Origin of the sequence: Paenibacillus pini JCM 16418, from assembly GCF_000576305.1 — a bacterium.
Classification (GTDB): Bacteria; Bacillota; Bacilli; order Paenibacillales; family Paenibacillaceae; genus Paenibacillus_AQ; species Paenibacillus_AQ pini.
On record NZ_BAVZ01000002.1, the window covers coordinates 57672 to 115066 of the forward strand.

A 57395-nucleotide genomic window follows, 5' to 3' on the forward strand; every position below is an offset into this window, starting at 1 on the left:
CAATCGATAAGTCAGACCGGATTTGTCTCAATGCTAACTTACGTAAAGAGTTGGGTCTAATTGATAAAGTCAGCATGTATCTCTTCTATGACGAAGATGGACGCAGAATCGGAATATCGAAGCAATGCGAAGATGAAAGCATTCTGCCTTTCACTTTTGATAGTCGAGGATATACGTCAGCAAGGGGATTTCTGAGCTGGTGTGAGTATGACACAACGGACGGAGCCATTCGATTGATATTTGATGGTATGGAGAGTGACACGTACGTTTTCAGAGAAACAGGACGGCTGCATAACGCTTTTAAACAGGCTAAGAACGGAGATCTTGAGCGCTGTTAGTACTTTAACCCTAAGGGAGGGCGACCTCCCCAAAACATCCTCTGTGGAATAAACATTAAGAGGAGAAGTTACTGGATTTCTAGTTTTCAATAAGTTTTAAATTCATCCTTAATCTTTTGAAGTTCTCTTTTTTCCAAGAAGTCTAATATTTTCATTAAAAGCTTTATTACTAAATGAGCTGCCTCACAAGCAGCTGCAAACATTAGAAAAGGCAACATATATTTATCTGTTAAATCAATAACATCCTGAACCTTTTCACTATATGGCACTTCTGAAACTTTATATTGGAACCATAGATAGACTGCAATTGTTAAGTACGAAATGAACTTTAAGGAATAAATTGAGACATTAAAAAATACTAAAGTAGCACTGATTAAGACAAGTAAGAAATTATACATCAAATCACCTCCAGTTATAATATACCACTAACTTTTAGAATGTTGGGAAATCATCCCTTTAGAGAGGAAGAAGAGAAGATGAAACGTGAAATCAAATTCAGAGCGTGGGATAGCGAAACGAAAGAAATGAGTTACGACTTTCTAAGCAAAAACTGGCTAAAGGTTTCTATTGAGTCTCCATATGTTGAAATCATGCAATACACCGGAGTACATGACGACACTGATGAACAAGCAGAATTATATGACGGCGACATTGCAGAGGTTGAGTATGAGGGACAAAAGCATATTTGCAAGGTTCAGTATTGTGGGAGTGGCTATATGTTTGTAGCTGATAGTCTTCCAGATGGATACTTGTGGTTCTCAGAATTTATTGAATTTGATCGTAAATATTGTTGGGCTGAAGGCACCAAGAAGCTTGGCAACATATACGAGCATCCTCACCTATTGGAGGTAGAGAGTAAATGATCGAATGGATGAAGTATGACCCTTACAGCCGCGCTATCGAAAGTCATGTTACCCACCTAGTCACCTAGTAATGAATGATGATGGTCCTCATGTTGCACAACACGCTAAATCACTGGACAGTCCAGGTTATAAATGGTACGGAATCGGTGGATATAGCATTACTGATGTAACACATTATACAGAAATCAATTTACCTAAGTTGGAGGTAGAGAGTAGTGAATAAACAACCAGAGCGCTTGTAAGCGCCGACGCACAAAGATTAACAGAGAGGAGGCTGAAGCATGAATGTAAAAGCTAAAACATACTGGGTATGGACAGATAAAGCCGAAGCAAAGAATCCAGCACGTACACGATCAGGTGAGCAAGTCTGGATACAACACCTATATGAAGCCCCACAATGGTTGCTAGATGAAGGTTTGATACAGGACGCAGAAGAGGTAGATAAAGAAGGTCAAATGAGTATTTTTGATTATATAGAGGGGGTGATATGAAAACAGCAAAAAATCCACCGCAGTGATTTGGTCGTCGCACGGTGGACTCAAACAAGTGTTCCTCTCGTTAAATATAACACACGAGGGGAATGAGGGGAATGTTGTTGGCTGAAAAAACATGGGAGCAAGGGGAGCTCTTTCCGTCAGTTACTGCTGCTGACAAGTTGTTCACAAGAAGACTTTTGGAAAACTATATGAAGAACAAACAGATGGTAGAAGCATTTGCCCAGAAAACCACTCTACCAGATCAGATGCAAAGAGTTTACCAATCAAAAAAGAGGAAGTAGAGAATATAGAGTTAGCTTTTAATTTGATTCAAGACCCTGATGTAAAACGGATTATCGAACATCGATTCTTCAAGCTAAAACGGTATAGTACGACAGTCGTTTATTTTGAAAATATTATGAGTGGAAGTACAGTTGATAGGTATATCGATAATGGGGTTGGGGCCATTGCGGATAGCTTGAAATTGTGGGGAATTATCTCATAAAAGTGAGGGTGAATTGACGGTACGATGAAGGCGTTCTGACGGCGGTTAGGGGATAAAGTAGATACATAGAGAGCGAGTCTCTCGGGTGTATCTGCTACCCCTTATCGTTGCAGAACTCGACTATACTGAATGGCAATCCTGATTTTAGGACCCTATGCACTTTGTTGCGGTGGTATGGATGCGGGAGGACGAGAGTTTAAAATCACTCTCAACGCACTCCGCCCGGGCGCGATAGAAATACGGGCATTATATTATGGCCTTCATGGTAGATGCAGGTTCGATTCCTGTAAGGGTCATTAGTTATAACCTTTCTCCTATATAGCCGTTCTCTATGGACGGCACTTTTTCAAATCACAGGTCGCTGATGAAATCAGTGGCTTTTTAATTATGTGTTAAAGGAGTGAATTGAGTGGGTGCGAACAAGAAGCCGCCAGTGCGGCAATCGTTAAGGTGCAAGGGCTGTATATGGGGCAAATGGGAGGCATCTGCTCAGTTTTGCTCAAAGCCTATTGTATGCGTTAAGCCGGATGGCGGTGTTAAAAAATGAATTTTGTTCAGCCGATCCGTGATTCAGAAGTCCTTCAGGATATAAAGGATTTTTTGGAATACACGAATTACAGGAACCTCATTATGTTTCTAATTGGTATTTGTACCGGCCTTCGGATCAGCGATATTTTAAGGCTTCGGATTAGAGATGTCAGTGGTTCACATATCTCTATTCGCGAGAAGAAGACAGGTAAGCAAAAACGTATATTTATTACGCCTGAGTTGAAGGAGAAGCTCACTCCATACATTGAGGGCAAACCGCCAAATGAATATTTGATAAGAAGTCGGGAAGGAATCAACCGTCCCATTACTCGTGAGATGGCATATAAAATCATTCGCTCAATAGGAGATGAGTTCGGTCTATCAGAGTTGGGTTGCCATACGCTTCGCAAAACTTTCGGATACATTTTTTATAACATAACGACAGACAAGGACATAGGGATGCTGCAGGACTATTTTAACCATGCAACTTCCAAGATAACACTACGATACATCGGCATGGAACAAGACAGTATGGATGCAGCTCTAAAACGCCACAAAACGTAGTCAATTACTCATATTGAGGATAGGTGAAACTGTTTTTAAGAATAGCAGATGAAGCCTTGATCCAATAGAGTTTTTTCGAGATGCACGAGTTTAACACATTATAAGATATGTGTAATTTAATCGCTCAAATATTTCCAGTTATTATGATGAGAAACGGAGGCGTTACAAGGTGGATGCTGTCGAAATTAAAGATAGAAAAAAGGTATCGAATGTATTCGAAAAGGTAGCAAATGAGGTTGCTGAAATTGTGAAAGAAAAGAATATTGCGTATGGTGATTCTTTTAATACTTGCGGTGAGTTTTTGAAATTGTTATATCCCAATGGCATTGCTCCAGACCAATATTCTGATGCTCTATGTATGGTTCGTATCTTTGATAAGCAAATGAGGATTGCGAACAAGAAGGATGCGTTTGGTGAATCTCCATACCGCGATATTACTGGATATGGATTACTTGGTGTGGTGAAGGATGAGGGAATGTAAATGCCATCTTCAGCTAATAAGCCATGTAGCCGTCAAGGATGTAACAAGCTCACTCGTGAGCGCTTCTGTGACGATCATACAAAGGATAAGCACCAGTACGATAGATACCGAGGCACGGCTGCACAGCGTGGCTATGACAGCAGGTGGCGTAAGGCTAGGCTAGGTTACTTACAGAAGCATCCACTGTGTGTATATTGCTTCAAGGTAGACAAGCTGACTGAGGCTACGGTAGTCGATCACATCAAGCCGCATAAGGGTGATAAGGAACTTTTCTGGAATAGTAGCAACTGGCAATCCCTTTGTGCGTCTTGTCACAGTTTCAAGACAGTTAAGGAAGATGGAGGTTATGGAAAATAATGAATATATTCATAGCAAGAGTTATGATATTATCATTATTAAAATAATTAGTCTGTTATGGGGGGATTATTTGGATTGGCAGAACGTTATACCTTTTGCACCCTTATTTACACCATTGATAGCGTCTGGTGCTATTTATTTTTCATTTAGACAGTATCGATTTCAAAAATACTTAGGATTTGTTGAAAGGCAACTAGATCAATTTTATGGTCCAATGCTTGGATGTATAAATTATCTAGATGCAAATAGAGCGCTAAGAATATTCCTTTACGAAAAAGAAAGTGAAGTAATGAACGATAATGATATAGATGAATTTCTTGATAACAAAGTAAGACTTGAATACATTAATAACTCAATTGCATACGATAATAAAATATTTCTAGAACAGGTATTTCCTCAATATAGAAAGATGTTGAGTCTTTTTTCTGAACACAGCTCTTGTGTACTCCCTGAGACTATGAAACATTACCAGACTCTTTATAAGTTTGTAGGGATTTGGGAAAGACACTTTGCAAAAGCTGTGAATCGAGAAGTTGTAGCCCGATTAGATTTTGAAGAAGACAAGTTAATAGATCTATACTTAAACATTCGCCAAACGGTTGATAAGCTTCAAAAAGAACTACTGTCAAAAAAATCTCATGAAAATTTAAAAAATAAGATTAAATAAAGAGCTGAGACATAGGATCTCCGCTCTTTATTTTAATGTTAGTTAATATTTTTAACTCTAGCAGCCCCCCGGGGGTCACGAAAAATTAATGAATCACAGTAGACCGTGTGGGGGTCAAACGTAAAAAAATGGCCCCAACGAGAGTTTGCGTTGGGAGGAGGGATTAAATGGGGCAAATTGTAAGATTTGAACATCAGCGAGTGGGTCAGAAAGGCGGAGGCAAACATTGGACTGAGCAGGAAGTGAAAGAACGTGAAGCCGCCGCTCAGAAATTTGTCCGTAAGAAAAAAAGAAAAATGAAAGTTCCCGATTGGCTAACCGACGAGGCTCGTAAAGTTTGGCGGAAGACCATAAAGGATATGGAAGAGTTTGATGTATTAGACAAGGTGGATGAAGACGTTCTCGGGACATACTGCGATGCAGTTGCCAAGTACCAAGAAGCAAACAACTTGATTGATCAGAATGGTTATACAGAAATCAATGCACAAGGAAATAGCGTTGTGAGTGCTTACGTTAAATTGGCACAGAGTTATTCACGAATAATTCTGTCTTATTCTAATAAGCTCGGCCTTAACGCAGAAGCCAGAGCAAGACTAGCTAAGAAGATGTCTGAAGGAGGGGATGATCCTAATGAAGAACTCTTCGATTAATTTGGAGGACGTACACCCAACAAATCGTTATGCTGCTGAAATCGTTATGGGTATTCGTCCTAGTTGTCTGCTGGAAAAACTAGCATGTCAGAGACATCTAGACGATCTGAATCGTCAAGGCACAGATAACTTCCCATATGTATTTGATGAGAGTCGTGCTGATCGAATATTTCAGTGGTTTGAAAAATGCTGTAAACACGTTCGCGGACCGTTCTCAGGACAATTCATAGACCTATTACCATTTCAAAAGTTTGACTTAGGATGCGTATTCGGATGGGTACATATGGATTCTGGAAAGCGTAGGTTTAAGAAGTCATTTAATATGCGCGCGAGAGGTAATGTTAAGTCAACCGAGATGAGTGGACTAGCCCTGTACGGAATGTGCGGTGACTGTGTTTACCCACCAGGTATGACGCATATGAAGAGATATGAAGATAGTCCCGAAGTAGAATGCGCAGCAGTTGATAAAGGACAGGCCAAACGTGTATGGCTAGATTCTCAAAAGATGGGAGAGAACAGTCCTGATATATTGAAGAGACTTCGTATTAAGCGAACCTATATTGAACACTCTTCCCGAGGCGGCTGGCTACGCCCACTTTCTAAGGATACGAAAAATAAAGACTCAGGTGCGCCGTGCCTTGTAATTATTGACGAGTACCACGCCCATCCATCCAGTGAGATCCATGACGTTTTATACTCAGGTTTCGGCAAGCGGCTGCAATCATTAATGATGATTATTTCAACAGCGGGAAAAGATGCTGAGAATAGTCCTTGCAAAAAGGAATACGATATTCTTTGTAAAATGCTCGTTGGTGACAGCCCTATGAACGAAACCTATTTTTGCATGATTCGAGAGATTGAAAAAGAGGACGACCCTCACGATGAGGAAATATGGGTGAAAGCAAACCCGATTCTTCAAGAGGACAACGAATATGCCCAAGAGTTAAGAAGACAGATTAAAGCTGAACATGATGAGGCATATAACTCTGGTGATACTGCCAAAATTCGCGAGTTTTTAACGAAGCGAGTTAACAGATGGCAAGCAGACAGTGAAAATAAATATATGTCTGGAATTATGGACAAATGGAAGGCGCTCGCTATGTCGCGGGACGCTTTTTCTGATTTGGTTAAGGGCTTTGTGAGTTGGAATGGATTAGATTTATCCAAAACTACAGATCTAACCGGCTCTGGCTTCGTTTTTCGATTGCCAGATGGGAAATATGCCGTAACTGCACATGGATTTATGCCAGAAGAAACAGCCACTAAGCATGAGCATAGCGACAGAGTACCTTATAGACAGTGGGCAAAGGACGGCTGGTGCACCCTAACTCCTGGTAACGTCGTGGATTACAGCTACATTAAGTCACATATTCAGCAAAAAGAAACAGATGAATCTTGGTTCATTCAGGAAGTCTGTTACGATCCGTACAACGCGACACACTTTACCCAAGAGCTCGAAGCAGAAGGGTATGAGCGTGTTGAGATAAGGCAGGGCGTTCAAACGCTATCTGAACCAACTAAGTTCTTCCGTGAGCTCGTTCTTAAAGGCATGATCGTTCACGATGGCAGCCATTACTTACATGGTGCTTATCAAATGCCATAGAGGTACAGGACAATAACGGAAATATTAAGCTTTCCAAGAAGCACAAGGATGATAGCCAGCGAATCGATTTGATTGCTGCTATTATCAACGCCATGGTTCGGGCAATGGTTGGAGATTCAAGAATTAATCTAAACGAACATATCATGAGCGATGAGTTTTCCTTTTAGTGAGGAGGTGAAATATGAAACGAAGGAATATGGTACAGCGTTGGTGGGATCGACGATCAATGGAGGGTGGTTTATTATCTCCCCCGCAATGGTTGCTCGATCTATTTGGCGTTTCTAATACAGCAAGCGGGGAAATCGTAACGAATGATAGTGCGCTTATGAATAGCAACGTTTATACTTGCGCTTCGATCCTCGGTGGTGATGTTGGAAAGCTCCCAATACAGGTATTTAAGAAACGCGGCGGGGGCATAGAGCGTGATAGTAATCATCCGGTATCCAAATTACTAGGAACTCGTTCTAACCCGTACATGAGCGCCTACACGTTTAAGGAGCTCATGCAAGTACATGTCACTGTATGGGGAAATGGATATGCAAACATTGAATGGGAAACAAGTGGACCCTACAATGGAATGCCCAAAGCTTTATGGCCGCTTGATCCTTCTAAGACAGATGTTCATGTCGATACAATTACAGGTGAGATTTGGTATGTGACAACCCTACCCAACGGAGAAATCCGAAAGCTTAAGAATTTTGATGTGCTCCATGTTAAAGGAATTAGTAAGAGTGGGCTTAAAGGCATTACACCCATATCAGTCATACGTGAAGAATTAGGCGTACAACAGTCACAACGAAAGTTTCTAGGCTCGTTCTATTCGAATGGAACCGCGACAAGAGGGATACTAAAGATCCCAAACGGTACACTGGATAAACCAGCTAAGGATAAAGCAAGGGACGAATGGCAAAAGGCTAACTCAGGTTTGAACAATGCTCATAGAATTGCGATTCTGGATGCTGGCATGGAATATCAGAATCTTGGAATGCCGCTGAACGATGCACAATTTATTGAGACGAGCAAATTCGGCATTATGGAAGTCGGTAAAATATATAAAGTACCAGGCTACAAATTAGGGCTTACAGATGTGAAATTCTCCAATATGGAGAACCAATCTCTTGAATATGTGAAGAGTACTCTACAGCCTATTTTCACAAACTGGGAGCAGGAATGTGATTATAAGTTATTCACGGAATTGGAACGGAAAAGATATTACACCAAATACAATGTCTCCGGTGAGCTGAGAGGTGATAGTACCAGTCGCGCTGCTTATTATAAGGAAATGATTGCTATGGGGGTATACACGATCAATGAGGTCCGAGAGCTAGAAGAGCGGGATAATATCGGCGAGATGGGTGACAAACATTTCGTAAGTCTTAATTATGTGAGTTTAGACAAGATGGACCAATATCAAATGTTAAAGGCTGGAATTAGTAAAGATTCACCAGAAGGGGGGTGATAGTCATGGAATTAGCAAAAGAGATTCGCTATTTACATGCTGAAAAGTTAGAAGTTCGAAGCGGTACGCAAGACGGTGAAATATTAGGGATTGATGGATACGTAGTTAAATTCAATCAGCGTAGTCAGCTCATTTGGGGTGAGTTTTACGAGAGAGTAGCCAAAGGTGCGTTTGCTCGAAGTTTGCAAGAGAATACGATTAAAGCCCTATGGAATCATCGAACTGATTTTGTACTCGGATCAAACAAAAACAGTACTTTACGTCTTCAAGAAGATGAAGTTGGATTACGGTTTGAACTGGATTTACCTAATAATAGTTGGGGAAAAGATGCGTTTGAATCTATTCAGCGAGGGGATGTAGACGGTGTAAGCTTCGGCTTTAATGTTCGGCAGGATGCTTGGCAATATTTAAAAGAAGAGGATGTTTACGAGCGGACACTATTGGAAGTAAACCTGTTTGAAGTCTCACCAACGCCTTTTCCTGCATACGCAGACAGCGAAGTTAACCAGCGTAGTATTGATCAATTAGGTATCACGACCAAAGAGCAACGAAAGCTGGAAAAAGAAAAACTAACCATTGAAATCGACTTATTAGCTATTGGCTGATCTGTCGGTTTTTTATACTCAAAATATGAAAGTGAGGAATTTGAATATGGATCCAAAGGAAAGAGAATTGCGTCAGAAGTTAGCAGCGAAGTTGGAGGAAGCACGCACACTTGCTGGTGAAGGTAAATTAGATGAAGCTCGATCTGCAAAAGATGCAGCGCAGGCTTTGCGTAGTCAAATTGATTTGATGAAAGAGATGAGAGAACTTGATGTACCAGGGCAAACGAATCCGGCAGAACCTGAGAAACGGGATCGGGATGAAACACCCGATAAGGCAGTGGAATATCGCAACGCATTCTTAAAAGAACTTCGTAATAAACCACTTAATTCTGTAGAGCGATCATTGATTGATGAGGCTATTGAAGAAGTGCGCGTCGGTATGCAGGGGGGAGCTGATGAAGATGGAGGACTTATTGTACCGAAAGACATCCAAACGATGATCCATGAGAAGAAACGCCAATTTGTATCACTTGAGTCATACGTAACAGTTGAGCCAGTCTCCACTCGTTCAGGTTCACGGGTAATTGAGAAAAATGCGGATATTACACCATTTGCGGAGATCACTGAGTTGACGGATTTGGATGATATGGATAATCCAAAATTCAAGCCGATCAGCTATGCAATTAAAGATCGCGGTGGAATCCTTCCAATCTCTAACACACTACTTCAGGACACAGACCAGAACCTTATGAATTACATTAGTAATTGGATTGCTAAAAAATCAGTTGTTACTCGGAATAAGTTGATTTTGGACTTACTTAAAGCAAAAACGAAAGTGGCCGTTGCTGATCAAGATGCCATTAAAAAAATATTGAACGTTGATCTCGATCCTTCAATTAGCTTGGGAGCTATTATACTGACGAATCAGGACGGATTTAATTTCTTGGATCAGCAAAAAGATGGCGATGGTCGTTCATTGTTGCAGCCTAATCCAACATTACCGACTCAGAAGCTTTTATTTGGTAAGCCAGTTGTTGTAATTGGAAATCGTTGGTTGCCAACTACAGGGACCACAGTTAAAAAGGCTCCCGTTATTATCGGGGATTTAAAAGAAGCTGTTGTGCTGTTTGATCGTCAACAGTATTCTATCGCTTCTACGAATGTCGGAGGCAAAGCCTTCGGACGCAATTCGACGGATGTACGAGCTATTCAACGTGAGGATGTTAAGGAATTTGATGAAGATGCAATTGTGTATGGTGAACTGACAATCTAGAAAAAAAGGGGGAGTCATTCCCCTTCAAAGGAATGATGAGATTATGTTAGCAACCGTCGATAGGCTAAAAAGTATAATGCAGATCCCGCCGGAAGAGCAAAGCATGGATGATGTTCTGAGTCTTCAACTCAGTGCTGCAACTATAGGAATCGAGGCGCGATGTAAAAGGTCATTTCGAAAACAAGAATATACCGAAACTATTAGTGGTTTTCACAATTCAAAGTACATCAATCTTAGAAACTATCCAATCCATAGTATTTCAGCATTGAATGTGGAAGATTACCAGATCATCGATGAAGGGCGTGTTTACCGTTCACTTGGTTGGCCTCAGGGAGAGCATAATATCACAGTCAGTTATATAGGAGGTTACGTTTTACCTTGTGATGCAACGGAGTATGATCCTAGGACTTTACCGGAGCCCTTGGAACTGGCTTGTCTTCTATATGCTCAATTACTTATGCGTTCTCCTGGTGTTAAGTCAGAAAGGGTCGGAGATATATCCGTTGGATACAGTGATGACAGTGAAGGCTTACCGCCTGCTGTCATTTCTCTTATCTCCCCTTATGTGGGGTTATGGGTATGAGTAAACCACGCAAAAGAGTTATCCGTGGCGCTAACTATGTCATTGAAGATGAGAGTAGAATCCCACAAGTGTTTGAGAAAATCAAAGAGCTACGCCACCATGAAATTACCGTCGGTATATTTGGCAATGAAGAATTAGTAAAGAAAGCCGCAATTCATGAATATGGAGCACCAAAGGCAGGCATACCGGAACGATCATTTTTGCGTGCTGGTACCTTGAAATACAAATCAGCTATTAGTAAAGAAATAAGGGACAACATCGGGGATGTCGTCGAAGGAGCTACGAGTGTTCAAGATCTTCTAGAGAAGATAGGGTCAGTAGCAGCTGAGAAAGTAGCAATGTATTTTGACAAAATAAAAGAACCTGCATTATTACCTGTTACGATCGCACGAAGAAAAGATAAATCTAAAAAACCTCTCATCGATACGAAGGAACTTCGTGATGCGATCAAATACGAGGTGAAACCGAAGAAATGATTCGTTTTTCGAGCATATTGCGACGGTATTCTGTTCCTTGTGTTCTGATCCGTGTCGAAGAAACTTGGAATAGTGTAGGCGAAGCAATAAAACAAGAAACAAAGAAGCCAATGATAATGCCAATACTTCCTATCGATGCGAAACTGTTACAGACAGAGGGCGGGCGCTACATGGCAACCGACAAGGCGATATATTCTAAATTACCTTTGGCTAAAGGAGACCTCATTGAGCATAAGGGTGGCAAGCATACAATCGATGAAGAAGTAGATTATTCGGAGTATGCCGACTTCAACAAGTACATCGCAAAGAGGGTAAGCACGCATGGTTAACTTCGAACTGATAAGGGCGACCTTAGTTGGAGGGCTTAGTGCTTATATCGGTATGCCAGTTATCGAGAGTGATACAGCAGCCAATATGCCTTCCTATCCTTATATGACGTATAACTTTATTACGAATGGTATTTCCAGTGGCCTTCCTGGTATGACGATTTCAGATGGTCCAGACGACGAAGTAATCGAACAATATTCGGATGAGCAATCCATGATGGTTAGCTTCAGTTCTTATGCTCTTCGTAAAGCGGATAGCATCCAAAACGCTATGAGAGCCGCGGAATGGCTGAATATCATCGGATATGACGAATTAAAGACCAAGGCAAACCTCATTGTCGTGGACGTGGGTGATATCCATAATCGTGACGTTCAGATAGGCGATGAATGGGAACGTCGAAATGGGTTTGATGCCGAACTACGTACAGTTAACGCGCTGGAAATGAAACAAGATCGTATCAAAAAAGCTAATTTGCAAAGGGGTTGAACCTACGTGGCGGGATTAAAGGACGTTACTGTAATTATTAATATCAGCAAGCCAACGCCTAAAATTGGTTTTGGTAAGCCGCTGATTGTTGGAACTTCGACCACTGGGGCTGACTACAAATCATATAAGAGCCTAGAGGCTGTCAAAAAAGACTACTCAGCAAACTTGGAGGTCATTAAAGCTGCTACAGCGCTCTTTGGACAAGGTGACAATTCGCCTGCATCCATCGGCATCATGTTGAAGAAGACAGCAGATGCAACATGGAACGAATTCATGGAGAAAGCTTTTTCTCAGGATTGGCATTTCCTTATTTTGACCAGTTCCACAGTTGAGAATATTACAGCCATTGCGGATCTAATCGAGCTAGACGACACACGGCAATTTTTTGCTAGTACTTCCAAAAAAGAAGATTTGAAGACTATCAAATCAAAAGACTATAAAAATACGGTTGCTTTCTATCTTAAGAATACAGATGACTATCCTGAAGCTGCTTGGATTGGCGAAACAGGTTCTCAGGATGTGGGTAGTGTTACTTGGAAATTCCGCACTTTAAGTGGTATTAAACCAATGGAGTTGAGTGCTTCTGAATTGGAAGAAATTCATGAACTTGGAGCTAATACGTATGTAACCAAAGCAGGTGATAACGTAACGTCGGAAGGTAAGACGGTCAGCGGCGAATATATTGATGTCATTCATGCTAAGCAATACGTTACTTACTCTATTGAATATGAAGTTCAGAAACTGCTGAATAAATCACCGAAAATACCATACACATCCGGCGGCATTGCAATGATCGAGAGTACGGTCAAGATGGTCCTGCAACGCTGTTATAACCAAGGCATGATTGCCAGCGATCAAGATAACATTGGTATTTATGGCACTACATTCAAACCCCGTGAGGATGTTAATCCTACAGATCGAGCAAACCGTGAATACAACGAGGGTTCATTTTTCTTCGAGATCGCGGGTGCAATTCACACAGCGAAAATTAATGGCGTAATCCAATTTTAAGGAGTGATATCTTGTGTCTACCAAAACATATGATCCGAAAAGTGTATCGGTTGTCGTATCTGGAGTATTTATTACTGGCTTTGCGGAGAGCATGGTCGAAATTTCAAAAGACGAAGACAACTATGACACGAAGGTAGGGGCTCAAGGGGATACTGTGCGCACTAAGATCAACAATCCTCTTGGTACGATTAAAATTACTGTACAGCATACAAGCCCCCAATTGTCGCTATTGAATCGTTTGGCAGCTAGCGGCGAAATGGTCGCAGTTAGCGTCATATCGGACAATGATCCAAAGGAAACGACCACATCGACAGAGGCGTTTATCAAGAAACAGCCTGACAGGAAGTATGGCAAGGAATCAGAAGACCGTGAATTTGAATTTACAGCGTTAGACCTAAAAATGGAATAGGGGAGATAAAGCATGACAATGACAAATTTTAAACAGAAAGATTTTACTTCAAAAGGCGGGAAGGCATACAAATTTCAATTCCCCGGCATGAGGGCGGCTTCTCAAATTAGTGACCGTACAAAGAATAAACATGGTATTCCCCAAGAAGAAAAACTTGGGGATGAGATGATGAAACATGTGATTGTGCAACCGAAATTATCATGGGATTCTTTTGGAGACAACAAAAAAGAATTTAATGAAGTGATCACTGCGGCCTATCATTTCCTAGAAGGTGTAGATGAAGACGAAGACGAAGGTGAAGAGAATGGCAACGATCAGTAAAGAAGAAGCGCGGCGCAGAGCTGAGAAGAATTGGCCTACTTGGCGCTTGCTCTTATCTGATATAAACATTTCATATAGCGATCTTGATACGATGAGTCACGACGATGTTGCCGAGGCAAATGCCGCTCTTGATATTCACATTGAAAATACAGAGAGACAGATTGAAGAAGCTAAGAAGGGCTCCTAACAGGGCGCTTCTTTTTGTTGTATTGGAGGTGGGACGGTGGCTGGTGGAGCAATAGGAAATATGACGTTTGGCATTGGATTTAAAATCAAGGCCAACGAACTCTACAAGGCAACAAAAGATATTGATGCACTTAAAGGCAAGACAAAGGGAGCCGCGGATGAAGCTGGTAAAGCATCTTCTAGATTCGCCGGACTTGGCAAGACATTGGGTGTTGTTGGTGGCGTAGCTGCTGGGGTTGTTGTTGCTGGATTTGTAGCCGTGGGAGCTGCAGCTTGGAAAGCAGGCGAACAGTCACGAGAATCCACGCGTATCCTTCAGTCAAGCACGGGAGCAACGGGGAAAGAACTAGATGGACTATTACAAAGTTATCGTAATCTAGGAAGTGTGGTCCCCGATGATCTGGGTGTTGTTGCAAAAGTTATGGCCGATGTTAGCAAAGGGACTAGAGCTACAGGAAAAAGCCTTGAAGATATGAGTGGTAAAATACTCAGTCTTAATACGCTGACGGGTGTTAGTACGGATGTTATGGGTGTAAACTTCCCTCGGGCTATGGGTGCATGGGGTATATCTGCCGACCAAGGTGGAGCGATGATGGACAAGATGTTTTTCATATCCCAAAAAACAGGAGTTGGAGTGGATGTGCTTGCCGAACAACTCAAGACCTTTAGTGGACCTTTACGTCAAATGGGTTTTGACTTTGATACATCGACGGCCATGCTCGGTAAGTGGGCTAATGAAGGGGTTAATACAGAGCTTGTTGCTGGCTCCCTTCGGATTGCACTAGGTAAAATGTCTAAGGATGGCGTGAAGGATACTCGTGGCGCTTTAGATATTGTTATCAAGAAGATCAAGGATGCAGGATCAGCAGGAGAGGCAACAGCATTGGCTATGGAGGCGTTCGGCGCTAAAGCAGGACCTGATATGGCCGATACCATCCGTGAGGGACGGTTTGAACTGGGTAACTTGGTTACCGATATGAAAAACTCAAAAGGACTTATTGATGACACCTATAATCGGAACATGACCTTTGGAGATAAAATGGGTGTTCTGAAAAACAAAATATTGGTTGCACTAGGCCCATTAGGTGAGCAGCTTAGCTTAATGGCGGAGAAGGCTTTCCCTGTCATTGAAAATCTATTTAACGAAATGTCTGGGAAACTTATGAATGCTTTGCCATCCATTGAGAAATTTTTTACTGTTGGCGCTGATGTTATTGGTATTGTACTTAAGGATGCTGGCATTACGATCGGTTTTCTAAAAGAGAACATTGATTATGTGATTCCGGTACTTGCTGTCTTTGCTACCGGTCTTTTAGTTGGACTTGCACCAGCGTTGTGGGCGACTGCGGTAGCAGGTTGGGCGGCTATGGCTCCCTTTTTACCTCTAATCGTTATTGTACTTGCAGTTGCCGCCGCTGTTGTTGGAGTTATCTACGTTTTCAAGCATTGGGGAGCTATCAGCACGTGGTTGATAGCGAAGTGGAATGAATTTAAGACGTGGACGTTAAACCTGTTTAACGGCATCATTAGTTTTTTCAAAACATGGGGTGTGACCATACTTGTTGTACTTGGCGGGCCTATAGCATGGATTGTGGCTTTAATCATTAGGAATTGGGATCAAATTAAATCCGTTACAATATCTGTGTTTACAGGCATTTGGAGCAGCTTAGTAGGCATATGGAACAGTATCGTATCATCTGTTACGTCCGCGGGGAATAGTGTCCTAACTGCTATTACAGGAGTATGGAGCTTAATTCGAAGTACTTCAGACAGTTTATGGACAGGGATATCGAACGGGGTTTCAGGCATGTGGTCGGGCATCAAGAACTTCTTTATTGATGGAATCAATTGGGTTGTACAGAAAATTAACGGGCTCATTGGTAGCCTGAATAGCGCCATGAATGTTGAAATGCCGTGTTGGATGGGTGGGGAAAACTTGGTGTTTCGATTCCCACGATCCCGACACTTGATGGTAGCCATGCAAACGGACTAGCTAATGTCCCATTTGATGGTTATATTGCTGAGCTACACCAAGATGAACGCGTATTGACTGCTGCGGAGAATAAGGATTATAGTTCACCTCGAACTGCTCCAGCTCGGGCTACCTCGCAACAAGGTGGAACAAGAAAGATAGAGATCCAACTCACGGTAGATGTTAATGGCGGCTCTATGGATAGCCAACAAACAACATCACTAACTACTCAAATGAAACAGGTTATGCAAGATGTAATTGAAGAAGCTATGCGGCGCGGGAATTTCGGGGAGGCGGCGATTTAATGGCGAAAATCGACGGATATTATATACTTGCCGAAAAAGAGGACTCTGTCTTAGATGTTGATATTACTCAGCAGCCAGTTGAAAAAGGTATTGATGTTAGTGACCATGTTCAGCGTAAAGCCCGAACGCTTTCAATCAGTGGTGTCGTCTCTGGAGACAAAGCAGCAGAGACACACCAATTCCTTATTGAGTCTCAGGACAATGGGAAGATTGTAAATTACGTGGGCAGGACAACGATGAAAGGGTTGCTTTCTGACCTCTCCACAAGTCGAGATTACAGAACAGCCAATGGCTTTACCTACTCTCTTACCATTACTGAAATTCTTATTGCCAATTCATCTTTTGTTAGTAAGCTTCCTTTACCCGTCAAAGCTCAAGCTGCCAAAATTGTTAACTCAGGAGTTAAGCAGACGAAGAGTAAGAAAAAGGATGGTAAGAAGACTACTAAAAAGAAAACCAAGGCAAAAGTTAAGAAGGTCAAGAAGGTTAAGAAGGATAAGGGCGCTATATGGAGGGCTTAAGGAGGAGCTATGGAATACATTGATATTGAAAAAGACCTCATTCCATATCGATTTGATATTTCTCTTGCCGAGGAAATGTATACCTTAGAGGTTCATTATAATGCAGACTATGACTTCTTTACTGTGGACCTAGAACTTAATGGAGAGATACTCGCAGTTGGGGAGAAGTTAGTTTATGGGATGCCCATTTTCTATGACATCCAGGACAATAGATTTCCTAAAGTTCCTATCATCCCTTATGACGAATCGGAACAACAAACTGAAGTCAATTGGAAGACGCTCAGCGAGAGCGTCTTTTTGTATGTGATTGATGAAGAAGGTGAAAATACTGGCTAATTTTTGGCGTGTGATTGAAGTCATGACAGCTAATATGAAATTCACGAGCAATAGTTTCAATATAGAGGGTACGGTCCCTTTTGATAATGATGCACTTCCCAATGAATCTGAAATTAAGATTTGGAATCTTTCCGACACAACTTTGAACAATATCAAAAAAGGTGAAGTATTAATGCTTAACGCTGGATATAAAGGGGATGTGAGCCTGCTACTGCACGGGTACATATCCAAGGTATCCACTACATGGGAAGGCGTAGATAAGATTACTACGATTAATGTTCTGGATAGCGAGGATCTTTCTAAACGGGAAGTAAAAGAGATTGCTTTTGCAAAAAATACTTTAGCGAGTGCGATCATCAAACAAATGGCTGGTTACATTGGACTTCCGGTAGCCCAAATGGAATTAAATCAGGACTATCGATACCAAGAGGGTTATACAGCCAAAGGACCCGTTACCGAGATCATATCTAAGGTGGCACAAGACTGTGGCACATCTGTTTATATCAATAAAAACAAACTTTATGTTCGGAACTTGCGACGTGGTGGCGATTCTGTTTTCAAAGTAGACACAACTACTGGAATGATTGAATCACCAGGAAGATTTGAGGACGGGTTAACGAAGGGATTCAATATCAAAATGCAGTTACAGCATAGGGTTACTACGGCATCTGTCATTGATCTAACCTGTAGGATGTTTACTGGACGCTTACATGTTCGCAGTGGCACGCATACCTTCAGCCGTACAGGTGACTTTACAACTGAAGTGGAGGCGATTTTGTGAGAACAGATCCTGCTGGTGGATTGTCTCAATTGCTCAGCTCCTTTCAAGATAAATTGCTCAGCAGTTTGCATGTCGGCTTTCCGTGTAAAGTCATTAAGTTTGATGAATCAAAGCTCACAGCAGACGTGCAACCACTGATTCGAACAACATCAGGTGATCCGGCAATGCTTCAGGGTGTACCTGTGCTTGGGCAACAATGGAAGATTGATGGAGGTACCGCTCAGGTGTACAAACCAGTGTTACGACAAGGCGATGTTGTATTTGTGGTTTGCGCTGATCAGGAAATTAAAAACGCTTTGAATGGGTCCATTGCTTCAGCCGATACAGGCAGACAACATGACCCTAATGATGCAGTTATAGTGGGGGTGTTTGGATGCAGTCTTTCAAGTTAACAGAAGGCGACATTGAATTTGATAGTACGGGGAATATAGTCATGATCGATGGGGAGCAAGAGCTAGCTCAGTGTTGCGAGATTGGAATTGGCACCAACACAGGGGAGTGGTTCTTAAATCCTGGTCTCGGTATTACGTTTAGTTTGTTTCTCGGCAAGCATCTAAATAATGAGGAAATGAGAAGCGAACTGACGCGCGGGCTTCTACAAGAGGAACGAATAAAAAGCGTGGAAGATATCACATTCGACGCAGATGAGAGATCACGGGTCATGACGGTATCTTTTAAAGCTACAGGCATATCCGGCGAACTGATTCACAGTGAAGGGGTGACAATCGGTGCTGGATAAGACAGGATTTAAGAGGAAGCGATTTGAAGATCTGATTTCTGAGGCAGAGGAGAAAGCAAAGACTGCATACGGAGAAAATGTTAATACATCTGAGAGATCATTTCTAGGAATTCTGCTGAGATTATTTGCGTGGTTTATGGCTAAGTTATGGAGCACAGCGGAAGACGTTTATAATAGTGGATATATTCCAACAGCAACGGGAAGCAATCTAGATCGGCTTGGTCCCAATGTGGGTATTTCACGAGTATTGGAGCAATATGCAGTAGGATTAATAAAGATTACAGGGAGTAAAGGACATCTAGTACCTGCTGGTTTTCTAGTCCGAACAGAGTCAGGAATATCATATGAGACTATAGAAGAGACAACGATTGACGCTGATGGGTCGGCAACCGTTAAAGTCGAAGCTCTGGAGGGTGGGCAGTCAGGAAATGCGGCTGCTGGTACAATAACCGTGATCGTCAATCCGAATCCCAATATCATTGCAGTTACCAATACAATGCCTCTCTCGGGCGGACGTGAGAAAATGACAGATCCAGAATTCAGGGATCTGTTTTCTTTGTCTGTAGCTGGTGGAGGTGCTGCAACTCCTGATGCTATACGTAGCGCAATTCTACGTGTGTCAGGTGTACGAGCGGCAACAGTTATCACAAACAGTAGAGTGACTGTAGATCCTGAAGGTAGACCAGGGAATTCTTATCAGTGCTATGTACTTGGCGGAGATGAAAAGGAGATAGCGGAGGCTATCTTTTCGGTAGGGGCCGCCAGTATTGAATCTTATGGTGATATCGTTAATCAAGTTATGGACTTGGGTGGGTATCCGCATGAGGTCAAATTTAGCCGAGCTAAAGAAGTAGTTATAAGTCTTAAAATCAGTGTCAAAAAGAATGAAAGTTACCCTGCTGATGGGGATGATCAAATACGATCAGCCTTGGTGAGGTACATTGGTGGCGAGTACGCAGGAAGTTACTATAATGGTCTTAATATGGGCAGTAGTGTGATTTTCACGCGCCTTATAAGTACGATCTATTCCGTTCCTGGTATAGAAGATTTAACGGTATTAGCTGGTGTCGGAAGTAGCTTGAAGAGTGAGAATGTCTCTTTAGCTCGCTACCAAGTTGCTCAGACAAATGCATCAAGTATTGAGGTAACGAGTCATGTTTAGCGTCAAAGATATGATGATGAGATTAACCGATGTATTTAATAAGAATCCGAATAGCAACATCGGGAAGCTTATTAGCATCTTGCATGGGCAGTTAAATGACTTAAACGATACTTTTGAGACGATAAGAGAATGGCGTAACATCGACAAGGCGCGAGGTACTACCTTAGACCGTTTTGGCAGCAATATTGTTCAACCCAGAGGCGCGGCGACGGATGAAGTTTATAGAGTGCTTTTAAAATCAAAAATTGCCCGCAATCTGTCTAAAGCGGATATTAACACCATTATAAGGGTATTGGCTTTGGCACTAGATTGTGATTATAGCGACATCCGTATTAAGCCCAAATACAATGATCCCAACGAACCCGAGCCAGCCGCGTTGTCACTCATTCGGGTACCCATTAAGCGGCTGAATGAGGTTGGCATGTCGCCCATGCAGTTTGGACAAATCATCCAAAAGACTGTGGCGGCGGGAGTCAGGGTCGCACAAATCGAACTTTCTGGAACCTTTCGGTTGTCGTCGGTTTATGATCAGTTAGAGCATGATCAATTCGGCCTATCAGATCCAGCCATGACCACGGGTGGCAGTCTCGGAGAAGTGTTTGTCCCGGGCTACGATTATTCATTACCAATATAGGAGGGATACCATGTTTGTCAAGAAATCACCGGAGTGGAAAGCTAAAGGTAGTGAACCACCAGTCTCGAAACGCGAAACGGGCTGGGAAGTGGAGGACAGGCCGCCAGCCGCGTGGCTAAACTGGTTTATGAATTCAACTGCTGAATCCGTTCAAGAATTGCAGAGTAAGGCAGTGGAGAAAACATATGTTGATGAAGCTGTTGCAAGCGTGAAGGTCACGGTGCCTGATGCTTCATTAACGCAAAAAGGTATTGTACAGCTATCAAGCGCTAAGAATGGAATGCGCGAAACGGTAGCAGCTACGGAGAAAGCGCTAGGCGAAATACAGGCGAGTGTTACTACGCATTTGACTGATAATATGAAACATATTAGTTCAGCAGAACGCGCGGATTGGAACGCTAAGGAAACGACAACAGGAGCACAGATAAAGGCAGATGCAGCAAAGACAGCAGCCAACACATACACCAACACAGAGATTGCCAAGGTGGGTAGGGACATTGCAAGGTATCCGGGCTACGGGTACGGTAATCCGGGAACCAACGCCGCTAAAATCAATGTTACTACTGGATATGACGCTACTGTAGGAATTGGATCGTCATTCTCATTCTATGCTGGCGGCTCTTATACGAAGCCTGTAACACTGTCTCTGAATGGACAAGGTGTTTACACTATCATCACAAACGGAGTAACCAAGGATACGATTGATATTGTTGCAGGCAAGATGTACAGCGGTAGAATAATCGGTACCGATTTTTTATTGGATAGTGGCTCGGGAGGGGGTGCAAAAATCAATGGGCAGGAAGAGATTTATGCGGCATACAATGACACTATTAATGCGTATGATCCGGTAGTGTTAAGCGAGATGATGACTAGGCTACCGGACGTATCTCCTGTGCCCCCTTCGTATTCTGACACCACAGCATTTAGCACAGATGGAATGTTATTAGCCGCATCTTGCCCTAGCGCTCCTTACTTATTTTTGTACAAGAAAAACGGGAATTCATGGTATAAGTTACCTAATCCAACGCAACCGCCAAACGGACATACTAGGGGATTAGCGTTCAGTCCAGATGGTAAATTTTTGTCTACTGTCGGGTTTTATGCACCGTTTGTGACAATTTATAAACGAGATGGAGATACCTTTACTAAGTTGCCGGACCTAAGCGTTCTACCTAGCGGTGGTTGTTATAACGTGTCGTTCAGCCCAGACAGCTCGCACATGTCTGTCGGGCATGATAACTTCCCATTTGTTTCTATATATAAGGTAACAGGGGATACCTTTGTTAAGTTGGCTAATCCAGATTCATACCCTACCGGGATAGTGCGGGCAAATACTTTTAGTCCAGATGGAAAGTTTCTGGCTCTTGGATTCTTGCAATCTCCATATATTAAAATATACCGAAGAGAAGGTGACATTTTTACTACGTTGGAGTATCTACCAATTCCACATCCTAATGCTGGAATTATTTCTCTTTCGTTTTCTCCTGATAATAAAGCTTTGGCCGTAGGGTATACCGCAAGTCCATATTTAATGATTTATGTGAGATCTAGAGACGACTTTATCCAAATGAGCAACCCACCTAAGATGCCCGATAATACTGTATATGGATTATGTTATAGTCCGAATGGGAAATATTTGTCTCTAACATATGCGAACTCGCCTTATTTGATCACATATTTGATCGTAGACCCTGTCAAATATAAGCCTTTAAATAATCCTACCATGCTACCTTCGTATGTTTGTGTTGACCTTGCATACGCTCCAGACAGTAATACTATATCGGTAACAACGTATCAGTCACCACTTTTAATGCTTTATGATGTCAGACTAAGGGCTGTTAAATCCTCACCGTCAATAAACGCGTTAACAAACGCTGACGGAGCTGGATATGCATTATCAAGCGGTGTAGCCAATGATGTTAAAAAAATAGTGAGAATATGGAGGACATAAAAATGATATTTTATTGTCAGGTAAGTGCGGATAACATTATTACTGATGTCATCGAGTACCCCTATAGAGATTATGTAGAAATCGAAGTGGAAGGAAGGCTTCCGGCGGGAGTTAGCGCGGGTTGGTTTAAGCTAGAAGAGGGTAAAATTGTAGAATACCCTGAACTAAAGCCAGTCAAAGATGAGGCCACACTAAGCATCGAAATCACAAAACTTAAAGAGTCTCAAGTCGAGCAAGATGAATTAATAATGCAACTAATATTAGGAGGTGTTTAAAATGGAGGCTATCTATAACTTATTTTTGCGTAACTGGATTAATAATCGCGCATCCGTTGAACAAATCAACCAAGCAGTTGTTAAGAATTTCATAACCGAGGAAGAAGCTAATACGATTAAGGAATCAGATCGGAACCCTCTGTAACCTTACAATTAAATACACTGCAATACCAACAGCACCCATTGAGGTGTATTTTTTATGCCCTCAGGAGTGGTTCGAGGGCTTGTTTTTATCTTTTATAAAGAGATCGAGGGGGAAGGGTCATGGATGATAGATGGGTTGGGGGAGTCGCAGTAATATTCGGGGCTATAACAGGCTACCTGTATGGAGGGTGGACGGTACTGATGAATGCACTTTTGATATTGGTAATCGCAGACTTTGTAAGTGGGTGGATCGCTGCATGGATTAACGGCGAACTAAGAAGTATGAAAGGTTATATCGGGATCGCCAAGAAGGTTGGTATATTCCTTATCGTAACCGTTGCACACACCATTGATGGGGTATTAGGTGATTTACACTATCTCAGGGATGCAGTAATCTTCTTTTATATTGCAAATGAATTACTCAGCATCATTGAAAACTACGGAAAGATGGGGCTTTATGTACCGGAAGTTTTACTTAAAGCCGTAGCAGTCCTAGAATCAAAAGGCGGAAATAAGAAAGGGGCGGAATCAGATGCAAGCGCGAAATAGTCGTAATGCACAAGGTATTGATGTGTCGCACTGGCAGGGTACGATTGATTGGAAGAAGGTAGCTGCTGCGGGAATATCCTTTGTCTTCATTAAGGCCACACAAAATAGCATAGATAACAATTTCTTGGATTACGTCAAAGGTGCAAAAGCCGCTGGCCTGCTCGTCGGTGCGTACCATTACGTGGATGATTCCGTAATCAACGCGGACTTGGCACGCGCAGCCGCACAGACTTTTTATAAAGCCATCCAAGCCGCAGGTGGTGTGGGTACGTTTGATCTGCCGCCAGTGATGGATTATGAGAGCAATAAAAGCAAACTTAGCAAAGCGACAATTACGGTTGTTGCCAAAGCTTTTTAGAAGAGATCCACCGACTAACGGCAGTGAAGCCTGTCGTCTATACGTATCCGTCCTTTATCGGGAACTTTACAGGGCTGAGCGAGTACCCTCTTTGGATTGCGCGTTACAATGCAGCAGTACCACCGGATAACGCTTCTGGCTGGACACGCTGGGCATTCTTTCAATACAGTGACGGCTCAGCGGGCGGGGGCTTGCCGAGCGGTACGCGTAGGGTTTCGGGGATAAGCGGCCCTGTTGATTTAAATGAATTTGACGGGACTATTGAGCAACTGAAGGAACGGTATAAAAAGAAGAAAGAGCCGCAGAAGGAAGGTACAAATATGGATAAGAAAGATGCAAATGCCATTATTGAGAAATATCTTAAGCCAGCATGGGGAGCAGCAACAATCCCATCAGATAAAAAAGAGATTGGTAGGTTGGCTGATCAACTAAGAGCTGCTTCAGGTCAGCCTAGACAAAACGTATAATTAATTTCCCTATATTTTCAATTCTCAATTTGAAATAAATACTGAATGATACTTCTAATAGTTATTCTTATATTGGATAAATATGTTATAATTGTAATTGTAGAGAAAAAAATGGAGGAGATATACTAATGAACGACAACGATGAGGTAACATATTTCGAGATCCCAGATTTTAAAGATTTATTAAAAACTATAATTCAGAGTTACAAAATCTCACCAGTTTCATTAAGTAAAGTCTCTGGTCTAGACAAGGATTTAATATCCGACATCTCAAACGGAAAAATTAATATAGATAGTATCCCTTATACTGACAGAGCGCCGTTTGATGATCTGGTTACCATGTTAACAATAGGAATGGAGATGGTGGAAAATGACAATAGAATAACATCTATAATCGAAGCATTGAACCATGAATATTTTATCTCATATGAAAGCATAGCACTATATGCCAAACTAGAACAGGAAGACTTGCAACAATTTATGAATGATTCCAGCTCCGTTACTTTTGAAAAACGATATAAACTAGCGGTCACAACATTGTTCCTTCATTCTCTTTTCAAACAACCTCAATAGTAAGAAGTGTAAACAAAGGAAAAGAACTACCATAGTAGTCCTTTTCCTTTTCTACTTATTAATTTAAGTTCCAACCTATTTTATTGTACCCTGTGCGGGCAACAGGAGTGTTAAGGGTTAGATAATAGGCTGTCCCATCCAAAGAAGCAGTATATGAGTGACCTTTTAATGCAAGATACTTTACAGAGCCACTGAGGCCACTTACAGGATCGACGCCACTCACTAGTCCAGAGGAGATATCCATTATACGCATAGTACCTACAAATGTAGTTGCGGGTCTAAATGTTTTAATAGAATACAATACGTGGGTTGTTGTAGCTGTTAATGTAAGTATACCTCCATCACCCTCAAAATCTTGTAAAGGTTGTATAGAACCTTGAGGTTTAATAGATTTCAATGGTATAGAAATACTTTCACCTACAACTAATTCAACAGCCGGAGTATTATCAATAAAATTGTAAGATTGTCCACTAACCTGATTGGTCACAGAGTCTTGGGCAAAAACAGTCAAAGACATAGATAACACCATCGTAAGAGTAAACATAGCAATGAATAATTTTTTCATAATAGTAAATTTCCTCGCTTTCATTAACACTAAGATAGAATACAATTAACTTGATTTTATTTTTCAAGTGAATTTATTCTTCATAATTACAAACAACATAAATAATGGAAAGTTTAATATAATATTCATATTTTTAATAAAAATAGAATATTGGTGATTTACTATGCGCCATTTTTTGTATGGTGAAGGATAAAGACAACACAAAAAAATCAAAACGATTTTAAATCGTCCTGATTTTAGCGCATATAAACCCTAAAAACCTTTTAATAAGGTGAGCCAAGTTATATTTGACCTATTAGTGTAATTGAACTAATCGGTTCACTTCCTCAATATCCTCAATCGGTACCCATACATAGCCCTCTGAGACCTTTAATTTAATGCGTAAAGGATCAGTAGATACCTGTGCCTTGCCTGTTATTTCCTCGCCATCATGAAGCTTTAGAATAACTCTCTGTTGGTATGTAGCTGCAATATGTAATTCTTCATTCATTGTTTATCCTCCATTTATGCATACCAGAGCATCGAGAGGCGTATGTAAAACAAATGCAAAATAAAGACAGTAGAGTTAAACCTATTATTGATGAACAACAATGGCAACTGGTTGAGGAGGCACTAGGATCGTCATTCCGCGAGCGTGTTAGAGTTACCCTAATAATATTTGATCCTTTTGAAGACAAACAATTAAGTGGTGTTGTAACAACAGTAAATACCCACCTAAAAGAAATCAAACTAAGTTATGATGATGATTTTAGTTGGATAAAATTTAGTGATATTCTATCTGCTTATACATAAGTGTTAAAAAGACCACGCCAGTAGGTGCTAACGTGGTCTTTTTGTTATTTAAGAAGCTTCTTGATAAGTTTGAATATATCAAATGAAGTCTTATTGTATACCTTATTGTATGCTGCTCTCTTTGGGGTCCTAAGCCAACCGTAACCCTTAGGCATCTTTATTCCAGCTCTATGTACGATCTGACGCTTTATGCTTGTGCGAGCTGCTATACGTTTTTTGATACTGGGTTTACGCATACCGAACTTCATGAAATTCATCACCTTAATGATAAAATAATAAAAAATAATCTTACATTTATCTAGTTACCATTTAAAGCCTTTGTCATCTGTTTCTCATTTGACTTAACACTATCACTAGTTGCTGTTTCAGCACCTCTATAAACATATTTCGTATTCTGATAAAAATCGTAAGCATACTTCTTCATGGCTTGAGATTCATCGGCTTGATGTTCAACTACAACCGACTGAAAAAGGTTGCTTAACATATATTCTGAATTGTTAGCATCTTTTAAATATTTTCTTGATTGGAAATCCTCTATAATATGAGTCTGAAATTGTTTTAACTGATCTGCACTAGGATTGAATTTTTTTGCAAGTAGTTCCACTGCATCTGCTTTTTCTGTTTTAGATTGTGCTGACTTAGCTATATCTTTTATGGATGATTTCCAATCAGGCTGGGCAGCTTCAGTCTTTTCAATTTTTTTTTGTGGCTGGGCATTCTCATTTGTGGTATTTTTAGGATCGCTTGTACATCCACTTATAAGCGCAAGTGTTACGCTTAAAGCAAATATAGTATTAAATAATTTCATGGTATATTATTTCCCCCTGTAGGTAAATTATAGAAATAGTGTAACAAACTCAGAAAATTATAACTACTAAATTAATAGATTTGTCTGGAAAGTCATAAAGCAATATAATAATGAAATGATACTCTTTGTTATGAAAAAAAATCACACAAAAAATCACATTTCCTGCGAATGAGTACGATCATGAACGTTACTTCTAGATCATTTATCAATCGGAAATCCTAATAATAAAGAGAATATGAATGTATTCGAATACACGAGAAAGTTAATACCAGATGTTCTACATCTAAGAGAGGTGCAACCATGAAATCAATATACCTGGATCATGCGGCTTCTACTCCCGTTCATCCTGAGGTCGCCCAAGAGATCATGAATGTGATGACGAATCATTACGGTAATGCTTCGAGTGTGCATTCTTTTGGTAGGACGGCTAAACGGACGGTGAATGGAGCCAGAGATCAGATGGCTGAGACACTTGGGTGTTTTCCTGATGAACTGGTCATGACAGCGGGGGGAACAGAAAGCGATAATCTCGCGATCTTTGGCATTGCGTCGGCAAGAGCTGACCGAGGAAAACACATCATTACCTCTGCGATTGAACATCATGCAGTTCTCCATGCATGTAGCGAACTTGAGAAACAGGGGTATCATGTGACTTATGTTCCGGTCGACCACACAGGACTAGTTCAATTGAATGCCATTGAAAAAGCCATAACGGATGAAACGATATTGATCAGCATTATGTATGGTAACAATGAAGTAGGTACGATTCAACCGATTGAAGAAATCGGTCAACTTGCGCGAAGCCAAGATATTATTTTCCACGTTGATGCGGTTCAAGCCCTGGGTAATTTTTCGATTTCTTGTCACTCACTTCCGGTCGATTTAATGAGTTTTTCGGGTCACAAAATTAATGGACCTCAGGGTGTAGGAGCGTTATACGTGCGCCGTGGTCTGCATTTAGACTCACGTCTATTTGGAGGATTGCAAGAGAAGAAGCGCCGCGCAGGTACTGAGAACATGGCTGGTATCGCTGGTTTTAGCAAGGCAATAGAGCTAGCAGAGCAGCATCTAACGGAACGCAGGGAAGAGGATCTGATGCTGCGTAATACACTGCTGAAAGCGTTAGAGAAAGAAATTGGATCAGACTCGTTTATTGTGAATGGACATCCCACTGAATTTCTACCTCATATTCTAAACATAAGTTTCCCGCAGACCGACACTGAGACACTGTTAATGAATCTGGATATGGAAGGCATTGCAGCGGCCAGCGGCTCAGCGTGTACTTCAGGATCTTTAGAGATTTCACATGTGCTCCAAGCCATGAAACTTCCTCAAAATGTTTTGTATTCAGCGATTCGTTTTAGCTTTGGTTTGGGTAATACTAGTGAAGATATGGAATACACAGCCCAAATAATTGGAACCATTCTACGGCGTATGCGTAACAGATGTTAGGGATTCTCTAGTATGGACTAGGAGGGATGAGTGTTCCATACCACCGGGAAACAATGCCTCATAACGATGCGGCGGCGTATACATTTTTCGAGTGTGGACGCCTTTGTTTTCAATATAAGAACGGTAGGAGGGATCCGAGTCATGAAGTTTCAGGAAATGATTGGACTTGCGATCTTCGATATGGAAGAAGGCAAGGAGATCGGTAAGATTACCGATATTATCATAAGTGGCGATTGGAAGATATTGGCCTTTGAACTGCAAGGAAAAGCTCTTTTTTCCGGATCAGTGAAGACCGTTGCTTGGGAGGATATCGTCGCTTATGGTGAAGACGCTGTGATGATTCGTAATGAGCAGGCTGTTCGTAAGACGGAAGCCGACGACATACAATTTACTTACATTCTCGGCAAAAACAAACTGAAGGACTTATCCGTGCTAACCGAAGAAGGTGTGATGCTGGGAAAAGTTACCGATGTTTATTTTGACCAAGAAATGGGAAATACAATACTAGGTCTCGAAATTAGTGATGGTTTTGTCACAGATATAATTGAAGGCCGAAAATGGCTGCCTTGCACATTAGAAATGGCTATTGGGGAGAATGCAGTCATGGTTCCTTCTATGAGCGAGCAACGTTTGGAAAAAGCCATTAATTCTGTTAACGGATAGGTGATCAGCTAATATGAAATGTCCTAACTGCAATTCCAAAGATATTGGTAAGATTGGTTCCCATCAATTTTATTGCTGGGGCTGCTTCATCGAACTAACGGTAAACGGTGAGAAAATGTCCGTATATCAAGTCGAGGAAGATGGTACACTTAGTTCACTAGATGATTTATTCTTTGAGGAAATGCCTCAGGATTTCCCTCAAATACATATCTCCTCGTGAGCGAGATCAGCAGATATTGAGAACGATTGCTTGCAATGACGACATGTTACTAACGTAAAAAGAAGCCCAACACTAGCGCTCGCAAGACGCGCACGTTAGTGTTGGGCTTCTTGAATCTATGGACTTATCTATCCAATTTAAGGTTAATTTCCTTCTTTCGGACATATACTACCCTGAGGGCCAGTCCGAAAGGGGAGTACAACTTGGATCAATTGACCGGTAATAAGTGGTTTCGTCTGATGGTAATCGTACTTCTCGGGCTGATTAGCTTATTTTTCATATGGCATCTACGTCCTATGTTTTTAAATATTTATCAGTTTCTCAAAGCAATACTGGCTCCCTTTGCAGTCGCTATGGTTATTTCCTATGTTCTTAATCCAATTGTAAGTATGCTGGCTCATAGGAGAATGCCGCGAAGCATCGCTGTACTGCTCATTTATGCTGTTTTTTTAATGTGTTTGGTCGTAATACTGATTAATATGATCCCCATGTTTGTTGAGCAGCTCGAAGATTGAATGAGCACTTACCTGAAATGACAATGCATGCCCAGAGTTTAATGGATAACTTAGATAATAAGCTTTTGCCATCAGGTGTTCGGAAGGGTGTTAATCATTGGATGTTCCAGTGGGAAGGTAGACTTGCCAAAGGGATTTCAGACTTCATGGATAATATCGGGACTACCATAAATCTAGTGATGAATATTTTTATCGTACCGTTTCTGATTTTCTATATCTTAAAAGACTTCGATGTATTTGAACGTTCTATTGTATCTTATTTGCCACGTACACACCGAAAGTCATTTGTCATGTTATTAAAAGAGATGGATTCTGCGCTTGGTAACTACGTTAGAGGTCAATTTCTAGTTTGTGTAATCATTGGCGTATTCGCTTATATTGGGTATATGCTAGTGGGAATGCCTTATGCACTTCTTATGGCGAGCGTGGTGGCCATCTTCAATATCGTTCCTTATCTAGGTCCTTTTCTAGGGGCAGCACCGGCTCTTGTAATGGCAGCCACGATTTCCATGCGTCTGGTGCTGATGGTAGTCATCGTGAATACGCTCTGTCAGTTGCTGGAGAGTAATGTTATTTCCCCTCAGGTCGTTGGTAAAAGACTGCATATGCATCCGATGCTGATTATTTTCGCGCTACTTGTAGGCGGTGAGCTTGCGGGAATTATTGGCCTCATACTTGCTGTGCCTGTATTCGCAGTATTCAAGGTTATCGTGCAGCATTTCTTTGCTTATTATATTAAGCGCAAACCAGTTTAGCCTTACATTGACAACGAATAGTCTCGTGGATATACTTGTACTAATTGTACATTAACGACAAAACGACGATGAAATGAAGTACGGTAGCGCTCCTTGTTCAGAGAATGGGTTCCATTGTAATAATGCAATGGCTGCGAGAACCCTCAAGTGAAAATGCCGGAAAGCTGATTTCGGAGTGTGAGACAAATTCACCGGCAGGCCCCGTTATAGGCCGTTACAAAGGCGATCGTCCGAATATTTTGGAGCCGTGCTCATCAGCATGATCTGAAGTACAGGGCGATAACCAGGGTGGTACCGCGATTTCATCGTCCCTGAATATTCAGGGGCGTTTTTTGTGTTCAGGCATGTACTTGGTTCACTACATTCTATATTGGAGGCTATATTATGAAAGCAAGTGAAATTCGTTCCAAATGGCTGGAGTTCTTTGCAAGCAAAGGCCATCAAATTGAGCCGAGTGCTTCCCTCGTGCCGCACAACGATCCATCTCTTTTGTGGATTAACGCTGGTATGGCACCATTAAAGCCGTATTTTGACGGCCGAACCATTCCGGAAAATCCACGTTTAACCAATTCGCAGAAGTGTATTCGTACAAATGATATTGAAAATGTAGGTAAAACACGTCGTCACCATACTTTTTTTGAGATGCTGGGTAATTTCTCCATTGGCGACTACTTCAAGGAAGAAGCCGTTACATGGGCATGGGAGTTCCTTACTAGCAAAGAGTGGATCGGGTTCGACCCTGAACGTCTTTCCGTTACGGTATATCCAGAGGATGAGGAAGCTTTCAAATTATGGCATGACAAAGTGGGATTGCCTGCTGAACGCATCGTGAAGCTTGAAGATAACTTTTGGGATATCGGTGAAGGTCCTTGTGGACCATGTACTGAAATTTTCTATGATCGCGGCGAAGCATATGGAGATATGTCTGACCCTGAAATGTTCCCAGGTGGAGAGAACGAGCGTTTCTTGGAAGTATGGAACTTAGTATTCTCACAATTCAACCACAACAAGGACGGTTCATATACACCGCTTCCGAACAAAAACATTGATACAGGTGCAGGACTTGAACGCTTTGCTTCAATCCTACAAGATGTAGATTCTAACTTTGATACAGACCTGTTCCAGCCTATCATTCATGAAACGGCTAAGCTCGCAGGCGTTAAATATAACGACAGCGTGGAAATCGATGTGGCACTCAAAGTTATTGCTGACCATGTGCGTACGGTAGCTTTTGCTATAGCAGATGGAGTTCTTCCTTCTAATGAAGGTCGTGGATATGTTATCCGTCGTCTACTTCGCCGTGCTGTTCGTTACGGTAAAGTACTGGGACTGGATCGTCCGTTCCTCTATACGTTAATTGGAACTGTAGGTGATGTCATGGGCGTATACTATCCTGAAGTGCTTGAAAAACGGGAATTTATTGAGAAAGTTATTTCGACAGAAGAAGAACGTTTCCATGAGACACTATCTGATGGACTTGCTATTTTGGAGGATCTCAGTAAAACTGCGCTTGAAAGTGAAAGTCGTGTGATCAGCGGAAGTGATGCATTCAAATTGTATGATACGTATGGTTTCCCATTTGATCTTACAGAAGATTATGCATCTGAGCATGGGCTCACTGTAGACCGTGAAGGTTTTGATGTGGCAATGCAAGAACAGCGCGATCGCGGTCGCAGAGGTCGTCAAGAAAGTGCTGGCATGAAGATCCAAGGAGGAGTACTCTCCGATTATACGGTTAAAAGTGAATTTGTTGGTTATAATGACACCGTAACTGAATCCAAAATTTTGGCGATTATTGTCAATGATGTTATGGTGGATACAGCTCAAGAGGGTGAATCTTGCCAAGTTGTGCTCGATGTGACTCCATTCTATGCGGAGAGTGGCGGACAGGTCAGTGACCAAGGGCTACTGCGTGGTGGCACCGTAACCGCTAAAGTTGAAGGTCTCTTCAAGGCACCACATGGTCAACCCGTTCACTTCGTTACTGTAGAAGCGGGAGAACTAAAAGTTGGCGAAACCATTAAGGCAGAAGTCGACCAGAATCAACGTCGTGATACGATTAAGAATCATACGGCAACACATCTGCTGCATAAAGCACTTAAACAAGTGCTGGGCGCGCATGTGAATCAGGCTGGATCATTGGTAGAACCACAGCGTTTGCGCTTTGACTTCTCCCATTTTGGCAGCATTACACCAGAAGAGTTAACTGAAATCGAACGTCTAGTGAATGAACAAATATGGAATAGCTTAGATGTAAATATTGAACTTAAACCGATTGATGAAGCTAAAGCAATGGGTGCTATGGCTTTATTTGGAGAAAAATACGGTGATGTTGTACGTGTGGTTCAAGTGGGAGACTACAGCTTGGAGCTATGTGGAGGCTGCCATGTGGCAAACACATCACAAATCGGTATCTTCAAACTTGTCAGCGAAAGCGGAATTGGTTCAGGTGTACGCCGGATTGAAGCAGTTACAGGACGCCTAGCTTATCAGTTCCTTGAAGGGCAAATCGGACTTCTAAAACAATCAGCTGAGCTACTTAAATCTAATTTGCATGATGTTCCTAAACGGATCGAAGCACTTCATCAGCAAATGAAAGAACTGGGTCGCGATAATGAATCGCTACAAAGCAAATTAAGTATTATTGAAGCAGGCCAATTAACAAATCAAGTAATTCAAGCTGGCGCTGCCGAACTCCTTGCTGTACGTGTCAATGTAAGCAGTATGGATGCGCTGCGCTCGCTCGCCGATGAATTAAAAGGTAAACTTCCAAATGCAGTGATTGTACTTGGTGCAGCGATGGATGACAAAGTTAATTTTGTGGTATCCGTACCGCAATCCCTAATTAAATCAGGCCTTCATGCTGGTAAGTTAGTGAAGGAAATTGCTTCGGTGTGTGGCGGCGGCGGTGGTGGGCGTCCTGACATGGCTCAGGCTGGAGGTAAGGACGCTAGCAAGCTAGATGAGGCGCTTAAACTTGCAGTAGAGCTTGTCGCGGGAAGCACACAGGCTTAATGTTTTTAAACTTGAAATAAACTCTATCCGCAATATATGTTAAATTTTTGTTATATTTCCCTTGGTTGTTTCCTTACAGTGGGGGGATTATGTTATGATAGAGGAAGATAGGAATCCTTATAAATCAATTCATCAAAGCATGTCATCATGTTTTTGGAGAAGCGAGGTGCTCGAATGGACTCCATGGATAAAACAGTGAAGTTTAATGTTAAAGGTGACGAGGAGGAAGCGTCTTCAAAAGACATCCTACTTACGGTGTACGATGCACTGGTGGAGAAGGATTATCATCCAATCAACCAGATTGTTGGATACCTTATATCCGGGGATCCTGCGTATATACCACGTCATAACAATGCAAGAAGTTTAGTAAGAAAAAAAGAGCGTGATGAGTTGATTGAAGAGCTAGTCCGGTTCTATTTAGCCAATCACCGATAGGAGAGCTTCATGAGAATCTTGGGATTGGATTATGGGGACCGAAGAATTGGTGTGGCTGTCAGTGATTTATTTGGTTGGACCGCTCAGGGCCTTGAAGTTGTTGAACGTAGACGTGACGGGACCGAAATACAGCGTATTGAATCATTGGTACGTGAGTATGAGGTAGAGGAAATAGTCGTTGGTCTGCCCAAGAACATGAATGGCAGCATAGGCCCCCGCGGCGAAATCTGTATCGATTTCGCTGATAAGCTTAAAGAATTGCTGGAATTACCCGTTCACCTGTGGGATGAGAGGCTTACAACTGTGTCTGCCGAGCGGACGTTAATCGAAGCCGATGTCAGCCGAAAGAAACGTAAACTCGTCGTGGATAAGATGGCTGCAAGCTTGATTTTGCAAAACTATTTGGACTCTAAGAGTAAAAGGTGAGGGTGATACAGATGGCTAATGACCGTAATGACTTCGATGAAGAACCGGAAATTATTTATATTCCCGATGATGAAGGTAAAGAAGAAGAGTTTGAAGTAATCATGAAATTTGAGGTAGATGGATCTGACTCCAAGTATATGATGGTAGTTCCACTAGACTCCGAGGACGAAGAGTCCGAAGAAGTGTATGCATTCCGTTATGAAGAAGACGGAGATGACCTCAAGTTGTATATGATCGAGAATGACGAAGAGTGGCAAATCGTCGAAGAAACGTTCAATACATTGGTTGCTGAACTTGACGGAGGGAATGAACATGAATAATTTCTCTGCAGAGCAGGCCGTTTGGACTTCCGTATTAAAGGAGGCATTTGGACCAACTGTAGAGCTAGAAGATGTAGATGGAACGACTTTAGTCTATGATCTTGTAGCCGAATTTGAGATTAGCGGTCAAAGCTATGCCGTCCTTCAACAACCAGGAGATGACTCTGGAGAGCATGATATTCTCAAAGTGGTCACTTCTCCGGAAGGAAACTTAGAGCTTGCTACGATAGATGATGATGACGAATGGGAGAACATCACCGAGTTATATGACGAGATGACTTTTCCAGAAGATAACGTAGAGTAGTACACTGTAATTAACAGCTTCCAAGTTATGATAAACTCTAAATGTAAATCCGAAAGGGCGGCGAAGTCCGCCCTTTTTGGTTATGAAAGGTTGGATAATTTTTGAAAGCTTTAGCCAAGATTACCATTATTCTTCTAATCATTATTGTTCTGATTGGAGGCGGTGGAGCTTATTACATATGGAATGGAATGCAGCCGCCAGCTGCTTCTGCCCAGCCTGTTAAGTTTACAATTGATAAAGGGATGGGAACATCCAAAATTGCCGAAGTTTTACACGATGAAGGGCTAATCAAGAATGAACTTATCTTTAAAGTTTATTTGAAATTGAAAAATCAAGGCTCTAAATTTAAAGCAGGTGTGTACGAAGCGAAGCCTGGGGAAGACTTTGAGGGACTAATTGCTAAATTGAATAACGGCGATGTCGTAAAAGCAGAGATGATTCGCTTCACGATTCCAGAAGGTTATACGGTAGAACAAATTGCCGAGAAGGTATCAGAAGCAGAAGGTCTTAAATCGGATACTTTCCTAAAACTTGCCGATAAGGCTCAATCTACGGACACTCAAGCTTTTAAAAATATTCCTAACTCCCAAGAATTAAAGCATCATTTAGAAGGTTATCTGTTTCCAGATACGTATGAGTTCAAGAAGGGCACAAGTGAGCAAGAAATATTAGACCGTATGGTTGAGCAAACACAAAATAAGCTGGATGAAATTCCAGATTTAGAGCAGAAATTGAAGGACCGGGGACTGACCTTACATGAGCTACTAACGGTAGCTTCTCTGGTTGAACGCGAAGTGGTCGTTGATCAGGAACGTTCGCTGGTAGCAGGCGTTATTTATAACCGTTTAGATCAAGACAAGAATCTTGAAATAGATGCTACGGTTCAATATTCGTTGGACAAGCCAAAGGAACGTTTATTTTATAAGGACTTGAAGATTAAAAGTCCATATAATACGTATCTAAACGCGGGCCTACCTCCGGGTCCCATCTGTAGTCCAAGTTTAGCATCGGTTGAAGCTGCCCTTAATCCTAAAGCTTCAGAGTATTTATATTATGTGACGAAGAAGGATGGATCACAGGAGCATCTTTTCGCCAAAACGTATCAAGAACATTTAAATAATATTAAGAAAAGTAAAACGACCTCGAAATAAAACGATGCTTCGATATGACCCTTATAATGAAATGAGTATCGAATAATGCCATATTTTAAAACCTGTATAGTCATATACAGGTTTTTTTGTGTTCGTTTTTATATATTTTATAGGTATATTGACTCATTTAAGTAAAAAAAATTAAAAGAAAGCAAAGGATAATCATGGAAAATGTCGAAGAAATATATAGTAAGTTTTACGTTCGCTTTACATTTTTTCTTTTTGTTTGAAAAACTAGGTGGTGGGTGAAACGAATGAAATCGATCGGAAAGCAAGGGAGCGAGCAAAGTAGCAAAAAAGGCTGGGGGATAAAACACAGCAAGAAAACACAGGAGGTGTCAGCGATTCCACCGAATGATAAGAGAGGTAAAGAGCCTCAAACCGAGAGTAAGATCGGCTTTTTCACAAAACTAAACCCGGTAAAGTCAGTCGGAGTAAAGCTATTTTTAATTTTCTTTACCGCTATAGTCACGTTTGTCTTAGTTTTAGGTTGTATGTCCTATTTTAAGGCCAAAAGTACGATAAAGCAAAATGCGGCTAACGCTAATCGTCAGACCATTATTCAAACTTCGGATAAGCTCGATATTATTTTAAAACAGTTTGAAAATGTAGCACTTCAAATCTTTTTTGACCCCGAAATGCAGACGATGGTAGATAATTTATCTAACTCTAAACTCAGTACTTACGATTTATTTGTTTTAACTAGTGATATTACTAAAAAGCTAAGCAATCAAATTAATAGCAATGGATCCATTAGAGGGGTTTACTTAATCCAACCTGATAATAATCAACGTGCTATTTCTGCTGGATCCGTTTCAGTAGAGTTAGATAAGCTTAGGGATCAGGTCTGGTATAAAGAAGCTTTAAATAAAAATCAGTCTTTCTGGTATCCGACCGAAAGGACGGCAGATGGAACAGGTGTGTTTAGATTAGTTCGTTCTCTACAAAGCTTATCGCGAGGTGGTAAAGCTTATATTGTTGCCATCGAATTGAAAACTGAGGTGCTTGAAGAACAATTAAAACGAGTTGATTTAGGCAAAGGCGGTAAGCTGCAATTAGTTTCACCAGATGGACAAGTAGTTGCTTCTAATGTAGAAGGACAAGCTTCAAAGAAGACGGATTTCGCGTTTATGCAAACGCTTAAACAATCTTCAGGTAGTTTGGATTCTAAAGATGTAGAAGGAAAGAGTGTTGTGGCAGTCTATCAGACGTTATCCAAGACAGGGTGGAAGCTAGTAGGTAGCATACCAACTGAAGTTTTGGTCAAGGATGCTAAAGGAATATTACTTTTAACGTTATGGTCTACACTCGGAGTCATGGTTATCGCTATTCTCATTGGTTGGTGGATGATTCGAATGATCGCCCGCCCAATGAGTCGTATTAAAGATTTGATGATTGAAGGCTCTAAAGGTAATCTGAACGTTCGTACGGATCATAAATCCAAAGATGAAATTGGTCAGTTAGCGACTAACTTTAACTTGATGATGGATCAAATTACGAAACTTGTGAAGCAAACGAATGAAACAGCTCAGGATGTATTGGATACAGCAGGTGAGTTGTCTGACGCTTCCAAAAAGACTGCGATTTCTGCTAAGGAAATTGCGTTGGCTACTGAAGAAATTGCTAATGGAGCCAGCAGTCTAGCTAATGAAGCTGAACGTGGAAACGAGCTGACGGATCATATTTCGAAACAAATGCGGCTTGTGATCGACGCTAATAGTGAAATGGGCAGTGCAGCAAATCACGTCGAGCAATCTAGTGAACGCGGAACCCGCCACTTGAATGATTTGCTCGACAAGACACATCAAACAGAACAAATCACTCGCTCACTGATGCATAAAGTGGATGATTTGAAACAGACAACTTTGTCGGTTAACAAAGTGCTTGAGGTACTTCAAAATCTTACGAAGCAAACAAATATTCTTTCGCTCAACGCTACGATTGAAGCGGCACGAGCCGGAGCTGCGGGTAGAGGCTTTATGGTTGTAGCAGATGAAATACGTCAATTGGCTAATCAGTCAAAAGAATCCATTGAAATGGTTGGGAAGATAACAGAAAAAATTATGGCTGAGATGAATGAGACTGTACTTGCTCTGAATGAGGCACATCCACTCTTTAATCATCAGATGAATGCTGTGAAAGAAACGAATGATATTTTCGTATCTGTACAAGAGCATATGGGTGATTTCAATCGGCACTTAGGTTCAGTTACCGAGTCTATTGAGGCACTGAATCAATCACAGGTTACTCTTTCAGAGGCTATGGGGAATGTAAGTGCTGTGGCAGAAGAATCCTCAGCAACTTCCGAAGAGGTGGCGTCACTCAGTAATGAGCAACAAAGTGTAGGGGATCAGTTGGTTCATTTATCTGATAAATTGGAGAATGTATCGAATGAACTGAAGACAACATTATCTAGATTTACAATCTAATCTTGGCATGTGAGCGTTTATCCATTATGGATAGACGCTTTTCTTTTTGTTTACAGAAAATAAATGATTGTCATGAAATAATGGATATAAATGGGTTGAGAAAGGACATGCTATTAGGAAAAAAGGTAAGCGGGCGATGCAGCATTGAATTTACAATATAAAAAGCGAGTGTTCTATACTCTCCTTCTTCTAACTGGAATTATGATCTTAATCATTCTTCGTTTGGCTTATATTCAGCTTATTCTTCGTAGCTCGAAGCTACCAGAGAGTCAGTTTACACTTCAAGAAATGTCGGTTTTACAGCGCGAGCGTGGTGTCGTACTTGATTCAGGGCGGGGGAAGTTCTATGACCGTTTTGGCATTCCGTTAACGGATGAAACGATTCCAGCAGCCGTTCTTTTTCCCGTATCTCAGCAAGTTAGAGAGGAAGGACATGAGCACTTAGAGGAAATTGCTCATGAATTGCAAACGGAAGTTCCTGTATTACAACAGACGTGGAGTAATCTGAATGTACCGATATTATGGACTAAACCAGGAAATAATGTTCCCTTGGGCCTTAAAGATAATCAGGTCAAACAGATGAGTAAACTTAAAGTTAGTGGTATTGAGATATTGCCATATGAAAGTAGGTACCGCAGTACATTTTCGGGAATGCAATGGCTTGGATATTTAACTCAGCAGGCGGATTTACAGCATTTAACTCATACAGGTTATGCCTTTCAGAAGGGCGCTTCTGGCCTGGAGCGGACGTTAGAGCCCCTACTGAAAGGTAAGGGACCAACGACTGCTTATTATACGGTAGATGGTAGAAATCAGCCCGTTCCAGGTACAGGTATTCGAGTGAAGTCACCTGGGAATTCTTATTACCCACTTCATTTTAATACAACAGTGGATGCATCCTTGCAACATAAGCTTGAACAATTGACAATGAACGAGGGAATGAATGAGGGAGCTATTGTGGTACTGGATGCAGATACAGCTGATGTCAGGGCTATGGTATCACGTCCATTTTACAATCCGCTGGATATTAAGCCTAATCAGAAAGAATGGAATAATCGCGCTCTCCAAGCTGCAGTACCCGGTTCTATATTTAAAACGGTAGTTGCAGCAGCAGCACTTGAGGCTAGGGTAACGTCAAAGCATGAACATTTTTATTGCTCTGGCCATTATGGCAAATATGGACTTTCATGCTGGAAAGAGGGTGGGCATGGCAATATCACGCTGGAAGAAGCTTTCGCAGATTCCTGTAATGTTGTGTTCGCCACACTAGCAGAACGTTTATCGAAACCTCAGCTTGAACAGGCAGCTTACAAATTGGGACTTGGGCGTCGTGTTGGATGGGAGGCAACTCATATATTGGGTTTACCCTTACTAAGACCTTTTGATCACGAACAAAGTGGAGTTATTTTTACAGATAATGCCCCTATTCATGATGGTGGAATTCTAGCTCAAACAGGAATAGGTCAAAGAGATGTTCAAGTAACGCCTCTTCAGGCAGCCAATCTAATCGTAACACTTTTACATGGAGGCAAAGTGCAGTCGCCACGTATTCTTCAGAATATATCCTATTCTAATGGACAACTAATGAAGGAGTTACCATCTCACAGTTCCCTGTCATCTGAAGGTAGCATCCGTCCCCAAACAGCGCGGTTACTGAAGCATTGGATGGAGAAGGTAGTGACAGAAGGAACTGGACAATCGCTTAGTGGGTCGCTCTGGACACTCGCTGGTAAATCAGGAACAGCGCAGGTCATAGTCAATGGTAGAGCGCGAAATAATCAATGGTTCATCGGCTACGGTCCAGCGGATCAACCCAAATATGCTGTAGCTGTTTTAATACAAAACGCCTCGCCCGATTCCCGCAACAGGGCTACAATCATGTTCGGTAAAGTTATGGATACGTTGGCTGCGCACACCTCATGATGTGTGCAGCTAGCTATCAGGCGCTATACATTTAATACAGAGAGAGTTATATTAGAATGCGCTTACACAATGGTTGTAGCTGAGTATAATACTGCATAATGAGGGTAAATTAACGATCACCTTTTCATAAATTTACGCCCTTTTTTACTTGTCTGTGATAAAATAAGAGGTAACGGATTTTGAATGAACATACACATGTACTAAGTTGCGTGACTTTCGGCAAGTCAAAGTCAATCAGAGAAAAGTGGGGAATATGACATGCAGACTTTGCTGCTTTGGTTGTTCTACATCTCATCGTTCTATGCTTTTATCCCCGGACTAATTACACGAATTTTTGGATTTCGTGTATTTCGTAGAGGGACGAGTGAACATGAATTTGCACTGACATTTGATGATGGTCCAGATCCAGTGTACACACCTAAGCTGTTGGATCTATTGAAACGATATGACGCCAAGGCTACTTTTTTTGTTGTAGGTTCTCATGCAGAACAGCATCCCGAGCTTGTTAAACGGATGTATGATGAGGGCCATTTAATTGGAATTCATAATTATGTTCATAAATCGAACTGGTTGATGCGTCCGGCAACGGTGAAGAAGCAAATTATGAAAACAGATAAAATTATTCATTCCATTACAGGGGAACGTACTACGTATTATCGCCCCCCTTGGGGAATCGTCAATTTGTTTGATTTTGCTAAAAAGAGTCAATTTAAAATTGTGCTGTGGTCTGCAATGTTTGGGGATTGGCGAGAGAAAATCGGTGCAGATCGTTTGACCGAGCGTATGCTGAGTAAGCTTCAGCCTGGTGTGGTGATGCTCCTTCATGATTGTGGAACGACAGCTGGTGCGAATCTAGATGCCCCACGTCAAATGCTTGTAGCATTAGAACGAGTGCTTGAAGAAGCAGGACGTCTTGGACTCCAAAGTATAAGGATTGATGACATGATCGAGGCTAAAGAGAAGGCTCCTGAGAAACAGCTCTCACGTTCCAAATTAGCTACCGTCAAGCTTTGGTTAATGTGGGATGCTCTATTCCATATGGTTTTCCGTCTAAAAACGGTTCATCCAGCAGACCCCTTTCTTCATTATCGTTATCGATCTTATCAAGGTGCAAAAGTTACTATGGATAATGGAGAGGTCATAAGCAAAGGTGACAAAGTGATTGAGCTCCATTTCGATAATGAAAAGCTGTTTCAGATGAGCCTTAAATCTCGGTCCATGGTTCATTTGGCCATACGGATGATTCGTTCGATGGAACATGATTTGCCGAGTCTAGCCCATCAGGTAATGAATGATCCGAAAATGAGCGACGCAAGAGCTTTATACGGAGTCACCATGATAAATCGCGGACCGCAGCAGTTTGGTTTTAAGGTGATGGATTTAGAAGAAGGCTTGTTTGCAAGAGCAACTCGTATCTATCTTAAGTTCTTAATGCTCATCATTCATCCTTCTGGACAGAATCGATTAAAGGATCACGCCGAACTACTTGTTCCCAAAGTCTTGCTTATGTCTATGGATCAGTTAAATCGACGTTATGCCGATAATGGTTCACATCGTCAGCAACCGCATGCACGTCGAGTGGTTATTTCCGCAGATCATGAGGAAGAAATGCATGATTTAAATTTAGCCGCGACGGCTGGAAGCCCACCTTCTGCGGTATGATAAAAGTTACAGAGGCAATCATCGGTAGATTATATTTAGATCATACGGTTAACAAAAAAAGGTTGAGCAGAGATCGTCTCTGCTCAACCTTTTTATATGATTACTGCAAGATTAAATTAGTAATTAGATTTTTAGAACGCCGCCGGAGCTAGCATTTGTAACCAGTTTAGAGTAACGAGCAAGGTAACCCGTTTTGATTTTAGGTTCAAAGCCTTTCCAGTGAGAACGACGGACAGCCATTTCTTCTTCTCCAACTTCGAGAGTAATTGTACGATTTATAAGGTCGAGTTCAATGATATCACCATCTTCAACAAAGGCAATAGGACCGCCTTCCGCAGCTTCTGGTGAAATGTGACCAATACTAATTCCTCGGGATGCGCCTGAGAAACGACCATCGGTAATCAAGCCAACTTTGGCTCCCAGACCCATGCCGACAATTTGAGAAGTAGGTGCAAGCATTTCTGGCATACCAGGTCCACCTTTTGGTCCTTCATAACGAATGACCACGACATGGCCTTCTTTAACTTTGCCGTTTGCAATGCCTTCCAGAGCCTCATCCTGGGAATCGTAACAAATGGCTGGTCCTTTATGATAGCCGCCAACCGAAGCGTCTACAGCACCAACTTTGATGATTGAACCTTCTGGTGCGAGGTTTCCGTACAATACGGCAAGTCCGCCACGTTCGGAATAAGGCTCATCAATTGGATGAATGACATTCTTATCTTGAATTTCGCATCCGGCTACATTTTCAGCAATGGTTTTCCCGGATACCGACATGCAGTCACCGTTGAATGCGCCTGGCTTCTTAAGAAGTTCATGTATAACAGCACTTACGCCCCCAGCCGTGTGTACATCCTCGATAAAGTAATCCGAAGCCGGAGCAAGTTTAGAGATATAAGGGACACGGTTAGCCACTTCGTTAATGCGTTCAAGTGGATATTCAATACCTGCTTCGTGTGCCAAAGCAAGCGTGTGCAGAACAGTGTTAGTAGAACCACCCATTGCCATATCAAGTGCAAATGCATTGTCGATCGAATCAACCGTAACGATATCACGTGGTTTAAGATCCAATTTAATAAGTTCCATGAGTTGTGTTGCAGATTGTTTAACAAATTCTTTGCGTTCTTCAGCAACAGCTAGAATGGTTCCGTTACCAGGTAACGCTATTCCAAGTGCTTCTGCCAAACAGTTCATGGAGTTCGCAGTAAACATACCCGAACATGAACCACAAGTAGGACAACCAAATTGTTCGAGTTCTAAGAGTTCGTTATCGGTAATTTTACCAACCTGGTGTGCACCAACGCCTTCAAATACTGAGGTCAGGGAAAGCTTCTTACCTTTACTGTCTACGCCGGCTTTCATGGGTCCACCACTAACGAAGATAGTTGGGATATTGACGCGAAGTGCGCCCATCATCATACCAGGCGTAATTTTATCACAGTTAGGGATACAAACCATGCCGTCAAACCAGTGAGCCGAGACTACAGTTTCCAAGGAATCTGCAATAATCTCGCGGCTTGGTAGTGAATAACGCATGCCGATATGACCCATAGCGATACCATCGTCCACACCAATTGTATTAAATTCGAATGGAACACCGCCAGCTTCACGGATCGCTTCTTTTACAATCTTACCGAATTCCTGAAGATGTACATGACCTGGAACGATATCGATATATGAGTTACATACGGCGATAAATGGTTTACCAAAATCCTCTTCTTTAACGCCGGCTGCGCGAAGCAAGCTACGGTGAGGTGCACGATCGAAACCTTTTTTAATCATGTCAGAACGCATTTTATTAGCCATGATGCCAAATTCCCCCTAACGAATAATGTATGACTAGTTTACGCTTTATCGCGTTTACTTGAAAGAGTGCACGTATAAATGGGTTTTAATGATTCTATCATAAAGAATGAGGTTTTTCTAGCAATAACCATATAAGAGGCACCCTTTCCCTTGAAGGGAGAAGATGCCTCTTATGCAATAGCTAGCGATTCATACATAAATAGTATTTTTAATTATATTATTAGAAATGAATTGTATGTGAGCTATAAAGGACGACCAAGAGCCAAACGCTCAAGTCGGATGATCCAAGTAACCTTTGGTTCTATAAAGGGGTGTGCCCATTGTTTTACGCGAGCCTGAGCGAGTAATAGGGTTAATAGACAAGCAAAGGCAATAACTAGCAGTGCCCCACTCATAGTACTGACGTAATTATAGATGCCTGATATAGCTGCAAAACGGATAAGCAATCCATGTAATAGAAATACATATAGTGTACGTCGACCGAGCTCGGTCATCCAGCAGTGAACTGTAGGAACAAATGCGAGAAATGCTGTTGCAGAAATGAACTGTAGGGCATAGATTGCCAGCCGCATTGCGCCAGCATACCAATGATGTTGACCAAGCTGAGTGTAAGTCATGCTACCGAATAGCCAACCCTCAGGTAGTCCCAGCATGAATAAAGCGATGACAATAAGCAGGGTGAGCGATACAGAAGCCGCGGTTACCCTTTTCCATGTAGTGAAAAAAAGCACAAATTTTTCGAACGAAAGGTGGTATCCAATCAGAAAGAATGGCAAATATACAAAGGTGCGACTTATGCTGAGCCATACGCCATCTAGCTGTAGATAACCGACGAGCACACCTAATATTAGCGATAAAGCGATCTGCTGGGTGCCAGTGAATTTGTGAATTGCTATTGTAATTAACCTCCAGCAGATATGGCTTATCAGAAACCAAAGCAGCAGATAGGGAGCAAAGAACGAACGGTGGATATTTTGTACGTGAAACAAGGTTTGATCTAGTACCGAATATAAGGTTTGAAAGATGACATATTGTACAGCAATTTGTAGTAAAAGGTTTCTGCCTTGAGCTCCTTTTAGATTCGACTTGGCAAAATAACCGGTCACGAGGACAAACAGTGGCATATGAAAAGTAAATATCCATAGATATAAAGAGTGCATGCCGACTATTTTCCCAATCAAAGGCTCAATCGCATTCCCAACGAATACGGTCGTAATCAATAGTAATCTTAAATTCAAAAAATAGGTTTCTCCTTTTTTCTGTATGGTCTCTGTCTCGATCATGATGATTCCCTCCAAGATTACTCTTTTCTCAAGTGTAAATCAGGTAATTTTATGTCAGTTTTTGTCTTGTTATCTATAGTTTAAAAGTACTACTACACTCAGCTTACTATTGTGATATAAATCACAATAGTAAGCGTTATCAGAACCTTAATTTGTGGCGAAATGTTGAATATCAATGGATTTGATATATTTCAATGATAACTATACATCGAATAGGGTTATATGCTAGTATCTTTGGATTGACACGGCCTTCAACTCGGCTGACAATAGACAGTAAAATGGATTTCCGGAGAGGGGAGTATACATGCATAAGGAAATTTCGGTGATACAGCCCGAGGTAGTTACGTTTGGTGAAAGTATGGGCTTAATGTCAGCACATGATTCACGAGGGTTAGAATATGCTTCAACATTACATAAATCTTTTGGAGGCGCAGAAAGCAATGTCGCCATTGGTATAGCAAGGCTTGGACATCGTTCAGGCTGGTGTGGTTCACTTGGTCAGGATCCGCTAGGCACTCAGATTTATAAGGCAATCCGTGGGGAAGGCGTTGACGTATCACGTGCACTCCTAAGCAGCGAAGCGCCTACGGGACTCATGATTCGTGAGAACGCTTACGGTAAATCTTCCGTTTACTATTATCGCAAAGGCTCTGCGGCGAGCCAGATGCGTCCTGATCAACTGGATGCGAGTTATATTCAGAGTGCCCGTATTCTACATGTCACGGGTATTACCGCCGCGATCAGTCCGTTAGGATTGGCATGCGTAGAGACGGCAATGGATATAGCGCGCTCTGCTGGTGTAAAGGTTTGTTTTGATCCCAATTTACGTCTGAAGCTGTGGACGCTAGAGGAAGCTTCACCCGTATTATTACGGTTAGCTCAGAAATGTGATTATTTTCTGCCTGGTATGGATGAATTGAGGCTTCTCTACGGAACAGAAGATGAAACCTTCATTTGGAATGAGTTATCTAAGCTGGATGCGGTGTCGATCGTGAAGGGTGGTCCTGATTTGACCTATGTTTTGGAGCATGGTACCCTAACGGAGATTCCGTACTACAAAGCGGAGCAAGTGATTGATACTGTCGGCGCGGGTGATGGATTCTGTGCTGGATTCATCACAGGATTACTCAAGAACTACAGCCCCGTGGAGGCCGTGCGCCTAGGTAGTGTGACGGGTTCAATGGTAGTTCAAGCTGCAGGTGATTGGGAAGCTCTCCCTACCTCTGCGCAAGTAGAAGCTTTACTGAATCACAAGGCTCATATCGAAAGATAGATAGACTATTAAACTCAATAGACATACCCATACAATTTCCATATAATGAGGTCAAAGGAGCATAATTGTGAAAAAACTCCAACTATTACAGAAGATGACTGATCAAGGCGTTGTTGCCGTATTGCGCGGTGACTCAGCCGATCAGGTATTTGAAATGGCAGAGGCAGCAATTGCCGGCGGTATAAAGGTTATCGAGATTACATTAACGGTACCAGGTGCTTTGCGAGCTATTGAAAAATTAAGCGAACGATACAGCTGGCAGGATGAGAAGAATTCTGAACATTTCGCTATCATTGGTGCGGGTACGGTACTTGAAGCACAGACTGCTCGGGCAGCAATATTAGCAGGTGCTGCGTTTGTTGTGGGTCCTTCGCTCAATCCAGAGACGGTTAAAATATGCAATTTGTATCGTATACCGATTCTTCCTGGTGTAATGACGATAGCTGATGTGCAGCATGCATTGGAACTAGGGGTAGATATCGTGAAGCTCTTCCCTGGTAATCTATATGAGCCAACGATCATTAAGACGCTTAAGGGACCAATGCCACAGGCTAATTTCATGCCGACAGGTGGCGTTTCGCTGACCAATCTCGCCGATTGGATCAAGGGTGGGGCAGTTGCAGTAGGGATTGGTTCGGATTTGACTACGGAAGCAGTGAAGACGGGGAATATGGATTTGGTGCGGCAGAAAGCGGAGCAGTATATGGATGCATATCGGAAGGCTAAACAAAGCCTGTAGTCAACATTTTTATGTGTACAATAAATGGTATGAAATCACAGCCTGCCGTCCCATGAGGAGGCAGGCTGTGCGTTTACAATAATTGAGATATCTGTAGAATCGGGAAATGACCTGACAGATCATAGTGGAGGTGCACAGGCGTGCAAAAAATCGAAACATTCGCCTCTTGGATTGAACAGAGCAATAATATTGTATTTTTTGGCGGAGCGGGAACATCTACGGAAAGCGGTATTCCCGATTTTCGTTCCGCAGCAGGCTTATACCAGACGGAGCAACATTCACCATATCCTCCGGAAGTGATGTTGAGTCATTCCTTTTTCGTAAAAATGCCGGACATTTTCTTTGATTTTTACCGTAGTAAAATGCTACATCCCGATGCTAAGCCTAATGGTTGTCATACCCTTCTGGCTCGGCTTGAAAAAGAAGGCAAGCTTAAAGCGATCGTAACGCAAAATATCGATGGGCTTCATCAGAAAGCCGGAAGTCATGAAGTATTGGAACTGCATGGTTCGATATATCGGAATTATTGTATGGGCTGTGATCATTTTTATGATTTAGAGCAGGTGATGGCAAGTAAACATATGGTGCCGCGCTGTCCTCGTTGCAGAGGTGTAATTAAGCCAGATGTAGTGCTATATGAGGAGCCTTTGGATCAACAGGTTCTTTTCAGATCCATGGAAGCCATATCTCATGCAGATCTTCTCATTATTGGGGGAACGTCATTGACAGTACATCCGGCTGCGGAGCTCGTCTCTTATTTCGAAGGTAACCGCACAGTACTACTTAACATGGATCCGACTCCTTATGATAACAAGGCAGATTTGTTGATTACGGAGCGAATTGGAGAATTTATGATGAAGACAAGCGAAATTTTATATGGATAAATATTTGAATTATCGCTTGAATATCACTGTAATCGGTTTCTTGTCAAACATGATATAAAAGAGATATGATGGTTTGTGAGACATCTACATAGAATCAACCATGACTTGATATAGAGAGGTGGATTACAATGGGATACACTGCAAGTGAGGCAAGATACGAAGAGATGCTCTACAACCGTTGTGGCCGTTCCGGGCTCAAACTTCCCGCTATATCACTGGGATTATGGCATAATTTCGGTGGAGTAACTACTCTTGAGAATGCACGTAATATGATTACGCGTTCGTTTGACTTGGGTATTACTCACTTTGATCTTGCTAACAATTATGGTCCACCGGCCGGTTCGGCTGAGGAGACGTTTGGTAAAATATTGTCACAGGATCTTAAGGCCTATCGTGATGAGTTAATTATTTCATCTAAAGCAGGTTACTATATGTGGCCTGGACCGTATGGCGAATGGGGTTCACGCAAGAACTTGATTTCAAGTATGGATCAGAGTTTGAAACGGCTGAATGTCGATTATGTAGATATTTTCTATTCACATCGTTTTGATCCAGAAACGCCGCTCGATGAGACCATGATGGCGCTAGACCACATTGTACGTTCAGGTAAAGCACTTTATATCGGGATCTCTAACTATACCGCAGAACAAACGTCTGAGGCGATCGCAATTCTTAGGAAGCTAGGTACACCGCTTCTCATACACCAGCCAAGCTATTCGATGTTAAACCGTTGGGTCGAGAACGGACTTCAAGATGTGCTTGAAGACAATGGTGTGGGTAGTATTGCATTTACACCGCTGGCTCAAGGACTTCTGACAAATAAATATTTGAACGGAATTCCAGAAGACTCACGTGCGGCGAGCACTTCTGTATTCCTTAACGAGAATAATATTACACCAGAGGCGCTGCGCAAAGTGCGTGCACTGAACCAGCTTGCTGCGGCCAGAGGCCAAAGCTTAGCTCAATTAGCCCTCGCATGGGTATTACGTGAAGGTAGAGTGACTTCTGCTCTTATTGGTGCAAGCCGTGTGAGCCAGATTGAAGATAATATTGCTGCCTTGAAAAATTTAAAGTTCTCTCAGGAAGAGCTTGACCGGATCGAGACCATTTTAAAGACAGAGAATGAGTCTTAAACCTGTCTTCTTGCTTTTCATAACACAGCCCGCTTTTCTTAAACAGGAGAAGCGGGCTGTTGTCATATAATTACATCCAACAAGCTACAAGTATCTAGTATCCTACGATGGAGTTGGTTTAGACAATGAGATGCGATAGGCGGAAGGAGACTGGCCGCATAATCGCTTGAATTGCCTAGAGTAATATAAGGCATCTGTTATACCGACAGAAGCAGCGACTTGTTCGATCGATAATTCGGGACGTTCCCGCAGGAGCTGACGTGATTTATCAATACGGAGTTTGAGTAGGTAAGTGATGGGAGTTAGACTGGTCTCTTTTTTGAAGATGCGAGATAGATAAGCCCGATTGTATCCTAGACTCTCGCACATATGCTCGATGGATACCGGATGAGCATACTGAGCAGACATATAGTGTATAACCTGCGTGACTGCCCGCAGTACTTGCGATTCGGTACCTGTTGGCCTGATCTGACCTGACAAGATATCTCGCGCTTCAGAAAGAATAAGATATAGATACCCAAGTGAAGCCATATCCGAGCTTTCCTTCTTCGTGAAGAAGGCGTCTCGTATCGAAGCCATCGCAGTCGGTATGATGTCTTTATGAATGTTGGTGAGTACAGGCTGATTTGAGCCTAAACCGGATTCTTCTGCCGTAAGTTGTGCCTGACTCCCGGAAAAGGCGATCCATCGGTAGCGCCAAGGATCGTATGAATCAGAGGCGTAGCTGACTAGTTTACCTGGATGAATGAGGAAGCAGCTTCCAGCACCGAGTTCATATACATGCTGCTCGGAACGAAAAACACCTTTGCCCTGTTCGATATAGTGAAGAAGATAATAATCATAAATTTTAGGGCCAACAGCATGTTGAGGTTTAGTCTGGCTCTCTCCCGCAAACAACACATATAGTGGATGGTTGATATGATAGACAGGGTTTGCTGCCACTGAATACGTTTCTTCATGCATAGACTCGTTTGACATGGGTGATTCCTTTCATGTTATGAAGTGTAATTTCATAGAAGACTCAAAAATGCTGACTTTCATTATTATATTATAAAAAGTCACATTAATCCATGTGAAGCAAACATAAATGCATTATCATGGCGAGGTCTATCTTCTATAATTAAAAACAGTAATAACCATAAAACAAGGATGGTGTAGAGCGGATGAACATACAACAATTGAAACAGCAATTTACATCTAAGTTTGGAGAAAGCAAGCATAAGGAACATGTATTTCATGCTCCGGGGCGTGTCAATCTGATCGGTGAACATATTGATTATAACGGTGGGTATGTCCTTCCTGCTGCACTTGAATTTGGCACGACACTTATTATTCGTGAACGAGATGATCATCAGATTTCGTTCACTTCGACCAACTTACCTTATACAACTGAAATTAAAGTTAAAGAAATTGGTAAAGAAAAGACAGGCGAATGGGTGGATTACGCAGTAGGTGTAATGGTAGAACTTAAGAAATCTGCCAGTGCTGTTAAGAAAGGTTATGATCTTTTCTATCATGGTGAAATTCCGAACGGGGCAGGTTTGTCCTCCTCAGCTTCGATTGAAGTTGTCACTGCCTATGCACTGCTAACGATGGAAGGTAATGAGATGGATTCCGTGCAAATCTCTTTACTCTCGCAGAAAGCGGAGAATGAATATGTAGGTGTGAATTGCGGCATTATGGATCAATTTGCGGTCGCAAATGGTAAAAAGGATCATGCCATTCTTCTAATGTGCGACACGCTTGAATATAAGCATGTACCTTTCAATACGGGGTCTTATAAGCTCATTATAGCGAACACGAATAAACGCAGAGGTTTAGTTGATTCTGCATACAACGAACGCCGTAAACAGTGTGAGGATGCTGTCAAGGCGCTCAAAGAAGAAGTTCCAGCCTTAACTTATTTGGCACAGCTTAAACCTGATCAATTTGAAGTATTACAAGCTCATATTCTAGATGAAACGGTCAGACGTCGTGCTCAGCATGTCGTGGAAGAGAATCACCGTGTGCTAGATTCGGTAGAGGCACTTAAGAACAATGATTTAGAGAAATTCGGCAAATTAATGAATGCTTCCCATGAATCATTACGCTTTTTGTACGAAGTAAGTTGTGAGGAACTAGACGTGATGGTTGAAGAATCGCAGCGTATACAAGGAACCCTAGGATCTCGTATGACGGGCGCGGGTTTCGGAGGTTGTACCGTATCCCTCGTTCATGAAGATGCTGTAGAGACTTTCATCGAACAGGTGGGTAAAAATTATCACTTAAGAACAGGACTCAAAGGTGAGTTCTACGTATGCAGTACAGGCGATGGTGTGAAAGAATTGAAGGAGGAAAACTAAGATGGCAATTCTAGTAACAGGTGGGGCAGGATATATCGGCTCACATACAGTGGCAGCACTGCTTGAACGTGGCGAAGAGGTTGTTGTCATTGATAATTTGCAGTCGGGACATCGCAGCGCGCTACTTGGAGGAACATTATACGAAGGCGATCTGCGTGATAAAGAGCTACTAGCTAAATTATTTAATGAACATCATATTGATGCGGTAATTCATTTTGCAGCAAGTTCACTTGTGGGTGAAAGTATGCAGAAGCCTATCAAATATTTTGACAATAACGTCTATGGAACTCTCTGTTTGCTAGAGGCGATGGATGCTGCTGGTGTGAAAAATATTGTATTCTCGTCCACGGCTGCGACATATGGCGAACCAGAAAAGGTACCTATTGTAGAAACAGATCGTACGGAACCTGCGAATGTTTATGGTGAAACCAAGCTCATGATGGAACGAATGATGGCTTGGTTTGATAAAGTGCTAGGTATGAAGTATGTGGCACTGCGCTATTTCAACGCAGCGGGTGCGCATGAGGGTGGTCAAATCGGTGAAGATCATCGCCCAGAGAGCCACCTCATTCCTTTAGTGCTGCAAACAGCTCTAAAGCAGCGTGAGCATATTGCAGTGTTTGGTGAAGATTATCCAACCCCTGATGGCTCCTGTATTCGAGACTATATCCATGTGAGCGATCTAGCAGATGCACATTTACGTGCTGTGGATTACTTACGCAAAGGTGAAGAAAGTAATGTGTTTAATTTGGGCATCGGATCTGGCTTCTCCGTTAATGAAGTCATTGAAACAGCGAAGAAGGTCACAGGACTTGATATTCCAGTGGTGAAGCAAGCACGCCGCGCTGGAGACCCGGCTGTATTGGTAGCTTCTTCAGAGAAAGCACGTTCCGTACTTGGCTGGAATCCACAGCGAACGGAGCTTGAGGATATTATTCAGAGCGCTTGGAGCTGGCATCAAAGTCATCCTCAAGGATATACAGACTAAGGAGGAACACCATGGATACGTTAAGCGCAGCCAGAACTCCTGAAGAGAATGCCGCTCTAGAAGCCATCGAACAATTGGTTCATTTTGCTTTGAAGCAGAATATGATCGAGCTACAGGACTTGGATTATAGCCGCAACTTATTGTTAGAACAATTCGGGTTCAGTGAATCATTCGGAGGAATCCTGCAAGAGACATCTCTTGGAGGTCCTCAGCCCATTATAGATAAACTGATTGACTATGGTATTCGTATCGGTTTAATTCCAGATGATACAGATACATATCGTGATCTGCTCGATGCAAAGATTATGGGGCAAATCATGGCACGTCCGTCTGAAATTATAGCTGAATTTAACGAGAATGTTGCCAAACAAGGCATTCAGGCCGCTACCGATCGATTCTATCAATTGTCTATTGATTCCAATTATATTCGAATGGATCGCGTGGCTAAAAATGTATATTGGAAGCATGCATCACCCTTTGGTGATATTGAAATGACGATTAATTTGTCCAAGCCGGAGAAGAGTCCCAAGGAAATTGCAATGGCTAAGCTTTTGCCGCCTCAGGTCTATCCGAAATGCCAATTATGTCGTGAGAATGTCGGCTATGCTGGTCGTGTTAACCACCCGGCTCGCCAAAACTTACGCGTCATTCCGCTAGAAATGAATGGGGAGCCCTGGTTGTTTCAATACTCTCCTTACGTGTATTACAATGAACACTGTATTGTCTTCCATCATGATCATGTACCGATGAAATTATCAAAAGATAGCCTAAGAAGGCTTTTAGCTTTTACAGATGTGTTCCCACATTATTTCATTGGTTCCAACGCCGATTTACCGATTGTTGGCGGATCGATTTTGACGCATGATCATTTTCAGGGAGGAAGACATACATTCCCGATTCAGCATGCTCCTAAGGAAGCTACATTCCATCATATGGAATATCCAGATGTATCCGTGAGTATCGTGAAATGGCCAATGTCTGTTCTACGACTGACTGCTGCGGACAGCGGTAAGCTATTGGAATGCGCAAATGATTTGTTTGAATCGTGGAAGCAATACAGTGACCCTATGGCTGATATTATTGCTTTTAGCGATGAGAATGGTGTGCAGGTTCCACATAACACAGTGACTCCTATCGTCCACCGTACGGAGGATGGTAGCTACGAGATGGATCTGGTTCTTCGTAACAACCGTACAAGTGAGGAGCATCCATCAGGAATTTTTCACCCTCACGAAGAAATGCATCACATTAAACGTGAAAATATCGGCTTGATTGAGGTCATGGGACTTGCCATCCTTCCGGGAAGACTAAAAGAGGAGCTAGATCTTATTGCTGATATGTTGGCGGGCAATCAAAGCTTACTTCAAGAGGTTCTCCAGGATAAGAATCATGCTCTCGTACAGCACCGTAGTTGGATTGAGAAGCTGGTAGCGCAGTTCGGCACCAAGCTGGCCAAAGAGCATGCTGTACAAATGATACAGCAGCAGGTTGGGGATATTTTTGTGGAAATTCTAGGTCATGCTGGAGTGTACAAAAGGACCACTGACGGACAGACTGCCTTCAGACGGTTCTTGAATCATATGGGGTATGAAGAAACAAAACTGTAATCAATTATTTTACATTTTATGATTGATTTCTCAGCCGCTCTTTCCGCTTGTCGGGAGGGCGGTTTGTTTCTTCTAAGAAAGGAGAGTTATAATATATAAGTAATTACATTCATGAAGTGGAGGAGATATTCCTTGAAAGCATTCGAATTTTATAATCCGACCAAGCTGATTTTTGGTAAAGGTCAATTGGATACATTGAAACGTGAAGTTCCCAACTACGGTAATAAGGTTTTGCTCGTATATGGTGGAGGTAGTATTAAAAGAAATGGACTGTATGACAATGTGCTAAGCCTTTTGAACGAAGTAGGGGCTGAAGTTAGTGAACTTGCGGGTGTAGAACCAAACCCACGTTTATCCACAGTACATAAAGGCGTGGATATCTGTCGTGAACAGAATATTGACTTGATTCTGGCTGTTGGCGGAGGTAGTGTAATCGACTGTGCCAAGGCTATCGCTGTAGGCGCTAAATACGAGGGGGATATGTGGGACTTTGTAGAGCGTAAAGCTGCACCAAAGGCTGCATTACCTTTGGCAACCGTGCTCACCATTGCTGCAACAGGTTCTGAAATGAACGCGGGTTCGGTCATTACCAATGAAGTTACACAGGAGAAGATGGGTTGGGGCAGTGCTTATGCTTACCCTGTATTCTCAATTTTGGATCCAGTCTACACATATTCACTTCCTAAAGACCAAACCGTTTATGGTATGGTAGATATGATGTCACATGTATTGGAGCATTATTTCCATCCTGAGAGCAATACACCTGTACAAGACGGCTTCTGTGAAGCAATCCTTCGCACGGTTATTGAAACAGCGCCATTATTGCTTAATGATTTAGAAAATTACGAATACCGTTCCACGATTATGTACTCTGGTACAATGGCACTGAATGGTATTCTCAATATGGGTCTTGGCGGTGACTGGGCAACTCATAATATCGAGCATGCGGTTTCAGCTGTTTACGATATCCCACATGGCGGGGGACTCGCTATTCTGTTCCCGAACTGGATGAAGTATAACTTGAGCGTTGATCCAGAACGTTTCAAACGATTGGCTGTCAATGTGTTCAACGTTGATCCTGCTGGCAAAACCGACGAGCAGGTGGGCGAGGAAGGCATTGAGGCATTACGAGAATTCTGGAATTCCATCGATGCGCCAAACCGCTTAGCGGACTACGGCATTGATGATAGCCAAATTGAAGTTATGGCGGAGAAATCAGTACGCTTCGGACCTTTTGGTAACTTCAAAAAGCTGAATAAAGAAGATGTTATTGAAATTTACAAGATGTCTTTGTAAAAAACAAATAATGAATGAATTGAGCTAGAGATACAACTGAAGCTGTCCCATAAACCATGAGAATGGTTTGGGACAGCTTTTGTTTTTAAAATGGGATAGATATGGATGCACTCGTGAAGCCGCTACGCGAACGGACCGTTGTTCCAATCATGAGCCAAGGCGACCGCTGCCGCTTTTCCACAATCGTTTTGTTCTCTCCGCTGTTTTGAGCAAAATAGTATCACCAGCTTCACTAAATACACAAAAAGAAATCACCAGAATCATCAGCTAGCATGAGACTTTGAATGTTCTCCATAATCATCCTCCCAGTAATTAGACAGGAGACCCACAGATTTGCTCCCTCTCATCTCAAAATAATTCCACTGTTTTTGTAAAATGGAAAAAATTGAAACAATATCCTTTCATTTTCGTATATGCTTATATAGACACATAGGGAAATTTTAGGAGGTACATGTTATGGAAACGCTCTATTGGAGCTGCCTTGCAGGTGGGGTTATTTTTGCCCTAGTGACTGTACTGCTTGGAGATGTACTGAGTCATGTGCTTCATGGGTTTCTTGATTTTCTGTCCATTGATTTCTTGAAGCCGATGGTACTTGCAAGTGCCATAACCGCCTTTGGTGGATCTGGGATTCTGCTCACTAGTCATTCCGGACTGGGTGCTGTTCTTAACATGATAGTATCCATATTGATTGGTATTGTCATTGCGTGGTTTGTGTATTGGGTCTACATCAAGCCGATGCAGAATAGCGAAAATTCAACGGGTTATTCAATCAAGGAAATGACAGGTAGAATCGGAATTATTACCATTCCTTTACCCGCTGAAGGGTTTGGAGAGGTTATGGTGAAAGTGGGGGCATCCAATACGCTACATATTGCCTCAAGTTTTGACCATCATAGTCTGCCGGCTGGTGTTCGTGTCGTGGTAGTGGACATTGTGGATCAAGTTCTCCGTGTTAGCGAACTAGAAGAGAGAAAAGGAGATGTTGTTTAATGAACATGCCAGATTATTTGTATATTCCTTTAATTGTTGTAGGGGTTATTATCGTACTTGGTTTAGCCTTTTGGGCACGTTTCAAAACTGTGGGTCCTGATAAGGCAATGATCGTAACAGGTTCATTCCTCGGTAGAAGCAATATTGCCGAAGACGAATCAGGTCGCAAAATTAAGATCGTACGGGGTGGAGGAGCATTCATCCTTCCTGTGTTCCAGAGAATGCAGTTCATTTCGTTGCTATCACATAAACTGGAGGTCTCTACTCCAGAGGTGTATACCGAACAAGGAGTACCTGTCATTGCTGATGGAGTAGCCATTATCAAAGTGGGTGGCTCGATTGAAGACGTTGCAACTGCTGCTGAGCAGTTTATAGGAAAGCCTATCGAGGCGCTCAAGGGTGAAGCGCAGGAAGTGCTTGAGGGCCATTTAAGAGCGATACTTGGCTCCATGACCGTAGAGGAGGTTTATCGGAATCGGGATAAATTTGCTCAGGAAGTTCAAGGGGTAGCTGCACGTGATCTGAAAAAAATGGGGCTGCAAATCGTCTCGTTCACCATTAAAGATGTTCGTGACAAGCAGGGTTATCTGGATGCTCTAGGTAAGCCGCGAATTGCTGCGGTTAAGCGGGATGCGGAAATCGCTGAGGCAGAAGCGATGCGTGATGCCCGAATTCAGAAGGCTAATGCGGAGGAACAAGGACAGAAGGCGGAGCTGTTACGTGATACGAATATTGCTGAGGC

The 57395-nt window shown here is 42.1% G+C and carries 67 protein-coding genes and 2 pseudogenes (2 of these 69 cut by a window edge); 62 read left to right on the forward strand and 7 right to left on the reverse strand.

Annotation, left to right across the window (positions count from 1 at the left end):
* Nucleotides 1–338: the 3' portion of a hypothetical protein gene (locus JCM16418_RS03550; protein WP_036646296.1), read on the forward strand. It extends 58 nt beyond the left edge of the window; the window shows 338 of its 396 coding nt (coding positions 59–396); its start codon lies beyond the left edge, outside the window; the stop codon is at nucleotides 336–338.
* A gap of 86 nt (nucleotides 339–424) precedes the next feature.
* Here JCM16418_RS03550 and JCM16418_RS03555 read toward each other — a convergent pair whose 3' ends face one another.
* Nucleotides 425–736, reverse strand: a complete 312-nt coding sequence (locus JCM16418_RS03555; protein WP_036646299.1) for a hypothetical protein — start codon at nucleotides 734–736, stop codon at nucleotides 425–427.
* Nucleotides 737–814: 78 nt separating this feature from the next.
* Between JCM16418_RS03555 and JCM16418_RS23510 the strand changes: the two genes are divergently transcribed.
* The 37 genes and pseudogenes from JCM16418_RS23510 (at nucleotide 815) to JCM16418_RS03730 (ending at nucleotide 24874) form a co-directional block, all read left to right on the forward strand.
* Nucleotides 815–1201 (forward strand): YopX family protein, encoded by a 387-nt coding sequence (locus JCM16418_RS23510; protein ID WP_052020028.1) that lies wholly within the window; start codon nucleotides 815–817, stop codon nucleotides 1199–1201.
* Between the two features lie 281 nt (nucleotides 1202–1482).
* Nucleotides 1483–1692, forward strand: a complete 210-nt coding sequence (locus JCM16418_RS03565) for a hypothetical protein (protein ID WP_036646302.1) — start codon at nucleotides 1483–1485, stop codon at nucleotides 1690–1692.
* Between the two features lie 98 nt (nucleotides 1693–1790).
* Nucleotides 1791–1979: a hypothetical protein gene (locus JCM16418_RS03570; protein ID WP_036646305.1), complete on the forward strand. Its 189-nt coding sequence runs from the start codon at nucleotides 1791–1793 to the stop codon at nucleotides 1977–1979.
* A gap of 23 nt (nucleotides 1980–2002) precedes the next feature.
* A complete protein-coding gene (locus JCM16418_RS03575; RefSeq protein ID WP_036646308.1) occupies nucleotides 2003–2182 on the forward strand; it encodes a hypothetical protein in 180 nt (59 codons plus the stop codon).
* A gap of 543 nt (nucleotides 2183–2725) precedes the next feature.
* Entirely contained in the window at nucleotides 2726–3274 is a 549-nt protein-coding gene (locus JCM16418_RS03580; RefSeq protein ID WP_036646309.1) for a site-specific integrase, read from the forward strand.
* 169 nt (nucleotides 3275–3443) lie between these two features.
* Nucleotides 3444–3755, forward strand: a complete 312-nt coding sequence (locus JCM16418_RS03585; protein ID WP_036646311.1) for a hypothetical protein — start codon at nucleotides 3444–3446, stop codon at nucleotides 3753–3755.
* Nucleotides 3756–4112, forward strand: a complete 357-nt coding sequence (locus tag JCM16418_RS03590; RefSeq protein WP_036646312.1) for an HNH endonuclease — start codon at nucleotides 3756–3758, stop codon at nucleotides 4110–4112.
* A complete protein-coding gene (locus JCM16418_RS03595) occupies nucleotides 4102–4779 on the forward strand; it encodes a hypothetical protein (RefSeq protein ID WP_036646313.1) in 678 nt (225 codons plus the stop codon). Before JCM16418_RS03590 ends, JCM16418_RS03595 begins: the two co-directional genes overlap by 11 nt.
* A gap of 167 nt (nucleotides 4780–4946) precedes the next feature.
* Nucleotides 4947–5429 carry a phage terminase small subunit P27 family gene (locus JCM16418_RS03600; RefSeq protein WP_036646314.1) on the forward strand — a complete coding sequence of 161 codons (483 nt, stop codon included), beginning with the start codon at nucleotides 4947–4949 and terminating at the stop codon, nucleotides 5427–5429.
* Entirely contained in the window at nucleotides 5410–7032 is a 1623-nt protein-coding gene (locus tag JCM16418_RS03605; protein ID WP_256203030.1) for a terminase large subunit, read from the forward strand. The genes JCM16418_RS03600 and JCM16418_RS03605 overlap by 20 nt, the downstream gene beginning before the upstream one ends.
* Nucleotides 7033–7055: 23 nt before the next feature.
* Nucleotides 7056–7199, forward strand: coding sequence for a hypothetical protein (locus JCM16418_RS26240; protein ID WP_256203035.1), 144 nt, complete (start codon nucleotides 7056–7058; stop codon nucleotides 7197–7199).
* A gap of 14 nt (nucleotides 7200–7213) precedes the next feature.
* Entirely contained in the window at nucleotides 7214–8491 is a 1278-nt protein-coding gene (locus JCM16418_RS03610) for a phage portal protein (RefSeq protein ID WP_052020029.1), read from the forward strand.
* Nucleotides 8492–8496: 5 nt separating this feature from the next.
* Nucleotides 8497–9096 carry an HK97 family phage prohead protease gene (locus tag JCM16418_RS03615; RefSeq protein ID WP_036646316.1) on the forward strand — a complete coding sequence of 200 codons (600 nt, stop codon included), beginning with the start codon at nucleotides 8497–8499 and terminating at the stop codon, nucleotides 9094–9096.
* 46 nt (nucleotides 9097–9142) lie between these two features.
* Entirely contained in the window at nucleotides 9143–10309 is a 1167-nt protein-coding gene (locus JCM16418_RS03620) for a phage major capsid protein (RefSeq protein WP_036646318.1), read from the forward strand.
* 76 nt (nucleotides 10310–10385) lie between these two features.
* On the forward strand, nucleotides 10386–10892 hold the full coding sequence (locus JCM16418_RS03625; RefSeq protein ID WP_242403703.1) for a head-tail connector protein: 507 nt from the start codon (nucleotides 10386–10388) through the stop codon (nucleotides 10890–10892).
* A complete protein-coding gene (locus JCM16418_RS03630) occupies nucleotides 10889–11368 on the forward strand; it encodes a hypothetical protein (protein WP_036646322.1) in 480 nt (159 codons plus the stop codon). The genes JCM16418_RS03625 and JCM16418_RS03630 overlap by 4 nt, the downstream gene beginning before the upstream one ends.
* Complete coding sequence (locus JCM16418_RS03635) at nucleotides 11365–11697, forward strand: hypothetical protein (protein ID WP_036646325.1); 333 nt, start codon at nucleotides 11365–11367, stop codon at nucleotides 11695–11697. The genes JCM16418_RS03630 and JCM16418_RS03635 overlap by 4 nt, the downstream gene beginning before the upstream one ends.
* Nucleotides 11690–12181: a phage neck terminator protein gene (locus JCM16418_RS03640; protein WP_036646329.1), complete on the forward strand. Its 492-nt coding sequence runs from the start codon at nucleotides 11690–11692 to the stop codon at nucleotides 12179–12181. The genes JCM16418_RS03635 and JCM16418_RS03640 overlap by 8 nt, the downstream gene beginning before the upstream one ends.
* A gap of 6 nt (nucleotides 12182–12187) precedes the next feature.
* Nucleotides 12188–13192, forward strand: a complete 1005-nt coding sequence (locus tag JCM16418_RS03645; protein ID WP_036646331.1) for a DUF3383 family protein — start codon at nucleotides 12188–12190, stop codon at nucleotides 13190–13192.
* 13 nt (nucleotides 13193–13205) lie between these two features.
* Nucleotides 13206–13601 (forward strand): phage structural protein, encoded by a 396-nt coding sequence (locus JCM16418_RS03650; protein WP_036646333.1) that lies wholly within the window; start codon nucleotides 13206–13208, stop codon nucleotides 13599–13601.
* Between the two features lie 18 nt (nucleotides 13602–13619).
* A complete protein-coding gene (locus JCM16418_RS03655) occupies nucleotides 13620–13922 on the forward strand; it encodes a hypothetical protein (RefSeq protein ID WP_036646900.1) in 303 nt (100 codons plus the stop codon).
* Nucleotides 13906–14109, forward strand: coding sequence for a hypothetical protein (locus tag JCM16418_RS03660; RefSeq protein WP_036646336.1), 204 nt, complete (start codon nucleotides 13906–13908; stop codon nucleotides 14107–14109). The genes JCM16418_RS03655 and JCM16418_RS03660 overlap by 17 nt, the downstream gene beginning before the upstream one ends.
* 36 nt (nucleotides 14110–14145) lie before the next feature.
* Nucleotides 14146–16101 carry a phage tail tape measure protein gene (locus JCM16418_RS03665; RefSeq protein ID WP_036646338.1) on the forward strand — a complete coding sequence of 652 codons (1956 nt, stop codon included), beginning with the start codon at nucleotides 14146–14148 and terminating at the stop codon, nucleotides 16099–16101.
* On the forward strand, nucleotides 16026–16385 hold the full coding sequence (locus JCM16418_RS24510) for a hypothetical protein (protein ID WP_148298736.1): 360 nt from the start codon (nucleotides 16026–16028) through the stop codon (nucleotides 16383–16385). The genes JCM16418_RS03665 and JCM16418_RS24510 overlap by 76 nt, the downstream gene beginning before the upstream one ends.
* Nucleotides 16385–16906 (forward strand): phage baseplate protein, encoded by a 522-nt coding sequence (locus tag JCM16418_RS03675; RefSeq protein ID WP_036646342.1) that lies wholly within the window; start codon nucleotides 16385–16387, stop codon nucleotides 16904–16906. Before JCM16418_RS24510 ends, JCM16418_RS03675 begins: the two co-directional genes overlap by 1 nt.
* Nucleotides 16907–16915: 9 nt before the next feature.
* The gene (locus JCM16418_RS03680) at nucleotides 16916–17242 is read left to right on the forward strand and encodes a phage baseplate plug family protein (protein WP_036646344.1); all 327 of its coding nucleotides are present in this window, start codon (nucleotides 16916–16918) and stop codon (nucleotides 17240–17242) included.
* A complete protein-coding gene (locus JCM16418_RS03685; RefSeq protein ID WP_242403704.1) occupies nucleotides 17217–18023 on the forward strand; it encodes a phage protein in 807 nt (268 codons plus the stop codon). Before JCM16418_RS03680 ends, JCM16418_RS03685 begins: the two co-directional genes overlap by 26 nt.
* Nucleotides 18020–18415: a Gp138 family membrane-puncturing spike protein gene (locus JCM16418_RS03690; protein ID WP_036646346.1), complete on the forward strand. Its 396-nt coding sequence runs from the start codon at nucleotides 18020–18022 to the stop codon at nucleotides 18413–18415. The genes JCM16418_RS03685 and JCM16418_RS03690 overlap by 4 nt, the downstream gene beginning before the upstream one ends.
* Nucleotides 18397–18762, forward strand: coding sequence for a DUF2634 domain-containing protein (locus JCM16418_RS03695; protein WP_036646349.1), 366 nt, complete (start codon nucleotides 18397–18399; stop codon nucleotides 18760–18762). The genes JCM16418_RS03690 and JCM16418_RS03695 overlap by 19 nt, the downstream gene beginning before the upstream one ends.
* A complete protein-coding gene (locus JCM16418_RS03700) occupies nucleotides 18752–19924 on the forward strand; it encodes a baseplate J/gp47 family protein (protein WP_036646351.1) in 1173 nt (390 codons plus the stop codon). The genes JCM16418_RS03695 and JCM16418_RS03700 overlap by 11 nt, the downstream gene beginning before the upstream one ends.
* Complete coding sequence (locus JCM16418_RS03705; RefSeq protein WP_036646353.1) at nucleotides 19917–20558, forward strand: hypothetical protein; 642 nt, start codon at nucleotides 19917–19919, stop codon at nucleotides 20556–20558. Before JCM16418_RS03700 ends, JCM16418_RS03705 begins: the two co-directional genes overlap by 8 nt.
* 10 nt (nucleotides 20559–20568) lie before the next feature.
* The gene (locus JCM16418_RS03710; protein WP_036646355.1) at nucleotides 20569–22509 is read left to right on the forward strand and encodes a tail fiber protein; all 1941 of its coding nucleotides are present in this window, start codon (nucleotides 20569–20571) and stop codon (nucleotides 22507–22509) included.
* A 2-nt stretch (nucleotides 22510–22511) separates the two neighbouring features.
* Nucleotides 22512–22784, forward strand: a complete 273-nt coding sequence (locus JCM16418_RS03715; RefSeq protein WP_036646357.1) for a hypothetical protein — start codon at nucleotides 22512–22514, stop codon at nucleotides 22782–22784.
* A gap of 1 nt (nucleotide 22785) precedes the next feature.
* The gene (locus tag JCM16418_RS24865) at nucleotides 22786–22929 is read left to right on the forward strand and encodes a hypothetical protein (protein WP_156327206.1); all 144 of its coding nucleotides are present in this window, start codon (nucleotides 22786–22788) and stop codon (nucleotides 22927–22929) included.
* 119 nt (nucleotides 22930–23048) lie between these two features.
* Nucleotides 23049–23477 carry a phage holin family protein gene (locus tag JCM16418_RS03720; protein ID WP_036646358.1) on the forward strand — a complete coding sequence of 143 codons (429 nt, stop codon included), beginning with the start codon at nucleotides 23049–23051 and terminating at the stop codon, nucleotides 23475–23477.
* Nucleotides 23461–24302, forward strand: a pseudogene (locus JCM16418_RS24165) (glycoside hydrolase family 25 protein). Before JCM16418_RS03720 ends, JCM16418_RS24165 begins: the two are co-directional and overlap by 17 nt.
* Nucleotides 24303–24430: 128 nt before the next feature.
* A complete protein-coding gene (locus JCM16418_RS03730; RefSeq protein ID WP_052020032.1) occupies nucleotides 24431–24874 on the forward strand; it encodes an HTH domain-containing protein in 444 nt (147 codons plus the stop codon).
* A 58-nt stretch (nucleotides 24875–24932) separates the two neighbouring features.
* Here the strand turns inward: JCM16418_RS03730 and JCM16418_RS03735 are convergent, their stop codons facing one another.
* Together JCM16418_RS03735 and JCM16418_RS03740 are read right to left on the reverse strand one after the other, a co-directional pair.
* On the reverse strand, nucleotides 24933–25439 hold the full coding sequence (locus tag JCM16418_RS03735) for a hypothetical protein (protein WP_036646359.1): 507 nt from the start codon (nucleotides 25437–25439) through the stop codon (nucleotides 24933–24935).
* A 295-nt stretch (nucleotides 25440–25734) separates the two neighbouring features.
* The gene (locus JCM16418_RS03740) at nucleotides 25735–25929 is read right to left on the reverse strand and encodes a hypothetical protein (protein ID WP_036646360.1); all 195 of its coding nucleotides are present in this window, start codon (nucleotides 25927–25929) and stop codon (nucleotides 25735–25737) included.
* On the opposite strand from JCM16418_RS03740, the gene JCM16418_RS03745 reads away from it, so the two are divergent.
* Nucleotides 25929–26231 (forward strand): YolD-like family protein, encoded by a 303-nt coding sequence (locus JCM16418_RS03745; protein ID WP_256203031.1) that lies wholly within the window; start codon nucleotides 25929–25931, stop codon nucleotides 26229–26231. The genes JCM16418_RS03740 and JCM16418_RS03745 overlap by 1 nt on opposite strands.
* Before the next feature lie 298 nt (nucleotides 26232–26529).
* Here the strand turns inward: JCM16418_RS03745 and JCM16418_RS03755 are convergent, their stop codons facing one another.
* On the reverse strand, nucleotides 26530–27039 hold the full coding sequence (locus JCM16418_RS03755; protein ID WP_036646368.1) for a hypothetical protein: 510 nt from the start codon (nucleotides 27037–27039) through the stop codon (nucleotides 26530–26532).
* A gap of 300 nt (nucleotides 27040–27339) precedes the next feature.
* Between JCM16418_RS03755 and JCM16418_RS03760 the strand changes: the two genes are divergently transcribed.
* The 13 genes and pseudogenes from JCM16418_RS03760 (at nucleotide 27340) to JCM16418_RS03820 (ending at nucleotide 42309) form a co-directional block, all read left to right on the forward strand.
* Entirely contained in the window at nucleotides 27340–28491 is a 1152-nt protein-coding gene (locus tag JCM16418_RS03760; RefSeq protein WP_036646370.1) for a cysteine desulfurase family protein, read from the forward strand.
* A 141-nt stretch (nucleotides 28492–28632) separates the two neighbouring features.
* Nucleotides 28633–29154, forward strand: coding sequence for a PRC-barrel domain-containing protein (locus JCM16418_RS03765; protein ID WP_036646373.1), 522 nt, complete (start codon nucleotides 28633–28635; stop codon nucleotides 29152–29154).
* Between the two features lie 13 nt (nucleotides 29155–29167).
* Nucleotides 29168–29374 carry a YrzR-like zinc ribbon domain gene (locus tag JCM16418_RS03770; protein ID WP_036646374.1) on the forward strand — a complete coding sequence of 69 codons (207 nt, stop codon included), beginning with the start codon at nucleotides 29168–29170 and terminating at the stop codon, nucleotides 29372–29374.
* 203 nt (nucleotides 29375–29577) lie between these two features.
* A pseudogene (locus JCM16418_RS03775) lies at nucleotides 29578–30644 on the forward strand (AI-2E family transporter).
* Nucleotides 30645–31028: 384 nt separating this feature from the next.
* Nucleotides 31029–33659, forward strand: coding sequence for an alanine--tRNA ligase (gene alaS, locus JCM16418_RS03780; protein ID WP_036646376.1), 2631 nt, complete (start codon nucleotides 31029–31031; stop codon nucleotides 33657–33659).
* A gap of 174 nt (nucleotides 33660–33833) precedes the next feature.
* On the forward strand, nucleotides 33834–34094 hold the full coding sequence (locus JCM16418_RS03785; protein WP_036646378.1) for an IreB family regulatory phosphoprotein: 261 nt from the start codon (nucleotides 33834–33836) through the stop codon (nucleotides 34092–34094).
* A gap of 9 nt (nucleotides 34095–34103) precedes the next feature.
* On the forward strand, nucleotides 34104–34520 hold the full coding sequence (ruvX, locus tag JCM16418_RS03790; RefSeq protein WP_036646380.1) for a Holliday junction resolvase RuvX: 417 nt from the start codon (nucleotides 34104–34106) through the stop codon (nucleotides 34518–34520).
* Nucleotides 34521–34531: 11 nt separating this feature from the next.
* Nucleotides 34532–34840: a DUF1292 domain-containing protein gene (locus JCM16418_RS03795; RefSeq protein ID WP_036646382.1), complete on the forward strand. Its 309-nt coding sequence runs from the start codon at nucleotides 34532–34534 to the stop codon at nucleotides 34838–34840.
* Nucleotides 34833–35144, forward strand: coding sequence for a DUF1292 domain-containing protein (locus tag JCM16418_RS03800; RefSeq protein WP_036646384.1), 312 nt, complete (start codon nucleotides 34833–34835; stop codon nucleotides 35142–35144). The genes JCM16418_RS03795 and JCM16418_RS03800 overlap by 8 nt, the downstream gene beginning before the upstream one ends.
* Before the next feature lie 101 nt (nucleotides 35145–35245).
* A complete protein-coding gene (mltG, locus tag JCM16418_RS03805) occupies nucleotides 35246–36295 on the forward strand; it encodes an endolytic transglycosylase MltG (protein ID WP_036646386.1) in 1050 nt (349 codons plus the stop codon).
* A gap of 254 nt (nucleotides 36296–36549) precedes the next feature.
* Nucleotides 36550–38724, forward strand: a complete 2175-nt coding sequence (locus JCM16418_RS03810; protein ID WP_052020034.1) for a methyl-accepting chemotaxis protein — start codon at nucleotides 36550–36552, stop codon at nucleotides 38722–38724.
* Between the two features lie 168 nt (nucleotides 38725–38892).
* Nucleotides 38893–40647, forward strand: a complete 1755-nt coding sequence (locus tag JCM16418_RS03815) for a peptidoglycan D,D-transpeptidase FtsI family protein (RefSeq protein WP_306304744.1) — start codon at nucleotides 38893–38895, stop codon at nucleotides 40645–40647.
* Nucleotides 40648–40905: 258 nt separating this feature from the next.
* Nucleotides 40906–42309, forward strand: a complete 1404-nt coding sequence (locus tag JCM16418_RS03820) for a polysaccharide deacetylase family protein (protein ID WP_036646389.1) — start codon at nucleotides 40906–40908, stop codon at nucleotides 42307–42309.
* 123 nt (nucleotides 42310–42432) lie between these two features.
* On the opposite strand, the gene ilvD is transcribed toward JCM16418_RS03820, so the two are convergent.
* Together ilvD and JCM16418_RS03830 are read right to left on the reverse strand one after the other, a co-directional pair.
* Nucleotides 42433–44115: a dihydroxy-acid dehydratase gene (gene ilvD, locus JCM16418_RS03825; RefSeq protein ID WP_036646391.1), complete on the reverse strand. Its 1683-nt coding sequence runs from the start codon at nucleotides 44113–44115 to the stop codon at nucleotides 42433–42435.
* Between the two features lie 242 nt (nucleotides 44116–44357).
* Nucleotides 44358–45398 (reverse strand): acyltransferase family protein, encoded by a 1041-nt coding sequence (locus JCM16418_RS03830; RefSeq protein WP_036646394.1) that lies wholly within the window; start codon nucleotides 45396–45398, stop codon nucleotides 44358–44360.
* 304 nt (nucleotides 45399–45702) lie between these two features.
* Between JCM16418_RS03830 and JCM16418_RS03835 the strand changes: the two genes are divergently transcribed.
* From JCM16418_RS03835 to mgrA, 4 genes are all read left to right on the forward strand, one after another.
* Complete coding sequence (locus JCM16418_RS03835; RefSeq protein WP_036646395.1) at nucleotides 45703–46671, forward strand: sugar kinase; 969 nt, start codon at nucleotides 45703–45705, stop codon at nucleotides 46669–46671.
* 67 nt (nucleotides 46672–46738) lie between these two features.
* Nucleotides 46739–47410 carry a bifunctional 2-keto-4-hydroxyglutarate aldolase/2-keto-3-deoxy-6-phosphogluconate aldolase gene (locus JCM16418_RS03840; protein WP_036646397.1) on the forward strand — a complete coding sequence of 224 codons (672 nt, stop codon included), beginning with the start codon at nucleotides 46739–46741 and terminating at the stop codon, nucleotides 47408–47410.
* Between the two features lie 140 nt (nucleotides 47411–47550).
* A complete protein-coding gene (locus JCM16418_RS03845; RefSeq protein ID WP_036646400.1) occupies nucleotides 47551–48294 on the forward strand; it encodes an NAD-dependent protein deacylase in 744 nt (247 codons plus the stop codon).
* A 128-nt stretch (nucleotides 48295–48422) separates the two neighbouring features.
* Nucleotides 48423–49427, forward strand: coding sequence for an L-glyceraldehyde 3-phosphate reductase (gene mgrA / locus JCM16418_RS03850; protein ID WP_036646404.1), 1005 nt, complete (start codon nucleotides 48423–48425; stop codon nucleotides 49425–49427).
* A gap of 102 nt (nucleotides 49428–49529) precedes the next feature.
* Here the strand turns inward: mgrA and JCM16418_RS03855 are convergent, their stop codons facing one another.
* Nucleotides 49530–50405: an AraC family transcriptional regulator gene (locus tag JCM16418_RS03855; protein ID WP_242403705.1), complete on the reverse strand. Its 876-nt coding sequence runs from the start codon at nucleotides 50403–50405 to the stop codon at nucleotides 49530–49532.
* Nucleotides 50406–50590: 185 nt separating this feature from the next.
* On the opposite strand from JCM16418_RS03855, the gene JCM16418_RS03860 reads away from it, so the two are divergent.
* From JCM16418_RS03860 to floT, 6 genes are all read left to right on the forward strand, one after another.
* The gene (locus JCM16418_RS03860; protein ID WP_036646407.1) at nucleotides 50591–51769 is read left to right on the forward strand and encodes a galactokinase; all 1179 of its coding nucleotides are present in this window, start codon (nucleotides 50591–50593) and stop codon (nucleotides 51767–51769) included.
* A 1-nt stretch (nucleotide 51770) separates the two neighbouring features.
* Nucleotides 51771–52757 (forward strand): UDP-glucose 4-epimerase GalE, encoded by a 987-nt coding sequence (gene galE / locus JCM16418_RS03865; RefSeq protein ID WP_036646410.1) that lies wholly within the window; start codon nucleotides 51771–51773, stop codon nucleotides 52755–52757.
* A gap of 11 nt (nucleotides 52758–52768) precedes the next feature.
* Nucleotides 52769–54364, forward strand: coding sequence for a UDP-glucose--hexose-1-phosphate uridylyltransferase (locus tag JCM16418_RS03870; RefSeq protein ID WP_036646412.1), 1596 nt, complete (start codon nucleotides 52769–52771; stop codon nucleotides 54362–54364).
* A 132-nt stretch (nucleotides 54365–54496) separates the two neighbouring features.
* Complete coding sequence (locus JCM16418_RS03875; protein ID WP_036646415.1) at nucleotides 54497–55660, forward strand: iron-containing alcohol dehydrogenase; 1164 nt, start codon at nucleotides 54497–54499, stop codon at nucleotides 55658–55660.
* A gap of 456 nt (nucleotides 55661–56116) precedes the next feature.
* Nucleotides 56117–56653, forward strand: a complete 537-nt coding sequence (locus JCM16418_RS03880; RefSeq protein WP_036646417.1) for an NfeD family membrane protein — start codon at nucleotides 56117–56119, stop codon at nucleotides 56651–56653.
* A 5-nt stretch (nucleotides 56654–56658) separates the two neighbouring features.
* Nucleotides 56659–57395, forward strand: the 5' end (the start) of a protein-coding gene (floT, locus tag JCM16418_RS03885) for a flotillin lipid rafts scaffold protein FloT (RefSeq protein WP_036646905.1). It continues 826 nt past the right edge of the window; 737 of the gene's 1563 nt are visible here — the first part of the coding sequence; its start codon is at nucleotides 56659–56661; its stop codon lies beyond the right edge, outside the window.

Bases quoted from the DNA above. Each gene is read 5' to 3' on its own strand.
- JCM16418_RS03555 (WP_036646299.1), bottom strand. From the start codon at position 736: ATGTATAATTTCTTACTTGTCTTAATCAGTGCTACTTTAGTATTTTTT.
- JCM16418_RS23510 (WP_052020028.1), top strand. From the start codon at position 815: ATGAAACGTGAAATCAAATTCAGAGCGTGGGATAGCGAAACGAAAGAA.
- JCM16418_RS03565 (WP_036646302.1), top strand. From the start codon at position 1,483: ATGAATGTAAAAGCTAAAACATACTGGGTATGGACAGATAAAGCCGAA.
- JCM16418_RS03570 (WP_036646305.1), top strand. From the start codon at position 1,791: ATGTTGTTGGCTGAAAAAACATGGGAGCAAGGGGAGCTCTTTCCGTCA.
- JCM16418_RS03580 (WP_036646309.1), top strand. From the start codon at position 2,726: ATGAATTTTGTTCAGCCGATCCGTGATTCAGAAGTCCTTCAGGATATA.
- JCM16418_RS03590 (WP_036646312.1), top strand. From the start codon at position 3,756: ATGCCATCTTCAGCTAATAAGCCATGTAGCCGTCAAGGATGTAACAAG.
- JCM16418_RS03595 (WP_036646313.1), top strand. From the start codon at position 4,102: ATGGAAAATAATGAATATATTCATAGCAAGAGTTATGATATTATCATT.
- JCM16418_RS03600 (WP_036646314.1), top strand. From the start codon at position 4,947: ATGGGGCAAATTGTAAGATTTGAACATCAGCGAGTGGGTCAGAAAGGC.
- JCM16418_RS03605 (WP_256203030.1), top strand. From the start codon at position 5,410: ATGAAGAACTCTTCGATTAATTTGGAGGACGTACACCCAACAAATCGT.
- JCM16418_RS03610 (WP_052020029.1), top strand. From the start codon at position 7,214: ATGAAACGAAGGAATATGGTACAGCGTTGGTGGGATCGACGATCAATG.
- JCM16418_RS03615 (WP_036646316.1), top strand. From the start codon at position 8,497: ATGGAATTAGCAAAAGAGATTCGCTATTTACATGCTGAAAAGTTAGAA.
- JCM16418_RS03620 (WP_036646318.1), top strand. From the start codon at position 9,143: ATGGATCCAAAGGAAAGAGAATTGCGTCAGAAGTTAGCAGCGAAGTTG.
- JCM16418_RS03625 (WP_242403703.1), top strand. From the start codon at position 10,386: ATGCAGATCCCGCCGGAAGAGCAAAGCATGGATGATGTTCTGAGTCTT.
- JCM16418_RS03630 (WP_036646322.1), top strand. From the start codon at position 10,889: ATGAGTAAACCACGCAAAAGAGTTATCCGTGGCGCTAACTATGTCATT.
- JCM16418_RS03635 (WP_036646325.1), top strand. From the start codon at position 11,365: ATGATTCGTTTTTCGAGCATATTGCGACGGTATTCTGTTCCTTGTGTT.
- JCM16418_RS03640 (WP_036646329.1), top strand. From the start codon at position 11,690: ATGGTTAACTTCGAACTGATAAGGGCGACCTTAGTTGGAGGGCTTAGT.
- JCM16418_RS03655 (WP_036646900.1), top strand. From the start codon at position 13,620: ATGACAAATTTTAAACAGAAAGATTTTACTTCAAAAGGCGGGAAGGCA.
- JCM16418_RS03660 (WP_036646336.1), top strand. From the start codon at position 13,906: ATGGCAACGATCAGTAAAGAAGAAGCGCGGCGCAGAGCTGAGAAGAAT.
- JCM16418_RS03675 (WP_036646342.1), top strand. From the start codon at position 16,385: ATGGCGAAAATCGACGGATATTATATACTTGCCGAAAAAGAGGACTCT.
- JCM16418_RS03680 (WP_036646344.1), top strand. From the start codon at position 16,916: ATGGAATACATTGATATTGAAAAAGACCTCATTCCATATCGATTTGAT.
- JCM16418_RS03685 (WP_242403704.1), top strand. From the start codon at position 17,217: ATGAAGAAGGTGAAAATACTGGCTAATTTTTGGCGTGTGATTGAAGTC.
- JCM16418_RS03695 (WP_036646349.1), top strand. From the start codon at position 18,397: ATGCAGTCTTTCAAGTTAACAGAAGGCGACATTGAATTTGATAGTACG.
- JCM16418_RS03705 (WP_036646353.1), top strand. From the start codon at position 19,917: ATGTTTAGCGTCAAAGATATGATGATGAGATTAACCGATGTATTTAAT.
- JCM16418_RS03710 (WP_036646355.1), top strand. From the start codon at position 20,569: ATGTTTGTCAAGAAATCACCGGAGTGGAAAGCTAAAGGTAGTGAACCA.
- JCM16418_RS03715 (WP_036646357.1), top strand. From the start codon at position 22,512: ATGATATTTTATTGTCAGGTAAGTGCGGATAACATTATTACTGATGTC.
- JCM16418_RS24865 (WP_156327206.1), top strand. From the start codon at position 22,786: ATGGAGGCTATCTATAACTTATTTTTGCGTAACTGGATTAATAATCGC.
- JCM16418_RS03720 (WP_036646358.1), top strand. From the start codon at position 23,049: ATGGATGATAGATGGGTTGGGGGAGTCGCAGTAATATTCGGGGCTATA.
- JCM16418_RS03730 (WP_052020032.1), top strand. From the start codon at position 24,431: ATGAACGACAACGATGAGGTAACATATTTCGAGATCCCAGATTTTAAA.
- JCM16418_RS03735 (WP_036646359.1), bottom strand. From the start codon at position 25,439: ATGAAAAAATTATTCATTGCTATGTTTACTCTTACGATGGTGTTATCT.
- JCM16418_RS03740 (WP_036646360.1), bottom strand. From the start codon at position 25,929: ATGAATGAAGAATTACATATTGCAGCTACATACCAACAGAGAGTTATT.
- JCM16418_RS03755 (WP_036646368.1), bottom strand. From the start codon at position 27,039: ATGAAATTATTTAATACTATATTTGCTTTAAGCGTAACACTTGCGCTT.
- JCM16418_RS03760 (WP_036646370.1), top strand. From the start codon at position 27,340: ATGAAATCAATATACCTGGATCATGCGGCTTCTACTCCCGTTCATCCT.
- JCM16418_RS03765 (WP_036646373.1), top strand. From the start codon at position 28,633: ATGAAGTTTCAGGAAATGATTGGACTTGCGATCTTCGATATGGAAGAA.
- JCM16418_RS03770 (WP_036646374.1), top strand. From the start codon at position 29,168: ATGAAATGTCCTAACTGCAATTCCAAAGATATTGGTAAGATTGGTTCC.
- alaS (WP_036646376.1), top strand. From the start codon at position 31,029: ATGAAAGCAAGTGAAATTCGTTCCAAATGGCTGGAGTTCTTTGCAAGC.
- JCM16418_RS03785 (WP_036646378.1), top strand. From the start codon at position 33,834: ATGGACTCCATGGATAAAACAGTGAAGTTTAATGTTAAAGGTGACGAG.
- ruvX (WP_036646380.1), top strand. From the start codon at position 34,104: ATGAGAATCTTGGGATTGGATTATGGGGACCGAAGAATTGGTGTGGCT.
- JCM16418_RS03795 (WP_036646382.1), top strand. From the start codon at position 34,532: ATGGCTAATGACCGTAATGACTTCGATGAAGAACCGGAAATTATTTAT.
- JCM16418_RS03800 (WP_036646384.1), top strand. From the start codon at position 34,833: ATGAATAATTTCTCTGCAGAGCAGGCCGTTTGGACTTCCGTATTAAAG.
- JCM16418_RS03810 (WP_052020034.1), top strand. From the start codon at position 36,550: ATGAAATCGATCGGAAAGCAAGGGAGCGAGCAAAGTAGCAAAAAAGGC.
- JCM16418_RS03820 (WP_036646389.1), top strand. From the start codon at position 40,906: ATGCAGACTTTGCTGCTTTGGTTGTTCTACATCTCATCGTTCTATGCT.
- ilvD (WP_036646391.1), bottom strand. From the start codon at position 44,115: ATGGCTAATAAAATGCGTTCTGACATGATTAAAAAAGGTTTCGATCGT.
- JCM16418_RS03830 (WP_036646394.1), bottom strand. From the start codon at position 45,398: ATGATCGAGACAGAGACCATACAGAAAAAAGGAGAAACCTATTTTTTG.
- JCM16418_RS03835 (WP_036646395.1), top strand. From the start codon at position 45,703: ATGCATAAGGAAATTTCGGTGATACAGCCCGAGGTAGTTACGTTTGGT.
- mgrA (WP_036646404.1), top strand. From the start codon at position 48,423: ATGGGATACACTGCAAGTGAGGCAAGATACGAAGAGATGCTCTACAAC.
- JCM16418_RS03855 (WP_242403705.1), bottom strand. From the start codon at position 50,405: ATGTCAAACGAGTCTATGCATGAAGAAACGTATTCAGTGGCAGCAAAC.
- JCM16418_RS03860 (WP_036646407.1), top strand. From the start codon at position 50,591: ATGAACATACAACAATTGAAACAGCAATTTACATCTAAGTTTGGAGAA.
- galE (WP_036646410.1), top strand. From the start codon at position 51,771: ATGGCAATTCTAGTAACAGGTGGGGCAGGATATATCGGCTCACATACA.
- JCM16418_RS03870 (WP_036646412.1), top strand. From the start codon at position 52,769: ATGGATACGTTAAGCGCAGCCAGAACTCCTGAAGAGAATGCCGCTCTA.
- JCM16418_RS03880 (WP_036646417.1), top strand. From the start codon at position 56,117: ATGGAAACGCTCTATTGGAGCTGCCTTGCAGGTGGGGTTATTTTTGCC.